General features: G+C 64.8%; 52 protein-coding genes, 1 tRNA gene and 1 pseudogene (1 of these 54 only partly in view). 25 read left to right on the top strand and 29 right to left on the bottom strand.

All coding sequences use genetic code 11. The annotated features are described in order from the left end of the window. Together rpoD and dnaG are read right to left on the bottom strand one after the other, a co-directional pair. Positions 1-1,535, bottom strand: partial view of an RNA polymerase sigma factor RpoD gene (rpoD, locus tag I6F38_RS07290; RefSeq protein WP_225159702.1) — the 5' portion only. The gene continues 598 nt to the left of window position 1, outside the view; the window shows 1,535 of its 2,133 coding nt (coding positions 1-1,535); the start codon lies at positions 1,533-1,535; the stop codon falls past the left edge of the window. A 366-nt stretch (positions 1,536-1,901) separates the two neighbouring features. Continuing rightward, entirely contained in the window at positions 1,902-3,923 is a 2,022-nt protein-coding gene (gene dnaG, locus I6F38_RS07285) for a DNA primase (protein WP_225159701.1), read from the bottom strand. A gap of 210 nt (positions 3,924-4,133) precedes the next feature. On the opposite strand from dnaG, the gene I6F38_RS07280 reads away from it, so the two are divergent. Continuing rightward, positions 4,134-4,688: a chlorite dismutase family protein gene (locus I6F38_RS07280; RefSeq protein WP_225159700.1), complete on the top strand. Its 555-nt coding sequence runs from the start codon at positions 4,134-4,136 to the stop codon at positions 4,686-4,688. A gap of 155 nt (positions 4,689-4,843) precedes the next feature. Here I6F38_RS07280 and I6F38_RS07275 read toward each other — a convergent pair whose 3' ends face one another. The 3 genes from I6F38_RS07275 to I6F38_RS07265 form a co-directional block, all read right to left on the bottom strand. After that, a complete protein-coding gene (locus tag I6F38_RS07275; RefSeq protein WP_225159797.1) occupies positions 4,844-5,242 on the bottom strand; it encodes a gamma-glutamylcyclotransferase family protein in 399 nt (132 codons plus the stop codon). 109 nt (positions 5,243-5,351) lie between these two features. Further along, positions 5,352-6,164 (bottom strand): transglutaminase family protein, encoded by an 813-nt coding sequence (locus I6F38_RS07270; RefSeq protein WP_225159699.1) that lies wholly within the window; start codon positions 6,162-6,164, stop codon positions 5,352-5,354. Between the two features lie 2 nt (positions 6,165-6,166). Then, a complete protein-coding gene (locus tag I6F38_RS07265; protein ID WP_225159698.1) occupies positions 6,167-7,066 on the bottom strand; it encodes a transglutaminase family protein in 900 nt (299 codons plus the stop codon). A 104-nt stretch (positions 7,067-7,170) separates the two neighbouring features. Here I6F38_RS07265 and I6F38_RS07260 point away from each other — a divergent pair, with 104 nt between their 5' ends. Both I6F38_RS07260 and I6F38_RS07255 read left to right on the top strand, forming a co-directional pair. Continuing rightward, the gene (locus I6F38_RS07260) at positions 7,171-7,968 is read left to right on the top strand and encodes an N-formylglutamate amidohydrolase (protein WP_225159697.1); all 798 of its coding nucleotides are present in this window, start codon (positions 7,171-7,173) and stop codon (positions 7,966-7,968) included. Between the two features lie 128 nt (positions 7,969-8,096). Continuing rightward, positions 8,097-9,836 carry an adenylate/guanylate cyclase domain-containing protein gene (locus tag I6F38_RS07255; protein WP_346657096.1) on the top strand — a complete coding sequence of 580 codons (1,740 nt, stop codon included), beginning with the start codon at positions 8,097-8,099 and terminating at the stop codon, positions 9,834-9,836. Between the two features lie 193 nt (positions 9,837-10,029). Here I6F38_RS07255 and I6F38_RS07250 read toward each other — a convergent pair whose 3' ends face one another. The 6 genes from I6F38_RS07250 to I6F38_RS07225 form a co-directional block, all read right to left on the bottom strand. Then, a complete protein-coding gene (locus I6F38_RS07250) occupies positions 10,030-10,212 on the bottom strand; it encodes a hypothetical protein (protein WP_225159694.1) in 183 nt (60 codons plus the stop codon). A gap of 7 nt (positions 10,213-10,219) precedes the next feature. Continuing rightward, a complete protein-coding gene (locus tag I6F38_RS07245; RefSeq protein ID WP_276573481.1) occupies positions 10,220-11,362 on the bottom strand; it encodes a PepSY-associated TM helix domain-containing protein in 1,143 nt (380 codons plus the stop codon). 186 nt (positions 11,363-11,548) lie between these two features. Further along, positions 11,549-13,843, bottom strand: a complete 2,295-nt coding sequence (locus tag I6F38_RS07240) for a TonB-dependent siderophore receptor (protein WP_225159692.1) — start codon at positions 13,841-13,843, stop codon at positions 11,549-11,551. Positions 13,844-14,146: 303 nt separating this feature from the next. After that, complete coding sequence (locus tag I6F38_RS07235) at positions 14,147-15,352, bottom strand: NAD(P)/FAD-dependent oxidoreductase (RefSeq protein WP_225159691.1); 1,206 nt, start codon at positions 15,350-15,352, stop codon at positions 14,147-14,149. Between the two features lie 117 nt (positions 15,353-15,469). After that, positions 15,470-15,805, bottom strand: coding sequence for a hypothetical protein (locus tag I6F38_RS07230; RefSeq protein ID WP_225159690.1), 336 nt, complete (start codon positions 15,803-15,805; stop codon positions 15,470-15,472). A gap of 97 nt (positions 15,806-15,902) precedes the next feature. After that, positions 15,903-16,853, bottom strand: coding sequence for an AraC family transcriptional regulator (locus I6F38_RS07225; RefSeq protein ID WP_225159795.1), 951 nt, complete (start codon positions 16,851-16,853; stop codon positions 15,903-15,905). A 369-nt stretch (positions 16,854-17,222) separates the two neighbouring features. On the opposite strand from I6F38_RS07225, the gene I6F38_RS07220 reads away from it, so the two are divergent. Beyond that, complete coding sequence (locus I6F38_RS07220; protein ID WP_225159689.1) at positions 17,223-18,155, top strand: AraC family transcriptional regulator; 933 nt, start codon at positions 17,223-17,225, stop codon at positions 18,153-18,155. A 12-nt stretch (positions 18,156-18,167) separates the two neighbouring features. Here the strand turns inward: I6F38_RS07220 and I6F38_RS07215 are convergent, their stop codons facing one another. Then, positions 18,168-18,347: a hypothetical protein gene (locus I6F38_RS07215; protein WP_225159688.1), complete on the bottom strand. Its 180-nt coding sequence runs from the start codon at positions 18,345-18,347 to the stop codon at positions 18,168-18,170. Between the two features lie 9 nt (positions 18,348-18,356). Beyond that, complete coding sequence (locus I6F38_RS07210) at positions 18,357-18,590, bottom strand: hypothetical protein (protein ID WP_028333132.1); 234 nt, start codon at positions 18,588-18,590, stop codon at positions 18,357-18,359. Between the two features lie 193 nt (positions 18,591-18,783). Between I6F38_RS07210 and I6F38_RS07205 the strand changes: the two genes are divergently transcribed. Genes I6F38_RS07205 through I6F38_RS07195 form a run of 3 tightly spaced genes read left to right on the top strand, consistent with a single transcriptional unit; the run spans position 18,784 to position 23,068 of the window. After that, positions 18,784-19,470: a TetR/AcrR family transcriptional regulator gene (locus tag I6F38_RS07205; RefSeq protein WP_225159687.1), complete on the top strand. Its 687-nt coding sequence runs from the start codon at positions 18,784-18,786 to the stop codon at positions 19,468-19,470. Beyond that, positions 19,467-22,148, top strand: coding sequence for a molybdopterin-dependent oxidoreductase (locus I6F38_RS07200; protein ID WP_225159684.1), 2,682 nt, complete (start codon positions 19,467-19,469; stop codon positions 22,146-22,148). The genes I6F38_RS07205 and I6F38_RS07200 overlap by 4 nt, the downstream gene beginning before the upstream one ends. Continuing rightward, positions 22,145-23,068, top strand: coding sequence for an FAD binding domain-containing protein (locus I6F38_RS07195; protein ID WP_225159682.1), 924 nt, complete (start codon positions 22,145-22,147; stop codon positions 23,066-23,068). The genes I6F38_RS07200 and I6F38_RS07195 overlap by 4 nt, the downstream gene beginning before the upstream one ends. Positions 23,069-23,133: 65 nt before the next feature. Here I6F38_RS07195 and I6F38_RS07190 read toward each other — a convergent pair whose 3' ends face one another. The 4 genes from I6F38_RS07190 to I6F38_RS07175 form a co-directional block, all read right to left on the bottom strand. Then, the gene (locus I6F38_RS07190) at positions 23,134-24,921 is read right to left on the bottom strand and encodes an adenylate/guanylate cyclase domain-containing protein (RefSeq protein WP_225159680.1); all 1,788 of its coding nucleotides are present in this window, start codon (positions 24,919-24,921) and stop codon (positions 23,134-23,136) included. Positions 24,922-25,071: 150 nt separating this feature from the next. After that, entirely contained in the window at positions 25,072-25,689 is a 618-nt protein-coding gene (locus I6F38_RS07185; protein ID WP_028333127.1) for a LysE family translocator, read from the bottom strand. Positions 25,690-26,011: 322 nt separating this feature from the next. Then, the gene (locus I6F38_RS07180) at positions 26,012-26,437 is read right to left on the bottom strand and encodes a hypothetical protein (RefSeq protein WP_225159678.1); all 426 of its coding nucleotides are present in this window, start codon (positions 26,435-26,437) and stop codon (positions 26,012-26,014) included. A gap of 7 nt (positions 26,438-26,444) precedes the next feature. Continuing rightward, the gene (locus tag I6F38_RS07175; RefSeq protein WP_346657097.1) at positions 26,445-27,851 is read right to left on the bottom strand and encodes a hypothetical protein; all 1,407 of its coding nucleotides are present in this window, start codon (positions 27,849-27,851) and stop codon (positions 26,445-26,447) included. Between the two features lie 153 nt (positions 27,852-28,004). Here I6F38_RS07175 and I6F38_RS07170 point away from each other — a divergent pair, with 153 nt between their 5' ends. From I6F38_RS07170 to I6F38_RS07155, 4 genes are read left to right on the top strand one after another with little or no spacing between them, the layout of a single operon-like run. Next, positions 28,005-28,319, top strand: coding sequence for a metalloregulator ArsR/SmtB family transcription factor (locus I6F38_RS07170; protein WP_028343393.1), 315 nt, complete (start codon positions 28,005-28,007; stop codon positions 28,317-28,319). Further along, a complete protein-coding gene (locus I6F38_RS07165; RefSeq protein WP_225159673.1) occupies positions 28,312-28,776 on the top strand; it encodes an SRPBCC family protein in 465 nt (154 codons plus the stop codon). The genes I6F38_RS07170 and I6F38_RS07165 overlap by 8 nt, the downstream gene beginning before the upstream one ends. Beyond that, a complete protein-coding gene (locus tag I6F38_RS07160; RefSeq protein WP_057018077.1) occupies positions 28,769-29,236 on the top strand; it encodes an SRPBCC family protein in 468 nt (155 codons plus the stop codon). The genes I6F38_RS07165 and I6F38_RS07160 overlap by 8 nt, the downstream gene beginning before the upstream one ends. A gap of 32 nt (positions 29,237-29,268) precedes the next feature. Continuing rightward, a complete protein-coding gene (locus I6F38_RS07155) occupies positions 29,269-29,784 on the top strand; it encodes an SRPBCC family protein (RefSeq protein WP_225159671.1) in 516 nt (171 codons plus the stop codon). A 192-nt stretch (positions 29,785-29,976) separates the two neighbouring features. Here I6F38_RS07155 and I6F38_RS07150 read toward each other — a convergent pair whose 3' ends face one another. The 8 genes from I6F38_RS07150 to I6F38_RS07115 form a co-directional block, all read right to left on the bottom strand. Next, positions 29,977-30,414, bottom strand: coding sequence for a hypothetical protein (locus I6F38_RS07150; RefSeq protein ID WP_225159669.1), 438 nt, complete (start codon positions 30,412-30,414; stop codon positions 29,977-29,979). 3 nt (positions 30,415-30,417) lie between these two features. Further along, the gene (locus I6F38_RS07145; protein WP_225159667.1) at positions 30,418-30,786 is read right to left on the bottom strand and encodes a nuclear transport factor 2 family protein; all 369 of its coding nucleotides are present in this window, start codon (positions 30,784-30,786) and stop codon (positions 30,418-30,420) included. A gap of 78 nt (positions 30,787-30,864) precedes the next feature. Beyond that, positions 30,865-31,335 (bottom strand): MarR family transcriptional regulator, encoded by a 471-nt coding sequence (locus I6F38_RS07140; RefSeq protein WP_225159665.1) that lies wholly within the window; start codon positions 31,333-31,335, stop codon positions 30,865-30,867. Positions 31,336-31,367: 32 nt separating this feature from the next. Further along, positions 31,368-32,978, bottom strand: coding sequence for an acyl-CoA synthetase (locus I6F38_RS07135; RefSeq protein ID WP_225159663.1), 1,611 nt, complete (start codon positions 32,976-32,978; stop codon positions 31,368-31,370). A gap of 271 nt (positions 32,979-33,249) precedes the next feature. After that, complete coding sequence (locus tag I6F38_RS07130) at positions 33,250-34,770, bottom strand: FAD-dependent oxidoreductase (protein ID WP_225159661.1); 1,521 nt, start codon at positions 34,768-34,770, stop codon at positions 33,250-33,252. 27 nt (positions 34,771-34,797) lie between these two features. Continuing rightward, on the bottom strand, positions 34,798-35,415 hold the full coding sequence (gene folE, locus I6F38_RS07125; protein WP_028333118.1) for a GTP cyclohydrolase I FolE: 618 nt from the start codon (positions 35,413-35,415) through the stop codon (positions 34,798-34,800). Positions 35,416-35,534: 119 nt separating this feature from the next. Then, on the bottom strand, positions 35,535-35,990 hold the full coding sequence (locus I6F38_RS07120) for a GatB/YqeY domain-containing protein (protein WP_028333117.1): 456 nt from the start codon (positions 35,988-35,990) through the stop codon (positions 35,535-35,537). A gap of 58 nt (positions 35,991-36,048) precedes the next feature. Further along, the gene (locus tag I6F38_RS07115; protein WP_225159659.1) at positions 36,049-36,750 is read right to left on the bottom strand and encodes an alpha/beta hydrolase; all 702 of its coding nucleotides are present in this window, start codon (positions 36,748-36,750) and stop codon (positions 36,049-36,051) included. Positions 36,751-36,910: 160 nt separating this feature from the next. On the opposite strand from I6F38_RS07115, the gene carA reads away from it, so the two are divergent. The 5 genes from carA (at position 36,911) to I6F38_RS07090 (ending at position 42,623) form a co-directional block, all read left to right on the top strand. After that, entirely contained in the window at positions 36,911-38,104 is a 1,194-nt protein-coding gene (gene carA / locus I6F38_RS07110) for a glutamine-hydrolyzing carbamoyl-phosphate synthase small subunit (RefSeq protein ID WP_225159656.1), read from the top strand. A 216-nt stretch (positions 38,105-38,320) separates the two neighbouring features. Then, positions 38,321-38,818 carry a PaaI family thioesterase gene (locus I6F38_RS07105; RefSeq protein WP_225159654.1) on the top strand — a complete coding sequence of 166 codons (498 nt, stop codon included), beginning with the start codon at positions 38,321-38,323 and terminating at the stop codon, positions 38,816-38,818. A gap of 137 nt (positions 38,819-38,955) precedes the next feature. Continuing rightward, positions 38,956-40,056: a mandelate racemase/muconate lactonizing enzyme family protein gene (locus I6F38_RS07100; protein WP_225159652.1), complete on the top strand. Its 1,101-nt coding sequence runs from the start codon at positions 38,956-38,958 to the stop codon at positions 40,054-40,056. A gap of 66 nt (positions 40,057-40,122) precedes the next feature. After that, on the top strand, positions 40,123-40,644 hold the full coding sequence (locus tag I6F38_RS07095; RefSeq protein WP_225159650.1) for a cupin domain-containing protein: 522 nt from the start codon (positions 40,123-40,125) through the stop codon (positions 40,642-40,644). Positions 40,645-41,159: 515 nt separating this feature from the next. Further along, complete coding sequence (locus tag I6F38_RS07090; protein WP_225159646.1) at positions 41,160-42,623, top strand: DUF1254 domain-containing protein; 1,464 nt, start codon at positions 41,160-41,162, stop codon at positions 42,621-42,623. 106 nt (positions 42,624-42,729) lie between these two features. Here I6F38_RS07090 and I6F38_RS07085 read toward each other — a convergent pair whose 3' ends face one another. Further along, positions 42,730-43,257: a DNA starvation/stationary phase protection protein gene (locus I6F38_RS07085; RefSeq protein ID WP_057017033.1), complete on the bottom strand. Its 528-nt coding sequence runs from the start codon at positions 43,255-43,257 to the stop codon at positions 42,730-42,732. Positions 43,258-43,380: 123 nt separating this feature from the next. On the opposite strand from I6F38_RS07085, the gene I6F38_RS07080 reads away from it, so the two are divergent. From I6F38_RS07080 to I6F38_RS07060, 5 genes are all read left to right on the top strand, one after another. Next, entirely contained in the window at positions 43,381-44,070 is a 690-nt protein-coding gene (locus tag I6F38_RS07080; protein ID WP_057017034.1) for a class I SAM-dependent methyltransferase, read from the top strand. Between the two features lie 77 nt (positions 44,071-44,147). Then, positions 44,148-44,223: transfer RNA gene (locus I6F38_RS07075), tRNA-OTHER, on the top strand. 321 nt (positions 44,224-44,544) lie between these two features. Continuing rightward, positions 44,545-48,009, top strand: a complete 3,465-nt coding sequence (gene carB, locus I6F38_RS07070; protein ID WP_028333109.1) for a carbamoyl-phosphate synthase large subunit — start codon at positions 44,545-44,547, stop codon at positions 48,007-48,009. A gap of 197 nt (positions 48,010-48,206) precedes the next feature. Continuing rightward, positions 48,207-48,680, top strand: coding sequence for a transcription elongation factor GreA (gene greA, locus I6F38_RS07065; RefSeq protein ID WP_018269816.1), 474 nt, complete (start codon positions 48,207-48,209; stop codon positions 48,678-48,680). Between the two features lie 353 nt (positions 48,681-49,033). Further along, positions 49,034-49,429, top strand: coding sequence for a DoxX family protein (locus tag I6F38_RS07060; RefSeq protein WP_057017035.1), 396 nt, complete (start codon positions 49,034-49,036; stop codon positions 49,427-49,429). A gap of 84 nt (positions 49,430-49,513) precedes the next feature. On the opposite strand, the gene I6F38_RS07055 is transcribed toward I6F38_RS07060, so the two are convergent. After that, positions 49,514-49,993, bottom strand: coding sequence for an Lrp/AsnC family transcriptional regulator (locus I6F38_RS07055; protein ID WP_016845095.1), 480 nt, complete (start codon positions 49,991-49,993; stop codon positions 49,514-49,516). 283 nt (positions 49,994-50,276) lie between these two features. Here I6F38_RS07055 and trxB point away from each other — a divergent pair, with 283 nt between their 5' ends. The 3 genes from trxB to I6F38_RS07040 all read left to right on the top strand — a co-directional run bounded on the left by trxB (position 50,277) and on the right by I6F38_RS07040 (position 53,609). Next, entirely contained in the window at positions 50,277-51,242 is a 966-nt protein-coding gene (trxB, locus tag I6F38_RS07050) for a thioredoxin-disulfide reductase (RefSeq protein ID WP_225159644.1), read from the top strand. A 2-nt stretch (positions 51,243-51,244) separates the two neighbouring features. After that, positions 51,245-52,165, top strand: coding sequence for a LysR family transcriptional regulator (locus tag I6F38_RS07045; protein ID WP_026192264.1), 921 nt, complete (start codon positions 51,245-51,247; stop codon positions 52,163-52,165). 529 nt (positions 52,166-52,694) lie between these two features. Then, positions 52,695-53,609 (top strand): 4-hydroxy-tetrahydrodipicolinate synthase, encoded by a 915-nt coding sequence (locus I6F38_RS07040; RefSeq protein ID WP_225159643.1) that lies wholly within the window; start codon positions 52,695-52,697, stop codon positions 53,607-53,609. A gap of 105 nt (positions 53,610-53,714) precedes the next feature. Here I6F38_RS07040 and I6F38_RS07035 read toward each other — a convergent pair whose 3' ends face one another. Beyond that, positions 53,715-56,108 carry a heavy metal translocating P-type ATPase gene (locus tag I6F38_RS07035; protein ID WP_225159642.1) on the bottom strand — a complete coding sequence of 798 codons (2,394 nt, stop codon included), beginning with the start codon at positions 56,106-56,108 and terminating at the stop codon, positions 53,715-53,717. A 65-nt stretch (positions 56,109-56,173) separates the two neighbouring features. Here I6F38_RS07035 and I6F38_RS07030 point away from each other — a divergent pair, with 65 nt between their 5' ends. Further along, on the top strand, positions 56,174-56,449 hold the full coding sequence (locus I6F38_RS07030) for a metal-sensitive transcriptional regulator (RefSeq protein WP_018269815.1): 276 nt from the start codon (positions 56,174-56,176) through the stop codon (positions 56,447-56,449). Positions 56,450-56,584: 135 nt separating this feature from the next. On the opposite strand, the pseudogene I6F38_RS07025 reads toward I6F38_RS07030, so the two are convergent. Further along, positions 56,585-56,769 (bottom strand): annotated as a pseudogene (locus I6F38_RS07025) (integrase core domain-containing protein); the annotation flags it as partial.

Raw genomic sequence — 56,769 nt, 5'->3', positions numbered from 1 at the left:
GCCTTCATCAGGCCGATATTGCCTTCCTGGATCAGGTCGAGGAACTGCAGGCCACGGTTGGTGTACTTCTTGGCGATCGAGATCACGAGCCGGAGGTTGGCTTCCACCATCTCCTTCTTGGCCTGACGGGCCTCGCGCTCGCCCTTCTGCACGCCGTGCACGATCTTACGGAATTCGCCGATCTCGAGCCCGGTGAGCGCCGCCAGCGACTGGATCTCGTGGCGCAGGTCCTTGATGCGGTCCTTCTCGTGATGGACGAAGTTCTTCCAGCCCTTGGCCGACAGCTTGGAGACGCGGTTGAGCCAGCGCGGGTCGAGCTCGGAGCCCTGGTAGTTGCGCAGGAAGTCCTCGCGCGCGACGCCGTGGCTGTCGCCGAGGCGCAGCAGGCGGCCCTCGAACGAGACCAGCTTCTTGTTGATGTCGTAGAGCTGCTCGACCAGCGAATCGATGCGGGCCTGGTTGAGGCGCAGCGACTTCACCTCGACGATGATCTCGTCCTTCAGCTTCTTGTACTTGCGCTCCTGCGAGGGCGACAGCGACTCGCTCTGCAGCTGGTTGGCGATGTCCTGCTCCTGCAGGCGGCGCAGCTTCTTGTACTCGGATGCGATCTTGTCGAAGGTCTCGACCACCTTCGGCTTCAGCTCGGCCTCGATGGCGGCGAGCGACATCTGGTTCTCGAACTCGTCGTCGTCCATGTCGCCTTCGGCGGCGGCCTCGGCGGGGTCCTTCTCCTCGGTGGCGGCTTCGCCACCGGCGGGCGCGGCGCGGAACGGGGTCGGCGACGGCGGCGCTGCCGGCGGCGCGACGTGGGCCGGCGCACCGGCCTGCGCGTCGCCGCCATTGCCCTCAGCGGCGGCACCCTCGGCGCCGTTGCTGCCGATCAGGTTCGGATTGATGCCGCCCTTGGACTCGGGGCCGGCATAGGTGGCTTCGAGATCGATGATGTCGCGGAGGAAGATCTTCCCTTCGTTGAGCTCATCGCGCCAGATGATGATGGCCTGGAAGGTCAGCGGGCTTTCGCAGAGGCCCGCGATCATCGCCTCGCGGCCGGCCTCGATGCGTTTTGCAATCGCGATTTCGCCTTCGCGCGACAGCAGCTCGACGGTGCCCATCTCGCGCAGATACATGCGCACGGGATCGTCGGTGCGCTCGCCGGGCTCCGACTTCTTGACCTCGGTGACGGCCTTCTGCGTGACCTCGACGAGTTCGTTATCGGTCTCGTCGTCGCCGTCGTCCTTCTCGTCCTCGCCCTCGCTATCGTCGGCCTCGGTGACGTTGATGCCCATGTCGGACAGCATCGACATGATGTCTTCGATCTGTTCGGGCGACGTCGTGTCGGAGGGCAGCACTTCGTTGAGCTGATCGAAGGTCACGAAGCCGCGCTTCTTGGCCTGCTTGATCATCTTCTTCACCGCGGCATCCGACAGGTCGAGCAACGGCGACGGCGCGTCAGCGGCATCCTTCTCAGGAGCGTCCGCTGCCTTGTCGTCCTTTTCCTTGTCCTTAACCTGCAGCGTCTTTGCCTTGGTGGCCATTCACTAAGCTCCCGAAACGCGGTCATGCAAAATGGCGCCACGCACGCGCATCCGCACGAAATCTAGATTTACTCTCTCGACGCACAAAGGGCGGCGCAATATCTCGCCACCCCTGTCATCCGTCTCGACGGTTTCCAATCTGCAACAGCCCGTCGCGTCTTCCGTAAAAGTGGACACCGGTTTTACGATCGGAAGACGCGACAGATCTAGATCTGACGCATTTTCTGACGGCGAACCGGGAACCACTTCGCCTGAAAATGCTACGGTAGCTATTAAGTTTCGCTTAACCCTGTTTTTGCAGCCAAACCATGGATTTGGCGAGTCTTTTTGCGGGTGCGGCCAGCGCCGTCCGCAGCATTTTTGTTATCAGACATTACGCTGGAACCGGCCCGATAATTCGCCGAACCCTTCAATCAGGGCTTCGGTCCCGTCGGCTTCTGCCATCCGGGCCTGGATATCCTGCAACCATGCCAGATTGGCCTCGCTGGAGTCTTCAGCCAAAGCCGCTTCCGCATCTTTTCTTTCCCTAAGTAAGGCGTGGGTTTTCTGATGCAAGGCAACGAGTTGACGCCAGGTTGATAAAACATCCTCGCGCGCCGCGCCGATCTGCGCGCCCCACACCGCCTGGGTTGTGATCGCTCGCTCAACCCTTTGAAGAATCAGGGATAATCCGCCCGCTTCGAGGTCGGCCCGCATCTTCTCGGCCTGCTCCTCGGCGTCAGGGGAATGGTGATGGTCGTGGGCAAAGGCGGCGATGATGGCGGCCCTGAGCTTGTGGGCCTCGGGATGGGCGAGCTCCAGCGCCGCCACCTCCTCGAGATGGTCGTGCAGCAGCCAGGGATGGTTGATCAGCGATTGCAGGATCAGGGCCTCGCGGCGGGAGACCGCGCTGCGCTGGCCGCGCATGATCGGGCTGTTGGCCAATTGGGGGCTGGCGGCCTGATAGGGGCCCCGTGAAATCCCGGGGGTGGCACCGAACCGGCCGCCCTGCGGGCCTCCCTGCCAGCCGTTTTGGGCAGGTCCCCGGGGGGCAAACTGGCGGGGTGATTCGCCGCCGCGGCCGCCGCCGAAATTGCCCCTTCCGTAGCCGCCGCGGCCATAACCGCCGCGTCCGCCCTCGGGCGCAAAATTGCGCTGCAGCCGCTCCTGCAGGTCCTGCCGGTAATAGCGGCGCACCACCTCGTCACGGATGCCATTGGTGAGCTCGCCGATCCGCGCCTCCAGCGCGGCGCGGCGCTCGGGCGTATCGAAATTGCCGCCCTCGATCTCGCGCGACCAGATCATTTCGGCGAGCGGACGCGCGGCCGAGATCACGTCCTCAATCGCGCCGCGGCCGCCGGAGCGGGCGAGATCGTCGGGGTCCTGCCCTTCCGGCAGCAGCGCAATCCGCAGGCTCTTGCCGGGCTTGAGCTGCGGCAAGGCAAGGTCGGCAGCACGATAAGCCGCCTTCTGGCCGGCGCGATCGCCGTCGAAGCAGAGGATCGGCTCGTCGACCATCTTCCAGAGCAGGCCGAGCTGGTTTTCGGTCAGCGCGGTGCCGAGCGGCGCGACGGCGCCGGGAAAGCCCGACGTGACCATGGCGATGACGTCGACATAGCCCTCGACGACGATCAGCTGCGCGCCGTCATGTGCGGCCTGCCGCGCGGTGAACAGATTGTAGAGATTGTCGCCCTTATGAAACAGCGTGGTTTCCGGCGAGTTCAGGTACTTTGCCGGAACGTCCTTCTCCAGCGCACGCCCGCCGAATGCGATGACGCGGCCGCGGGCATCCGTGATCGGGAACATGACGCGGTCGCGGAAACGATCGAACGGCACCGGCTTGTCCTCGCCGGACACCAGAAGCCCCGCCTCCACCATGTCCTCGGTGGAGATGCCTAACGCGCCCAGATGCTCCTTCAGCGCGAAGCGGTCCGGCGGCGCATAGCCCATCCGGAACTGAAGCTGGGTCGCCGGCGAGATGGCGCGGTCGGCGAGGTAGCCGCGCGCCTTGGCGCCGCCCCGCGAGGCCAGCGTGTCGGCGAAGAACTTGGTCGCCAGTTCCATGACGTCGTGCAGGGTGCGGCGGTGCTGCTCGTGCCGCGCGGCATCGGGCGTCACCGCCGGCAGCGGGACACCCGCCATCGCGGCGAGACGTTCCACGGCCTCGGGGAAAGTCACGCCCTCGGTCTTCATCAGGAAGTCGAAGATGTTGCCGTTCAGCCCGGACGAGAAGTCGAACCAGGCCTGCTTCTGGTCGTTGACGAAGAATGACGGCGTCTTCTCCTGCTGGAACGGCGACAGCCCCTTCCACTCCCGGCCGGCCTTCTTGAGCTTGACGCGCCTGCCCACGACTTCCGAGACCGGAAGCCGGGCGCGCAGCTCATCGAGGAATTCGGGCGTGAAACGCATCAGTCAGGATTTTGGGCTCGGGCGGCGAATCGCGGACAACCGGTTAGCCATATAGCGGCACGGCTCGCCATGCCGAACAATGTGGGGCTTTTCCGGGCTATTCACAGGTCTGGCCCGTCACGGCTCCGTCGAGCGGGCTACCCCCAAATCCACGGTGGAGAGCCCGTGCGGCAAGCTTGCCCCCTCCCCGCTTCCGGGATTGGATAGGCCATGTTCACGACATTCAGAGGCGGACAGAGCGGCGGCTGGCAGGTCACGTCCATCACGCGGGTGAAGGGCGAGACGTTGCCGAAGGTCGCGGCGTTGTCGATCATTGCGAGCGAATCGATCGCGCTGCCGCTGCTGCCGGCGCAGACCTCCTGGCGGCTCGCCGGCGTCGCCAGCCATCTGCGCTACACCGAGAAGGAGGAACGGGAGAAGCTTTTGGCCGTGCAGGCCGGGCTCGGCCGCAGCGAGGCGACCCACGCGGCGCTGATCCCGATCCGGAAATCCGCGGCGTGGTGGGAGCTGACGCAGGAGGAGCGCCGCAAGATCTTCGAGGACAAGTCGCACCACATCGAAGGCACCCTGAAATTCCTCCCCGCGATCGCCCGCCAGCTGTTTCATTCGCGCGACCTCGGCATGCCCTTCGACTTCCTGACCTGGTTCGAGTTCGCCCCCGACCACGTCACCCTGTTCGACGAATTGGTCGGCATGCTGCGCGCGACCGAGGAATGGAGCTATATCGAGCGCGAGGTCGATATCCGCGTGGTGCGGGAGGATTGACTTCTCTTTCGTCGTGGCCGGCACAGCCGTCAGAGGGACGGCGTCGCTTCCGCTCGCCTATGACCCGGCAATCCATCAAAAGAATGACTCTTGCGAAGTGAGATGGATGCCCGGGTCAAGCCCGGGCATGACGAAACATGCGGTACGTCCGAGCACTAATGCTCCAGGAATTTTCCTGACGCGATCCGCGGCAGCTCGGTGACCGGCCAGTTGTAGAGATAGGTCCACGCCTCGCTCACGCTGCCGTCGGCGAGCGTGACCTTGAGCATCTCGCGGACATATTCGGTCGGCGGCGGAAAGCCTTCGCCGCAGGCCTCGTACATGTCGAATTCACGCAGCATGGCCTCGCGCTCCCGCAAGCGGAACAGCTCACCATGCACGATGTCGGCCGGATCGTCCGACAAGACCAGGCCCGGATAATGCTTCACCAGATAGAGCCGGCCGCTGCACTGCGCCGGCCCGAGAAACTCGGCATTGCCCGCGAGCAGCTTCGCCATCGGATGGTCGAAGCCGCGCATCAGCGTGCCGTAGACGAAAAGAAGATCGGGGGTCATGGGTTCAGTTGTCATTCCGGGATGATCCGAAGGACCAGACCCGGAATCTCGAGATTCCGGGTCTGGTGCTAACGCACCATCCCGGAATGACAGAAAATCCCGGGGGACGCTAGGCCGCCGCCACCTCATCGGTCACGACGACGAACTTCGTCAGCGTCATGCGGCCGAAGCTCGTGGTGAGGGCGACGTCGGCGGCGTCGCGGCCGGTTGCCATCAGGATGCGGCCGATCCGCGGCGTGTTGTGGCGGGCATCGAAGGTGTACCACTGGCCGGACAGATAGACCTCGAACCAGCCGGAGAAATCCATCGGCGCCGGGTCCGGCGGTACGCCGATGTCGCCGAGATAGCCGGTGCAGTAGCGTGCCGGAATGCCCATGCAGCGGCAGAAGGTGAGCGCAAGATGCGCGAAGTCGCGGCAGACGCCGGCGCGGCTTTCATAGACGTCGTGCGCCGACTTCATGTGATGGGCGTGCTGATAGCCGAACGTCACGTGGTTGTGCACGAAATCGGTGATCGCCTGCACCCGCGCCCAGCCCTGCGGTGTGTTGCCGAACAGCGACCAGGCGACATCGGTCAGCTTGTCGGTCTCGCAATAGCGGCTCGGCATCAGATAGAGCAGCATGTCGTCCGGCAATTGCTCGACCGGCAGCTGCTGTCCAGCCGGATTGACGATGTCAGGCAGTCCGGAATCGCGCACCAGCGCGCTGCCGCGGAAGGTGACGCCACCGCTGGGGGCGACCAGACGCCCGCAGACATTGCCGAAGCCGTCGCGATAGAGGCCGATCGGCACGTCCGGCTCGGTCGAAAGGCGCTCGGTGCCGACGATGTCGGCGTAGCGCGACGGATGGATCGACAGCATGATCACCATCGGGGTCGACTGCGCCGCCGTGTAGGTGATCTCGAAGCCGACCTTGATCTGCATCGTCAGGCCGTCTCCTGCTCCGCATTCTCGCCGACCGAGACCACCTTGATGTCGACATCCATGTCGAGAAAGGCATCCGCTGCGCCGAGATAAACGCCGTGCAGCGGGATCGCCTGGCGCGGGTCGCGCGCCACCGCGACGCGGATCAGATCGCGCGTGCCGACGATGCCGTTGGTCGGATCGAACTCGATCCAGCCCGCGCTCGGAAGATAGACCTGCACCCAGGCATGGGTCGAGCCGCCGCCGACATAGCCGTGCGCGCTGCCGGGCGGCATGGCGAGATAGCCGGAGACGAAGCGCGCGGCGACGCCGAGCCGGCGCAGCGCCTCGATCATGAACAGCGCATAGTCGCGGCAGGTGCCGGACTGCGTGCGCAGCGTGTCGAGCGGATGCTGGGTGCCCTGCTCATAGCGCTTGCGATAGCTGAACGCCTCGCGGATGCCGTGGGTCATGCCGCTCAGGATCTTGAAAGTCGGCGTCGGCGCCTCGACATCGAGGAAGCGCCGCGCCCAGGCCGACAGCTCGCCGTTCGGGTCGCCATATTGCGGCGTGATGAACTGCTGCAGATCGGGGAATTCCTCATCGTCGTAGAGGAACGGATAGAAATAGGCGGGATCGTCCGGCGTCAGCGCGAACGTATCGGCCGGATTGTGCTCCACCGTCGCGGTCGAGACAAAGGACAGCGTGTCGGCGCGCTCGTCGAAGGCGGCGATCGCCATGCTGTTGCCGAACACGTCGTGGATCCAACGCAGCGACATCGGCTGTGGATCGATCACAAGTGCGCTGTCGAGCACGCGCAGATCATGGCCGTCACGGGGCCGCAGCATGATGCGGTGCTCGCCGAACGCCACCGGGCGCGCGTAGCGATAAACGGTCTTGTGATGAATAGTCAGCAGCGGCATCTTCAAACAATCATCGTGATTTCGGGCTGCATAATCTATAGAGAAAGCTGCCCGATTCCAGATCAGCATGCCGCCTGAATAGGCAAAGTCGAGGAAAAAAGCCCTTGAATTACGGAGGCGGTCCATCGTTCCTGCTCGCGAGCACCGACGCTTCACCGGTTCTTGAACACAATGCCGGCGGCCGCTCACCGTTCCTGTTCACCTGCGACCACTACGGCAGGCTGATTCCCTCTCCGCTCGGCGATCTCGGCCTGCCCGAAGACGAGCTCGTGCGGCACATCGCCTGGGACATCGGCATCGCCGGCGTCGCAACCCGGCTCTCGGAGCGGCTCGGCGCGCATTTGATCGCGCAGCGCTATTCGCGGCTCGTGATCGACTGCAACCGTCCGCCGCATGTCGCAAGCTCGATCCCGCTGATCAGCGAGGCCACCACGGTGCCGGGCAATGAAGGCCTGTCGCGCGAGGCAGCCGAGATGCGCCGCGCGCAGATCTTCGATCCCTATCACAAACGCATCGACGAGATCATCGACGCGCGTGCGCGTCGGGGCCTGCCGACGATGCTGGTGTCGCTGCACAGCTTCACGCCGATCTACGCCGGCATCGCGCGACCCTGGCACATCGGCACGCTCTACCACCGCGACACGATGCTGCCGCCGCTGCTGTTGAAGCATCTGCGCGCCGAGGGCGATCTCGTGGTCGGCGACAACGAGCCCTATGCGGTCAGCGACGAGACCGACTACACGATCCCCGTGCATGGCGAGGCACGCGGCCTGATGAACTCGGGCATCGAGATCCGCCAGGACCTGATCTCCGACCAGGCCGGCGAGACCGCGTGGGCCGAACGGCTGGCGCGCATCCTCGGCGAGATCGAGGCGACGCTGCGCACGGAAGCGCTGATCTAGCGACTGACGGTCAGCCAGGGCGTGGCCTCTAGCCCGAAGGCGGCTCGACGTGCTTTAATTGGTTGGGTTGAACTTCCAAGTTAGGGTAGTCCGTGGCGCCCGAGCGAGTGGAAAGGCGACTGGCAGCAGTGCTGGCGGCAGATGTCGCCGGCTACAGTCGCCTGATGGGAGCGGACGAGGAAGGCACGCTCGCGCGGCTCAAGGCGGCCAGAAAGAATCTCATTGATCCAACGATCGCCGCTCATCGCGGCCGCATCGTCAAAACGACCGGCGACGGCATGCTTGTCGAATTCGGCAGCGCCGTCGATGCAGTGCGCAGCTCTGTAGAGGTTCAGGGCAGGATGGCGGAGCTCAACGCATCCGCACCGCAGCAGCAGCGGATCGAATTTCGCATCGGCATTCACGTCGGCGACATCATCATCGACAACGACGACATCTTCGGCGACGGCGTCAACATCGCCGCGCGGCTGGAGAACATCGCGGACCCGGGCGGCATATGCCTGTCTGACGACGCCTACCGGCAGATCCGGAGCAAGGTCGATGCAGCCTTCGAAGACATGGGCCAACAGAATCTGAAAAACATCACTGAGCCGATCCGCGTCTGGCGAATGAAGATTGGCGCCAGAACTTCACCTGAGCGCCATCCGGCTCCTGCCGAATCGCATCACATGCGCCCGTTTTCGGGAAAGCCCTCCATCGCGGTGCTGCCGTTCCAGAACATGAGCGGCGACAACGAGCAGGAGTATTTCGCGGATGGGATCGCGGAAGACGTCCTTACGACCCTGTCAAAGATTCAGGAACTGATGGTGATAGCCCGCAACTCGAGCTTCGCGTTCAAGGGGCAGAACAGGGACATTCGCGAAATCGGGCAGATCCTGGGTGCTCGTTATCTGCTGGAGGGGAGCGTTCGAAAGATCGGCAATCGCATCAGGTTGACGGCGCAGTTGATTGATGGTCGAGACGGCGGTCATCTCTGGGCGGATCGCTTTGACGGAGACCTGGACGACGTGTTCGATCTCCAGGACCGAATTACGCAAGAGATCGTCGAAGCGCTTGAGGTCCAGTTGACGGTCGGCGAGCGCGCAAGAATGTGGAGAAAACGCTCGGGCAGTCCGCTGGCTTATGAGTATGTTTTAAAGGGACGCGCCCTGTACGTTAATTTCGCGAGGCAAACTCACGCACAGGCCCGGAAGCTTTTTGAACAGGCGCTGGAGATCAACGCCTCGTTTATGCCGGCCCTCTACTTGTTGGGTCTGACCCTGACTGACCAGGCGCGCTTCGGTTGGATCAAGGATGAAAATGAAGCGTATCAAGCCGCACTGGGCTGCGCTGATCGGGCTCTCGCCGCCGACCCGAGCTTCGGGGAAGCATACCTGGTGATCGGCTATGTTCGTACCTATCAACGCCGTCATGATGATGCGGTGGCAGCGGGAGAAACCGCGATCAGCCTCGCTCCCAGCAGCTCTGACGCCCATCACATGGCGGGCATGTACCACGGCTACGCCGGCAATTTCCGAAAAGCCGTCCTCTACGAGGAACACGCCCAACGGCTCAGTCCGATTGAGCGCAACGAATCCATGGTGGACGAAGCGCGCGCAAGATTTCATCTCGGAGATTTCGCGGCGGCGCACGATATAGCCTCCCGCGTCCTGAGGCAGCGGCCGCTCTGGCTGACCGCGCAGTCGACACTCGTAGCGGCGCTTTGGAATCTCGGCCGGCAAGATGAAGCGCGCATGATCTCAACCGACTTGCTGGCGGGCCACCCCAATTTCAGCCTGGCCCGCTGGGCCCGGCTGCTGCCGTATCGTCGACAGGGCGACCTGGATGCATTGGTCAACCCGCTACGCATGGCGGGGCTCCCGGAGTGAAGACCCGCCATCTCAGAATGCCGGCGCGATGCCGCACGCCAGGCACCTGCGCGGCCGCGACTGCTTGTTCGGTTGCCGGTACGGCTTCTTGCGCATCTCCGCGGATGAGACACCGCTGGGATCGGCATATTCCGATTGGACCGGCCTTGCTGCTTGCCCGGCCGGTTCGAAGCGCGATCAGGCGCGAACCCGATCAATTCGGCTGGCGCCGCCAGATGAACACCAGATAGAGCAGCACCGGCAGGCCGAGCCCGGCCCACGAGACCGCATCCCACCAGCCGTCGCCGACCAGCGCGCTGATCAATCCGACCGTGCTCACGATCGCGATGACGAGCGGGGCGGCGAAGATCTGGGTCAATAAACGATGCGAGACCATGCTGACGTCACGACGATAATGCGGGTTTGTCGATGGAGGCGGCGTTGGCGATCGCGCGTTCCTGGCTCACGCCCGCCTTGCGGCGGCGCATCCACAGATACACGCCGGTCACGAGGATGAAGATGGTCAGGATGTCGAGCAGCGCCCAGACGATCTTGAGCGGCATGCCGCCATAGTCGCCGAAATGCAGCGGCTGCGAGACGAACAGGGTCGTCACATACCAGGGCATGTCCCTTGTATCGGTCAGCTTGCCGGTTTCCGCGTCGATCAGCGCCGGCTTCAGCAGCCGCGAGGTCAGCGGCGTATCGCCGTGCAGGAACACCGCGTAGTGGCTCTTGCTGCTGAACAGGGTTCCCGGGAAGGCGACGAAGCTCGGCGTCATGCCGGGCACCGCATGGGTGGCCACTTCGACCGCCGCATTCAGCGAGGTCAGCTTCGACGGCACCGGCCGGTCCTTGTACTGCGCGGTCATTTCGGCGAGCTGGCCGAACTGCCACATCTTGAGGACGAGGTCGGCCCAGGTGTTGATCACCCCGGTGAAGCCGACGACCAGCGTCCAGGCGACGAGCAGGATGCCCGCGAGATTATGGACGTCGAGCCAGCGCACGACGCGGGTCCGCTGCGCACGGTAGGCGCCGAAGCGCAGTTTCCGCATCGACGGCGCGTAGACCACGATGCCGGAGATGATCGCGACGCAGAACAGGATCCCCATCAATCCGAGGAACAGCTTGCCGGGCAGCCCGGCGAACATGTCGGTGTGCAGCTTCAACATGATGTAGGTGAAGCGGTCGGTCACATCGGGCGCATCGAGATAGGCGCCGGTATGGGTGTCCATCCGGATCAGCAAATTGTTGGTCGGATCGGCATCGATCGTCGGACCGACGCTGACGAACATCGCGCTCGGATCGTCGCGATCCCAGATCAGGAAGTGAGGCACCTTCCCGGGCGCCTGCGCCAGCGCGTTGCCGAGCAGACGGTCCAGATTGGCCGGCGGCGTGCCTGGCGGCACGTCGGCCGGCTTGACCTGGCTGTGCAGCAGATCGTCGATCTGCTCGTGGAAGATCAGCGGCAGGCCGGTGATGCAGAGCAGCAGCATGAACAACGTGCAGATGAGGCTGGTCCATTTATGGACAGCGCCCCATCGCCGCAAGGATCTGGTTGTCGCAGTCAATTTCGTTACCTAAAGCGCGATGAGATCAGGTTGGATCGTCATCGAGCTTTAGCCTCTTGTTGAAGCATGATCTTTTCGGAAAACCGCTTCGCACTTTTCCGGATCATGCTTTTGTTTGAGCATGATCCTTTCCGAAAACCGCTTCGCACTTTTCGGGATCATGCTTTAGTTCCAGGTGTACTTCATCGTGCCCAGCACCGTGCGGCCATTGCCGAGGCCGCAATAGGGAAGCCCGGTCAGGCAGGATGCAACGTAGAAGTGGTCGGTCAAGTTGGTGACGTTGACCTGCGCCTTCCATCCCTTCAGGTCCGGCCGCAGATAGGCGAAGTCGTAGCTGACCGACGCATCGAGCAAGGCATAGGAGGGAATGACAAACGTATTGAAGTTGTCGCCGTAGGTCTCGCCGACATAGCGCACGCCGAGGCCGAGCCCAAGGCCCGCGAGCGCGCCGTCATACCAGGTATACTTGCCCCAGACCGCGCCCTGGTCCTGCGCCGTGTTCATCATGTACTTGCCGGCATAGCCGGCGATGCTCGTCGTCACCCGCGGATCGAGATGGGTGTATCCCGCCGTGATCTCGAGCTCGCGCGTGAGATTGCCCTTCAGCTCGAGCTCGAGGCCGCGGACACGCACGGCATCGGTCTGCACGTTGAAGAGCGGATTGAGTGGATCTGCCGTCAGTACGTCCTGCTGACGGATATCGAACGCCGCCGCCGTCACCATGAAGTTCGAGCCGTTCGGCTTGAACTTGACGCCGACTTCCGAGCCCTCGCCTGTCGTCGGCCTGAACGACCGGCCGGCGCTGTCGGCGCCGAGGTTGGGCGTGAACGAGGTCCCGTAGCTGACATAGGGCGCGAGGCCGATATCGAACAGGTAGCTCACGCCGATGCGCCCGGTTTGCGCCGAGTCATCGCGCGAATAATGGCCGGCCGGCGGATAGAACGCCATGCTGGTGAAGCCGGAGCTGACCCAGTCCTGGCGGCCGCTCATGGTCAGCGTCCAGCGATCGAGCTTGATCTGATCCTGCAGATAGGCGCCGAGCTGCGACTGCCTGTCGTCGCGCAGAATGAAAGGCGCCAGCGAGCTGGCTGACGGAACGGCGGTGCCGTAGACCGGACTATAGGCATCGATCGGCGCAATCGGCGTCGTGCGATAGTCCGTGTTCGCCCACAGATCGAAGTAGTCGACGCCGGCCAGCACCTTGTGGACCAGCGGCCCGGTGGCGATATCCGCCTGCAGCTGATTGTCGAGCGCGACATTGGCGGCGTTGGCCTTGACGTAGTTGTAGCTGCGCGCGACCAGACGATCCGTCACCATGCCCTCGGTCCGCACCGAGGCGAGGTCGTTGCTGACCTGGGTGTAGCGGAGGTTTTGCCGGAACTGGAAGATGTTGTCGAAGCGATGCTCGAACGCGTAGCCGACCGCGAACTGCTCGAGATGATAGCCATCCAGCCCGGGCTCGCCGAGGTAACGACTGTAGGGAATATGTCCGTTGGGGTTGGGCAGGAGGGACACCTGTCCCGGGACGTATTGCTGGTAACCCTTGTTGTCGACCTTCTGGTACTGCGAGAGCACGGTGAAGCTGGTGTCGTAGGTCGGGCGCCAGGTGAAGCTCGGCGCGATGAACAGCTTGTTGTCCTGAACGAAGTCGGTCTGGCTGTTGCTGTCGCGGCCAAGACCAACGATGCGGTAAAGCACCCGGCCGTCCTTGTCGGCCGAACCACCGATATCGAAGGCGCCCTGGAAGCGATCGAACGAGCCGAAGCTGCCCTCGAACTCGTAGTGCGGCGTCTCGGTGGGCCGCTTGCTGACCAGGTTCAACAGGCCGCCCGGATCGGATTGTCCATACAGGCCGGATGACGGGCCCTTCAGGACCTCGATGCGCTCGAGACCATAGGTCTCGATGCGCGGGACCGCGAAGGTCGTGGTGTCGGTCGGCAGCCGCAGCCCGTCGAGATAGCGCGGCGCGGTGAAGCCCCGCAGCTTGAACTCGTCGAAGAACGCGTTGGCACCAAAACTCTCGATCGTCACGCCGGGCGTGTAGCGCAGCGCTTCGGTGATGTTCTGCGCACCCTGCGCCTGGATCTGATCCTGGGTGACGATCGAGATCGACTGCGGCGTCGTGAGCACCGGGCTGTCGGTCTTGGTTGCGGTGACGCTCTGGCTGGCGAGATAGCCGGTGACCGGCCCGTTGCCGCGCTCTCCGGCGCCATTCACCCCCGCTGCTGGAACGTTCTGCGTGGGCGCCCGGTTCGCGATCGATCGCGGCGCAGTGCGTGCAGGACGCGCCGCGCGTCGCGCCGGCTGCGTCCGCCGCGCCTGCTGCTGTTGTTTCGGCGCCTCGACCGTCACCGGTGGCAGCGCCGATTGCGCAACGCTTTCACGCGGCATCACCATACTCAGCGCGAACAAACCGCTGCCAGCCATGTACCCGGCCGCCAGCGCAGTGCGACGAAACATCCGACCCCCGTCAACTCACATCGCCTTCATCCTCGCCGTCACTAACACGATGAAAGACGTACGCAGCTGATCGGTGATTAGAACACGTCCAGTGTTGGGCTTATCGCCGATGGTGTTGCGAGCTCGCAACGTGAACGCAGCGAAACTGCGTCAATGCGCCTCAGATTTTTCGAGCGCTTCTAAGGACGATTCTAAACTGCGTTTCGCTCCGCGATACTTCGAGTCAGTTCCGCGCACAGCGATCGAACGACGCCGTGCGCGGAAGCGATGATCGCAGTTGCGGTGCTCTCGCCGAACTCAGCGTCAGACTTCGGTGACGTGCTCCGGATCGGCGGATGCGAGCGCCGCGGCACGCTCGGCGCGCGGCGGATAGATCCAGACGGTGTTGATCTCCCGCTTGGTCTTCTTGGCGACGTCGCCGACCATCTCGACCTTGCGCTCCCAGCCGCGGGTGAACAGCGCGCCGGCCTCGCCGAGGTCGAGGCAGGTGACATAGGCCTTCTGGTGATACGGCTTGGTCGGGACACCGAGCAGCTCGGCCGCGGCGTTGTTGCCGGCAAAGGCGCCCATCCGCGTCGCGTGCTGGCACGACATCAGCGCGTAATTGCCGACATCGTCGCATGCGGCACGCGCCGCATCGCCGGTGGCGAACACGCCCGCGATCGACGGTACGCGCAGATCGCGGTCGACCAGCAGCCGGCCGAAATTGTCGCGCTCCGCCGGGATCTGCGTGGTCAGCGGCGCGGCGCGAATGCCCGCCGCCCAGACCACGGTCGCGGCCTCGATATGCTCGCCGCTGGAGAGCGTGACGCCGGACTTGCTGACCTCGGCGACGCCGGCGCCGAAGCGGCCTTCGACGCCGAGCTTGCGCATCGCGTCCTCGATGATCGGGCGCGGGCCCTCGCCCATGTCGGGCGCGATCGCCACGTTGCGATCGACGATCACGACGCGTGGCTTGGCGTCGCTGCCGAGAATGTCCCGGAGCCGCGCCGGCATCTCGGTCGCCGCTTCGATGCCGGTGAAGCCGCCGCCGGCAACAACGACAGTGTCGCGCGCCACTGATGCCGGCTGCTTGGCGAGGTCGTGCAGATGGCGGTCGAGCGCGATCGCGTCCGCAAGATTGTCGACGCTGAAGCCATGCTCGGCGAGGCCGGGCACGTTCGGACGGAACAGCCGGCTGCCGGTCGCCACCACGAGGCGATCGTAAGGCAGCGTCTTGCGCGCGTCCTTGGCGGTGACGATCTGCACGGTGCGGGCCTTGGTGTCGACGGCTTCGGCGCTGCCCTGCACATAGACGACGTCGATCGCGTTGAAGACGTCGAGCAGCGGCGCGGTCAGCGTCTCCGGCTTCGGCTCGTAGAGCCGCGGGCGGACCACCAGGGTCGGCTCCGGCGCGACCAGGGCGATCTCGAGCTTCTCGGGCGAAACGCCCTTGATGTCGCGCAGGCGGGCTGCGGAGAGCGCGGCATACATGCCGGCAAAGCCGGCGCCAATGATGACAATTCGCATGGGTATCTCCTCTGGGTTGACAGTCTCTGATGTCCGCGCGTTGCCGTCGCTGCCTGCCGCTTGCGGCGAAGCCTGTCGCGATCGGCGACGCGAAGAGGTGAAACGAAAAGCGAGCGCCTATTGCCGGGCGGCGCAGCTCGACAGGAACGGCGTGCGCGCCCCGGGCATGCAGGCTGCGCGGCAGCCTCTCGCGCCGGACAGCGATCCATGCTGAAGGCCGATCGGCAGCGCGGCGCCCGGGAGCCAATCGCGGTAGAGCGCCTGGGCGGCGTCGCTGATCATCACCGACGTCATGGCATCGGCGCCCTGAACGGCCTGCGCCGGCGCATCGGCATCCTCGCCGGTTGCCGACGTGAAGCGCACGGTGAGCGTAAGCCCGTACATCAGCGCAGTCGCGAGAACCCGGCGTCGCCGCGTCACTGCAAGGGAGCTACCGAAATCCTTCCAGGCCATCGCTTGTCTCCGTTGTTGGCATGGGCGCCACGGTGATCTAGCGAATTGGCCTTATGAGTGCCCCAGAGCGATTGCCCGACCTGAAGAGCGATTGCGGCTACCGCAGACGGCGCCGCCAATCGCTCGGGGGTTCGCCGGTCAGCTTCCTGAATGCGGCCGCGAACGCGGTCTGCGAACTGTAGCCGAGCGCCGCCGCGATCGAGACCACGGATGCGTCGGTGTCGCGCAGCATGTTCATGGCCTGCTCGAGCCGGTGCTGGCGCAGCCAGGCATGCGGCGAGAGCCCCGTGCTTTCCTTGAAGGCGCGGCAGAAGTGAAAGCGCGACAGGCCGGCGTCCGTCGCCAGCGCCGCGAGCGAGACGTCCGCATCGCTGTCCGAGCGCAACCGCTCGATGGCGCGGCGCAGCGCCGTCGGCGCCAGACCGCCCACGGTCGCCTGCACCGTGGCAGGCACGCCGGCATGCGCCGACAGCAGGCGCGTGGCCAAAAGATCCGTCAGTTGCTGCCGGAACAGCGCATCCAGCGCCGCGCTGCCATCGAGCGCATCAGCGGCGCTCAGCAGCAACCGCGATGTAATCGGATCGGGATGCCCGGTGCGCTCCAGCAGATCGCCGGGAGCGGCGGTGTCGGCCTCGCCGGCGACGCGCGCCAGCGTCGCATGCGGAAGATAGAGCTGAACGACATGCACCGACTGGTGAATATCCCAGCGCGAGCTCGAGCCGGCCGGGATGATCGTCACGACCCCGGACCGGGCCGTTCCGATCGAAGCCACCCTGCCGGTGCGCCGCTCCAGCCGCTGCGAGCCTGCGGGATAGCTCATGACGACGTGGTCGACCATCGGCCTGACCACGTCGTGCAGGGCGTCATGCTTCCAATAGGCGATCGCGCCGCTCGACGGGTCGGCCGCCATGCGAAGCGGCTGCGTCTTGAGCACGCGGGCCATCTCCTGGCCGGCCGGGCAGCGCGGACCGGCCGGTGCCTCGGCCGGCCGCGCTTCGGATGCGGCGGGCGAATCCCGCAAAGGATCGTGCAGGATCGGCTTACTCATCACCTGTGCTCGCGTTTGAAGGCTCATGCGCTCCCTCCTTGCGGGCCGCTCTGTCGGACCCATGAGGCGCGGAACTGCCCGCTGGACCTAAGCGCCGTGCAGTTGGAATGTCTTTCCTGAAACGGCCACGCTTTGCCCAATTCTGCGCCAAGCGCGCCGCTGCGACATTTCTGCGTCCGGCACGGTCGATTGGACCAAAGCAGTTGAATTCATTCCGGAATCGCATTGCGGTGAACGACCCGCGGCATCATTCATGATCGCGTGAGACAACTGGACTGCGCCGCAGCAATCCCGGATAATGAGTGACGGCTTCGCAGGCTGACTGACAGGTCCCTGCCCGGCTGCGCATCAATGATGGACTCAACACGCATGGCACAGGCGGGCGCCTACGGGCAGCGGCTCGGGCAATTCCTACGCCTGAAGGATACGCCACCGGCGCTGATCACTCGCACGCTGCGCAGCGCCGAACTCGCGGTCACCGAAACCCGGGACGACAACCCGGTGCCCGGGCTGTCCGGATCGCTCACCGCCGAGGATGCCTTTCTGGTCAGCCTGAAACTGCACGATTATCCGGACTGCGAATTGTGGGAGGGCGGCAAGTGCCTCATGAAGCGGGACATCCCGGCGGGCGCGACCTATCTCTACGATCTCAAACGCGATCCGCGCTACGTGATCGACAAGCCGTTCCACTCGCTGTTCTTCTATCTGCCGCGCTCGGCGCTCACCGATTTCGCCGAACAGACCGGCTCGCCGCGCATCGGTGAACTGGCCTGCGAAATCGGCACCGGTCACGACGATGGCGTCATTCGTCACGTCGGGGCGCTGCTGCGCGAGGGATTGCGCCGGCCGGACGAAACCAACCAGCTGTTCATCGATCACATGATGCTGGCGCTGACCGCGCACGTCACCCGGACCTATGGCGGAATACAACATCCGACCGGACCGACCCGTGGCGGCCTCGCCGCCTGGCAGATCAACCGCGCCTGCGAAAAGCTCGAATCCGACCTCAGCGGGAAGATTTCGCTGAAGCAGATTGCGGCCGAGCTCGATCTGTCAGTCGGCCATTTTTCGCGCGCCTTCCGCATCTCCACCGGCCTGCCACCGCACCAATGGCTGCTTCAGCAGCGCCTGAAGGTGGCCAAGCAGCTGATGGCGGCGCGCGACCTGTCGCTGTCCGAGATCGCGATTTCGGCCGGCTTTGCCAATCAAAGCCACTTCACGCGGGTGTTTTCCGCCGTGGTCGGCGTCAGCCCGGCGGCGTGGCGGCGCGAGATGTACCGCCCGGCGAGAAGCGAGAGCTGAACAGCGCCGCGTTCAACCGGCCGGCGCGGCTCGCACCGCATGCTTGGCGTGCCATTTGGGGCCCGGTCCGCGCATGTAGTGCAGCTCGGGCCGGTAGGGATCACGAATTCGCGCGATCAGATTCTGCAAGCCCGTCGCAATCGCGTTCCAGCCGTCGCGCAGAAGGAGCAATGATGCGTGCGGTGACAGCATGGCGCCCTCTCAGTGCGGCTTGCCGAGCACGGATGCGAAGGACAGGATCACGATCTCCTCGCCGGACTCGTCGCTGACATGCACGACCCAGTCGCGCCAGTCTTCCAGGCTGACGGTTGCGACCAGCGATCGCATCATGCACGTCGCCGCCTCGCAGGCCTCCGAGAGGCTGGTCACCGAGGTGCCGCGGCGATCCATCAGCACCCCGTGCGTGGTCGAGCAATGGAAAAAGACCTGCGTCATGTGCGTATCCTCGCAAGCTCCGGACCAGAAGGTCATCTTTGGAGCTCCACGTTTCTTCGACGCGACCATTCGCAAGGCGGTTCACACGGGCGCGGGCCGCGCGGCGGCCTCGCGGAATGGTGATCAAGCCCCAGCACCGCCTCCTCACCAAATCGCGATTTGACAGTTTTTCTATATTTGTCAAAATCGTCAAATGGGACCGAAAACCCGCATTCTCGATGCCACCATGCTGGTGTTCCGCCGGCACGGCTTTCGGCGCTCCTCGATCGAGCAGGTCGCCGAGGCGGCCGGCCTGACGCGGCAGGCGCTCTATCACCACTTCGAATCCAAGGAAACGCTGTTCCGCGCCGTGATCGAGCGCGTGCATGAGAGCGCGATCGCAGCCGAGGACACCGCCATTGCCGAGGCGGAGGCGGCGGGCAGCGATCTCGGCGACATCCTCGCTACGGGCATGACCGCGCGGATGTCGACCATGATCGGGTCGCTGGACGGCTCGCCGCATCTCGAGGAACTGTATTCCGAGCACCTCGTGCATGCGCGCGACCTCTTCCAGACCTACGCTGCGCGCTATGCGGAGCGCATGGTCGCGACGGTCGCGCGGGTCGTGCGCAAGCAGCAGCTTGCGCTGCCGCAGGACCTGACGCCGGCCGAGTTCGCGCGGCTGGTCGAAATGTCGATTCACGCAGCGAAGTCGCAGTATCCGGCGATGCAGCCGGCGGAAGCGTTCCTGAAGGACATGGCGATCATCGTGCGGACGCTCTGCGCCGGCGCCAAGCCGAAATTCAAGTCCAAATCCTTGCCGAAACCGCAGAAGCCGTCCGTCAAGAGGGCGGCAATCCCCAAGAGGCCGACACGCAGGACAACTGGAGGACATCCATGAGCACGACGACCGTCAATGGCCGCGTCGAATCCCTGCCCGATGATCCCGATGCGCTCTTGATCGACATCGTGCGCGACCAGCTCAAGCTCACCGGCACCAAGCTCGTCTGCGGCGCCGGCGTCTGCGGCGCCTGCACCGTGCTGGTCGACGGCGCGCCGGTCGCAAGCTGCCTGATGCCGGCACACGCCGCCGCCGGCAAATCGGTGACGACGGTGGAAGCCATCGGCGCGTCCGGGCTGCATCCGGTGCAGAAGGCGTTCATGGCGCATGACGCCCTGCAATGCGGCTTCTGCACGCCCGGCTTCATCGTGGAAGCGACCGCGTTCTGCGACCATTGGCGCGCGACCAGGGGAACGGCGGTGCCGTCGCGCGAGGAGATCGGCGCGGCGCTGTCCGGCCATCTCTGCCGCTGCGGCGCCTATGACGGGATCTTCCGCGCGGTGGCGGATGCCTGTGCCGGCCGCTTCGACGGCGATCACGTCACGGCGCCCCGCATCGAGGCGCGCGACAAGGTGACGGGCGCGGCGAAATACACCGTCGACATCCATCATGACGGCCAGCTCGAAGGCCTGATCCTGCGCTCGCGCGAGGCGCATGCACGCATCGCCACGCTCGATCTGGCGCCGGCACGCGCGCTCCCCGGCGTTAGTGCGGTGTCGCTGCTCGGCGACGACCGTGTCGTGCGCTATGTCGGCGAGCCGATTGCGGCGGTTGCAGCTCCGGACCGCAAGACGGCGCTGGCCGCGCTCGCCGCGATCAAGCTGACCAGCGAGCGCCTGCCCGCGGTGGTCGGGCTCGACGCCGGACGCAAGGATGATGCGCCCGTGGTGTTCGACAAGGCGAGCCGCAAGCGGGCCGGCAACGTCTCGGAAGCGGCCGGCGGGCCGGCGCCCTGGAAGCAGAACATCCGCGGGCCGACCGCGGTGTTCTCGACCCGCGCCAAGAAGGCCCGCAACTGGGTGGACGAGGCGCGCCAGGCCAACAACAAGCTACTCGTCGAAGCCACCTTCCGCACCGCCACGCAGCAGCATGCTTGTCTCGAGCCCCACGCCGCGGTGGCGCGCTTCGACGGCGACCGGCTGACCCTGCACGCCTCGACCCAGCAGGTGTTTCACCTGAAGGAGCAGATCGCAAAACGCTACAAGCTCGATCACGACAAGGTCCGCGTGATCGCGGAGCACGTCGGCGGCGGCTTCGGCTCGAAAGCGAGCCTCGGCACCGAGACGATCGCCGCGATCGAGCTGGCCCGCGCGGCGAAAGCGCCGGTGCGGGTCGCCTATGATCGCCAGGAAGAACTCTCGGTCGCCGGTTATCGGCCGGCCGCGGAGTTGAAGGTCGCGCTGCTGCCTTCCGAGCAAGGCGGCCTGAAAGCGCTCTCCGTCACCGCGCATGCCGATACCGGGGCCGCGACCAACTCGACCATCGCGGGACTGGCGCGGCTGATCTATCCGGCCGAGGCGAAGGACCTTTCGGATTTCGACGTCATCAGCAACCTGCCGCCTGGCGCCGCCTTCCGCGGCCCCGGCGGTCCGCCGATGGCGTTCGCGGTGGAGCAGTCGATCGACGAGGCCGCGCTGCGGCTCAATGTCAATCCGATCGCCTTGCGCAAGCGCTGGGATCCCGATCCCAACCGTCAGCGGCTCTACGACTGGGCATCCGGGCTCGAGATCTGGCGCAACCGCAAGCCGGCGCAGAACGGGCGCTATCGCCGCGGCATCGGGGTCGCGACCGGCTACTGGCTCTATCTGTGGCAGCCGAAGGTGAAGGTCGAGGTCGCGGTCAAGGGCGGCCGCATCGTCGCCAGCACGGCGACGCAGGACATCGGCACCGGCACCCGCAGCGTGCTTGCCGACGCGATCGCGCGCGAGTTCGATCTCGAACCCGGTGAGATCGATGTGCGGATCGGCGATTCCTCGCTGCCGGAAGGCCCCGGCTCCGGCGGCAGCCGCGTCACCGCCTCGGTGATGCCGCCGACGCTGCAGGCGGTGCGGAAACTGAAGGCCGCGATGCTCGAACAGGCCACGCGAAAGCCGGCGCCCGGCTCGAACGCGCCCTGGCGCGAGCTGATCGCACGCTCGCCCGACATCGCTGTCGTGGAGACGCGCGGCGAGGACGGCAAGAACACCGCGCCCGGCATCCGCTCGCCGCTGCGCGAAGTCGGCCTGATGGGCATGGTGTTCGGCTGGATGATGCGCCGCTTCTCGAACATCGCGGTCGGCGCCGGCGTGCCGAGCTCGGTGCAGGTGATCGAGGTGGAGGTCGACACCTGGCTCGGCCATGTCCGTGTGCTCAACGTGCATACCGGCATCGCGGTCGGCAAGATCGCAGCGCCCGCGCTGGCGCGCAGCCAGGCTTGCGGCGCGGTGATCCAGGGCCTCGGCTACGCGCTCTACGAGGCGCGCGAGCTTGATCCGAAGACCGGCGACGTCCTGACCGCGGGAATGGAGGATTATCGCATCCCTGGGATCGCCGACACGCCGGAGATCGAGATCCATTTCGACGAAGCCGGCTTCGACCATGTGCTCGGCAACAGCGTCGGCATCGGCGAGGCGTCGACGGTGCCGACCTCGGCCGCTGTCGCCAACGCGATCCACAACGCGATCGGCGTCCGCCTCACCGAGATTCCGATCCGGCCCGACCGCATCGTCGCCGCGCTGAAAGGGAGGGATGCCGCATGAGTGTCGCGACTGCAGACGTCATCTCCGCGCCCGAATTCCGCGCCGCCGGCACCGATCTGTCGGAGCGTCGCCGCAGCGGCCTGTCGTGCGGCTCGATCATCGATCTCGCCGCCAGTCCCGATACGATCGGTATTGCGTGGAATGCGGACGGCTCGGCCCGCATCGGCGCCCTGACCACGATCGCTGCGATCACGTCCGATCCGCGGCTCGCCGAGGCTTACCCCGGCATCGCCGCCGCCGCGCAAGGCCTCGCCACGCCGCAGATCCGGCACATGGCGACGCTCGGCGGCAATCTCGCGCAGCGGTCGCGCTGCTGGTATTTCCGCAATCCTCAGATCGCCTGTCTCAAGAAGGGCGGCTCCGACTGTCCGGCGCGATCCGGCAATCACCTCTATCACGTTGCGTTCGATCTCGGCCCATGCGTCGCGCCGCATCCGTCGACGATGGCGATGGCGCTGCTCGCCTACGATTCGAAGATCACCACCGACCGGCGCAGCGGCCTGTCGATCTCAGAGCTGCTCGGCGACGGCAGCAATGGTGCGGCCGACAATCTGCTCGCACCGGGCGAACGCATCGAGCGGATCGAGCTCCCTGCCCCGCTGGCCGGTGAGCGCGCGCTGTACAAGCGCGCCATCAGCCGGACGCATGCGGAATGGCCGCTGGTCGAGATCTGCGTGCGTGCGGTGATCTCCGGCGGCGCATTTCAGCAAGTGCACATTACCGCCGGCGGCATCGCTCCGGTCCCGCTGCGTCTGACCGCGTCCGCGGCGGCGCTGCAGGGTAGGCAGATTAACGCGGCAACCATCGCGCAAGCCACCGAGCTGGCGATCTCGGGAGCCAGGCCGCTGCCGATGACCGGGTACAAACTCGAGCTGCTGACGGGCCTGGTGCGCGACGTCGTCGAGCGGATCGTGGCGTAGGCTCAAGCGCCCATTCGCGGCCTCAAGGCCAACGTCGCGTCTGGAATGCATGGATCCAGGAATTCCTACGCCGGAATGCCGGCCTCACACAGCACGGCGACCATGCGGTCGCCCCATTCGACAGTCCTGGTCGGAAAATTCTGCCGCGCGTAGGACGCGCGGAAATCGGGCCGCAGCTTGAGCAGGCGGCCGGCGACGACGCGCGCCTCGTCGAGGCGCCCCGAGCCGACCTCGTTCATGATCAACGCGCTGAGCGTGTGTGCGTCCTCGCCGATCACCAGCGCCTTGGCGGCGGCCGCGCGGCCCTGCTCATACTGACCGAGCATGAAATGCGCGAAACTGATTCCGTTCCACATCGACGCCCGCCCGGGATCGATCGGGCTGAGCCGGAGTCTGTGCTCAAAACTTTCGATCGCGCGTGCCGGCTGGACGCACATGAGCGAAATCCAGCCGCGATATCCCCACGCCGCAGCATCGTTCGAATTGAGCGAGATCGCCTCTTCGATCATGGTCTCAGCGCGATCGTAGTCGTGGCCGAGATAGGCAAACATATGAGCCGCGCGCGCCAGCACGAACGGATCGTCGCTGGCCAGCGCGCAGGCGAGCCCGGCGATCCGCAGCGCCTCCGCCAACTCCTCCGCGCCGGGGGGCGTGCCGCGCGTGGTCTGTTTCAGCAGCGACGAATAGGCCAGCATGACCTGAGCGGCCGCATAGTTGGGATCAAGCGCGCATGCTTTGTTGAACCACTCGCCGAGTTGAGCGTCGCCCCACTTGGAGCGGTCTGCATAGGCCGCAATGCCTCTCAGAAAGAGATCGTAGCTATCGAGACGGTCGGTCGGCTTGGTTCGGGTTCGTTCGATTTCGCTCTGCTGGATCTTCGGAGCTATGATGCTGACGACATTCGCGGTGACCTGGTCCTGCAGATCGAACACGTCCCTCAGTTCGCCATCGAACCTGTCCGCCCAGAGATGCGTACCGCTGCCGGCCTCGATCAGTTGCGCGGTGATCCGAACGCGGCCGCTCGACTTGCGCACTGATCCCTCCAGCACGTATCGCACACCGAGCTCGTGCCCGACCTGCTTGATGTCGACGGACTTTCCCTTGTAGGTGAAGCTTGAATTGCGCGCGATCACAAACAGCGATCTGAAGCGCGACAGCGCGGTAATGATGTCCTCGACGACGCCGTCGGCAAAGTATTCCTGCTCCGGATCGCCGCTCATATTCTGGAACGGCAGCACCGCGATGGAGGCTTTCTCGGCAATCGCGGCCGGGGAAGCCGGGGCAGTGAACGCGTGCTTCGCAACCGCGGCCGCTGCGGGGGCGCCGCCGACGCGAACTCTCCATGTCCGAACAGGCTCGGCAATATTCTTCAGGGCCTGCGGCCCCATGTCCTCGAAGGTCGCATCGACCTTGCCGCGAATGTGCCGTTGCACGTCATCGGAAATGCAGACGCCACCCGGCTCGGCAATCCCCTCCAGGCGCGCTGCGATGTTCACGCCGTCGCCAAAGATATCGTTGTCGTCAAAGATGATGTCGCCGACGTGGATTCCGATTCGGAATTCGAGCCGCTGCTCCGTTGGCACGGCAGCATTCTGATCGGCCATGCGGCGCTGCACTTCGACGGCACTGCGCACCGCGTCGACGGCGCTGGCGAATTCAACGAGGATTCCGTCGCCGGTCGTCTTGACGACGCGGCCGCGATGCGCCGCCAGCGCTGGATCCAGCAACGTCCGCCTGACCGACTTCAGCTTGGCCAGAGTGCCTTCCTCGTCGACTCCCATCAGCCGGCTGTAGCCGGCGATATCGGCCGCCAGAACCGCTGCCAGACGCCGATCCATGCTATCGGTGGTCAAGGACATGCCCCCGGACGAGGGGTTAATTTTCGTCGCCGATCAAAGCACGGCTGACGGCCTCCGGGCTAGAGCAAACGTCTACGCTGCTTGCCCAGGCTGGAAATCAGCGGCTTTGTCAACGACGATCTTGAGGCTATCGCCCAGTGGGGTCTATCGCGCCCGGGTCAGCGCCAGCCAGATGCCGCCGCCGATCATGAAGCCGCCCGATATGCGTGACATCAGCCGGGTCCGCTCCTTGGAGAAGAATTTGCGGGCGCGGCCGGCCGCCAAGGCGTAGGCGGCGTCGGTCAGCACGGCGGTCGCCATGAAGGTGAGGCCGAGCAGCGCCACCTGCGGAACGTGCGGCTTGTCCATATCCATGAACTGCGGGATGAAGGCGCCGAAGAACACCAGCACCTTCGGGTTCGAGAGCAGCACCAGAAAGCCCTGCAGGAAGAAGCCGCCGCGCGGCGGTGGCGGCGTGTCGTCGGTGCTGACGCCCTCGACCGGCGAGCGGATCAGCTTGAAGCCGAGCCAGACCAGATAGGCGGCGCCGGCAAAGCGCACCCAGTCGAACCAGTAGCCCATCGTCGCCATCAGCGAGGTCAGCCCGACCGCGACGGTGCCGATCACGATCGCAAGCCCCACCTGCGCGCCCAGCACGTTGGTGAGCGCGGCGCGCGTGCCGTAGCGCAGCCCGTTGGCGATCACCATCGTGACGATCGGACCGGGCAGCAGCGCCAGCGCGATGCAGGCGGCGACGAAGGCGAAATAGGCTTGCAGGGACATGGGAGAGCTCACTGACGGTGAAGCTGAATTATGCACATAGGACGGGCGAAGAGGAAGCGGCTCCTTGCTCATTTCAGTCATACCCCGCGAAAGCGGGGTATCCAGTACGCCGCGGCCCATCAGCTAAGCATCAGCGTCTCTGGAATACTGGGTCACCCGCTTTCGCGGGTGACGACACTCATTTTCGCATGCGAGAGACGGGCTCCTCAATGTCCTTCCATTGCCGCGATCATCCATGACCTGATCTCTCGCCCCTCCAGAAATTTCAACGTCGCGCCTTGCACGCGCCCAACATCGCCGCTCCCCTGCGCCACGACCGCCATCAGGTCGCAGCGATGCGACACCGCGATGCCGATCGCAGTGCGCTTCCCGTTGGGCATCTCGAGATCATAGACCCTGATCCGCCCTGGCATATCGCGACAGCAACGACATCGCCCGCCTTCAGCGGCACAAAGCGCGGGCTGATCATGTCGACATCGGCGACGCGATCGACCTCGTCGTCATCGGCGACGCCGCTGTCGCAATTGCAGAAGCCGAGTTTTGGCCTGAGATAAACCTCGACGTCGTCACCGCACTCCGCCGCGCCACAACGGAAGGCGCGGCCGGCAGGCCAGCCGTCGCGCGGGAACGGCCAGGCGATCTCGCGCCACTGCGCGGCCCGTGACGGTGCCATCTCGTAGCCGGCAACGGCGGAGAGCCCGCCGAGCGCCAGGACCATCGCCGCCATGACCGGCCAAGAGCCCATCATCGCGTGCTCACGGCAGACCGGCGACGGCGCGCGCCGCGCCAGTCAATTCGAGAATATGCAGGCCGGTGTTGGCGCGGTCGACCGCGTAGATGTAGCCGCGCTCGTCGGTCTCGACATTGTTGGTCTGGATCGCGACCCTGCAGCGGTCCTTGCCGTCGATCGTCACACAGCGCTTGTCGGTCGCCGCCGTGATGGAGGGAATGAAGTAGCCGACTTCCCTGGGATGATAGGGATCGCGGATGTCGAGCGCGCGGACGCCGGCGTTGAAGAAGGCGATGAAGGCCAGCTTCTTGTAGTAGACCGGCGCCATGCTCTCGTTCGACGAATGCGAGCCGAACCGGCCGCCGCGCTCGCAGAACGCCCCGGAGGCCTCGGGCACCGTATAGCTCGAGATCAGCATCGGCCGCGCCTCGGTGGTGACGTCGGCGAACCACACCATCTGCCGGGCCTCGCCGCATTCGTTCTGGATCGCCTCGTCGACGATCATCACGATGTCGCGGCTCTTGCCGTCCTTGTCATGGGCGAACTCGGCGATCGGCATGCCGGGCATCGGAAACACCGTGTGCGCGCCATTCATGGCGGACAGCGGCATCCGCGCGATCTCCGGGTATTTCAGATTGTCCGGCGTCGGCTCCTTCGGTCCGTTCAACAGCTTGTCGCGGTCGACGATCTGCAGGAAGCCGCCCTTGTTGGTGCCGTAGCCGAAATAGACGCGATTGCCCGTTGGCCCGGTCGAGATCGGCCCGTGCAGTTCGGTCGGCACCGCGCCGGTCGCGCCCGGCTCCTGCCCGGGCAGGCCGAAATCCCTGATCTTCGTGGGGTGCGCGGGATCGGAGAGATCATAGACCTGCGTCATGCGCCGCGTGCGCCAGTCCGGCGCGCCCGACACCAGGAAGGCGATGCCGGTGCCGCATTCCCAAAAACTCTTGTGCGTGTCCTTCAGGCCGCCGATCCGGGTGACGAGCACCGGATTGGCGGGATCGGCGACGTTCCAGACCTCGTGCGCCTCGCTGCCGAAAGTGCGCAGCATGTAAACCGCGTTGCGATCGCCCCTCGGCAAATCCTTGCCGTCGCAGATCCGCACCATCTGCGCGCCGCCGGATTCATACTTGCCTTCCTGTCCGGGAAGGTGCCGCAGATATTTCGGGTGCGCGGGATCGGTGACGTCGACGATCGAGGTGCCGTTCGGCTTGGCCTTGCCGATCATCGGGTTGACGGGATCGGGAATGTCGTCGGTGCCGCCGTGATGACCGATATAGGCGATCCATCTGTCGCCCTGATGATGGATGGTCGGCTGATAGGCGCTGCGCGCCTGCAAATCGCTGGTTCCAACCAGCCTCATGTTGGAGGCCTCGGGCGGATCGCCGATCTTCTGCTGGGCACTCGCACCATTCGCGAGCAGGACAAGAACCAACGTGCAGCAAACTGCCGTAACGCGACCGCCCATGCGCACCACCCAATGTTCCACACCAATCTGCGTTGGCTGCCGGCGAAGCTAGCACGGTGCTGCCGATGCCAAAACACACGCTCTTGACATGCAACCATTTGGTTGCCTATTATCCGACCCATGGATGAAGTCTTCAAAGCCCTCGCGGATGCCTCACGGCGAACGCTGCTTGACCGGCTTCACGATCAGAACGGGCAGACGCTCGGTGAGCTCTGCGACGGCCTCGACATGACGCGTCAGGCCGTCACCAAGCACCTTGTGATTCTCGAGGAGGCCAACCTCGTCACCACGATCAAGCATGGCCGCGAGAAGCTGCACTATCTCAACCCGGTTCCGATCCATCAGATCGGCGAGCGGTGGATCAGGAAGTTCGAGCGCGGGAAACTCGCCGCGCTGAGCGAGTTGAAAAGACAATTGGAGAAGCGTGATGAGTAAACCGGACTACGTCTACGTCACCTATATCGAGACCACCGCCGACAAACTGTGGCGTGCGCTGACATCGAGCGACTTCACCGAACGCTTCTGGTTCGGCTATCGCGTCAGTTCCGACTGGAAGGTCGGCTCGCTTTATTCTCTTACCAAGGACAGGCAACGCAGCGTGCAGGGCGAGGTGCTGATCGCAGATCGACCGAACAAGCTCGCCTATAGCTGGGATGTGGTGAAGGAAGGCGTCGAGCGCGAACAGGTCTCGCGCGTGACCTTCGACATCGAACCCCACGACGGAGTGGTCAAGCTGACCGTGACGCATGATAATCTGGGTCCGAAGACGCTGCGCGACATCTCCGGCGGCTGGCCGATGGTGATCGCAAGCCTGAAGAGCTTCCTCGAGACCGGGCGCGAACTGCCGGCCGATCTGCTCACCAGCGGCGCCAGGGAGGCCTACCATGCCTAAGCCCGAATTCGCCTACGTCACCTACATCGAGACCACGCCGGACAAACTGTGGGACGCGCTGACCAAGAGCGCGTTCACGCGGCAATACTGGTTCGACACCGAGCTGCAATCGGACTGGAAGGTCGGCTCGCCGCTCGCGCTGGTGATGGGCGGCAAGACCACCGACACCGGTGAGATCCTCGAGGCCGACCGGCCGCGACGCCTCGCCTACACCTTCAAGCACGTGCTCGACGAGGACATGCGCAAGGAGCCGGCAACCAAGGTGGTCTTCACGCTCGAAGCCCATGGCAAGATCGTGAAGCTGACCGTGACCCATGAGGGCTTCGGCGCGGGCAGCAAGCTGCTCGACGGCATTTCCAAGGGCTGGCCGGCGATCCTGTCGGGGCTCAAGAGCCTGCTCGAGACCGGCAAGGCGGTCACGATCCCGCCGGCCGCGCTCGGGATCGACGGCTTCGAATGACAATGAAAATCTATCGACGGGTACGTACAGACATGAACATCGAGAGATTCAAACCGGCAATCGTCTACGCGATCTACATCGCCGCCACGCCCGAGAAGGTGTGGCAGGCTTTGACGACTGCCGAATTCAGCCGGCAGTATTTCTCCGGCAACGCGGTCGAGGTCGACCTTCGGATCGGCGGCGCCTACGTCGTGCGGACGCCCGACGGCGCGCTGCACATCTCCGGCGAGGTGATCGAGTGCGATCCCCTGAAGCGGCTGACCGTCACCTTCAACGTCAACTGGCCGCAGCTGGTCGAAAAGCTCGGGCCGACGCTCGTCACCTGGGAGATCGAGCCGGCCGGCGACGGCGTGAAGCTGACGCTCTTGCAATCGCATGACCGTCCGATCAGCGACGACATTCTCGCAGGCGGCCGCACCGGCTGGCCGGCGATCCTCTCCAGCCTGAAGAGCCTCGTGGAGACCGGCAAGGCAATGGTGATCCCGATGCAGCCGCCAGCGCGCATGATGGCCGCGCTGAAGGAATTGGGAATCGCGATGCCGACGTGATGATAGCGACACAGTCGCTCCATACTCCGCCGTCGTCCCGGCGAAAGCCGGGACCCATAACCACCGCTCTGCGTGTGGCATTCGCTGGGGCCACAGCGTCGCGCAACAATTTCGCCCTGTGGTTATGGGTCCCGGGTCGCGCTTCGCTTGCCCGGGGCGACGGTGGGAGAGATTGCGCCCAGCACCGGTAGCTCACGCCACAAGCAGCAGAGCAACGATCAGATTCGCCACGAACAGCGTCGCGTCGATGACGAAGATCCTGAGCATCGGGCCCTTCAGCACCGGCCAGTAAGCGACCCCGACGCGCCCGCCTCGCATCAGCACAGGCAAATTGTAGGCGAACTGGCTGAAGTGACACGCGGCGAAGAACAGGAACAGTGAGAGCTGCGCCTCAATAGCCTGAAAGAACGGCGGCCTTGCGACCAGGAAGTACATCGACAGCAGCCCGATCGGCAGATTGATGCCGCCGAGAAACGCGACGCTGGCCGACAAGGTCGGCGCGATCGGATTGCCACGCTCCTCGCGTGGGACCAGGATCTTCAGCGTGTTGCGCTGGGCGATGCTGAACTGGACGAATGCGGCGCCAAACCAGAGCGCGTTGAGCAGCAGGACGACATCCAAAAATCGCACGGGCTATTTTCCGTAGAACGCTTCGCTGCGCACCACACGGCCGGCGCCATCGAAGTCCATGAACTCGCTGGCGCGCGTATCGCCGAGTTGCCACCACACCGTCAGGCGCGCGATCGTCTCGTCCCAGCTCCAGTTCAGGATCTTGAGGTCCACGCTTGCGATGCTGCCATAGGCCTTGCGCCAGTAGGCGCGGATATTCTCGGCCCCCGTGACTACGGGTGAGTCTGTCAGTTTGAGCGCCAACGGGCTGCGCATCTCGGCACCGTCGGCGAAGTGCGCGACGACGGCGTCGATATCGACGTTGCACCAGTTCGCGCACCACGCCTCGACAAAGCGTCCGGCGGCCGCCCGGTCCATGATCTGTTCGCCCATGCGACTGCCCTCCCCCGCGTGACTGCAGGGCAGACTGGCACGGCGGGATCCTCATGTCAACTATGTTGACTTGAGAGACTAGTTGCTGTCGGCGATCGCTCCCATCACCGCCATCCATGCGGCGGTGCCGGGCGCGCCGACACGATCGAATGCCTCACGGAGCACCTCGCGCTCGTGGTCGGACGCGCGCTGCTCGATGCGTTGCCCTGCTGCGGTCAGGTGCAGCAATTTGGAACGATGCTGCTCGGGCGACCGTTTCGCCGCCACGAGCTTACGCTCCAGCAACACGCCAAGTGGCCGGTTCAAGGCCTGCTTGGAAATGCCGAGCACCTCGATCAGCGAGCCGATCGAAATGTCGGGCCGCCGCGCAATGACATAGAGAATGCGATGGTGCGGCCGCGACAGGCCAACCGTGGCAAGATACTGGTCGGCCGCCAGCGTCATCCCGCGCCAGCCGTAATACATCAGCTCCAGCGCCGCATCCAGTTCGTGGAGCTTCTTGAGCGAGGCGCGATGCAGGCCGGGGGCCTGCGAGGCAGTCTTTTGCATGTGCGTATCGTGACGGACTTGCCGGAGAGAATCTAGCCCAGCGCCCTCAGCTCCCGCCGCAGCACCTTGCCCGTCGCCGTCATCGGCAGGCTGTCGGCGAACTGCACGAAGCGCGGATATTCGTGGGCGGCGAGCTGGACCTTGACGAATTCCTGGATCTCGCGCGCCAGGGCATCGCCCGGCGCGTAGCCCGGTCGCAGCACGATCCAGGCCTTGATCGATTCGGTGCGGATCGGGTCGGGGATGCCGACCACCGCCGACATCGCGACCGCCGGATGCTTCATCAGCGTGTGCTCGATCTCGGACGGGCCGACACGATAGCCGGCGGTGGTGATGACGTCGTCCTCGCGGCTGACGTACCAGAAATAGCCGTCCTCATCCTGCGCGCCGAGATCGCCGGTCAGCAGGAATTCGCCGGCATATTTCTTCGCGGTCGCTTCCGGATTGCGCCAGTACTCGATCATGGTGCAGGGGCACGGCTGGCGCACGCCGATGATGCCGCGCTGGCCCCGCGGCAGTTCCGCGCCCTTGTCGTTGACGATGCGGACGTCGAAGCCCGGCGTGGCGCGGCCCATCGAGCCCGGACGGATCGGAAACAGATTGGAATTGCTGCCTATCACGAGGTTGCATTCGGTCTGACCGAACACCTCATGGGCATCGATGCCGAAGGTGTCGCGCACCCAATCCAGCAATTCGCCGCCGAGCGACTCGCCGCCGGTGAAGATGCTGCGCAGCCTGACGCCGGAATTCTTCACATTGGCCTGCCGCATCAGCTTCAGCGCGGTCGGCGGCAGGAACACGTTGCGGATGCCGAGCTCGGCCATCATCTGCATCGCCGCTTGCGGCTCGAACTTGCGGGCGCGGTGACCAACCATCGGAATGCCGTGGTACCAGAATGCGAACAGGCCGTTGATCAGGCCGCCGATCCAGGCCCAGTCGGCCGGCGTCCACATCAGGTCGCCGGGCCGTGGCAGGAAGTTGTGGCACATCTCGACATTGGGCAGATGGCCGAGTACCACGCGATGCGCGTGCAGCGCGCCCTTCGGGTTGCCCGTGGTGCCCGACGTGTAGATGATCAGCGCGGGATCGTCGGCCGAGGTGTCGACGGTCGCGAACTCAGGCGACGCCGACTTGATCGCGCTCCAGAACGGTCTCGTCCCCGCCGGCGTCTTTTCGCCGACGATATAGATGCTCTTCAACTCGGGCAGGCGATCGCGGATTTTCGCGATCTTCTCCCAGCCCGCTTCATCGGTGATCACGGCCTTGGCAGCAGAATTCGACAGGCGGAATTCGAGCGCGTCTTCGCCGAACAGCGCGAACAGCGGGATCGAGATCATCGCTGCGCGAAACGCCGCGAGATGCGCGACCGGCAGTTCGAGCGATTGCGACAGGAACACCGCGACGCGGTCGCCGCGCACCAGTCCGTCGGCGGTCAGCACATTGGCGAAGCGGCGCGAGGCCTCCGCGACCTCGTCGAACGAGGTGCGCGTGGTGCCGCCATCCTCGTCGACATAGACCAGCGCGAGCCGCCCGGTACCGTCGGCATGGCGGTCGCAACAGGCGGTCGCCATGTTGAAGCGCGCGGGAACGTCCCAGCGGAAGTTGCGATAGAGCTCGTCGTAAGTAGCGGCTTCCTTGAGCATGGTGTGTGTTGCTTCCGTCCCTCGTCATGGCCGGGGCTTTCCCCTGCCATCCGCGTTTTGCTGCGGCAGATTGTAGAGACGTCGATGCCCGGGACAAGCCCGGGCTGACGAAGAATGTGATGCCCGGATAAAGAACCCCGGATGGAGCGGTCGCGCGAACGCGCGCCCGATGACAGGCTCCGCGCAATCCGGGGTTCTCATCGAGCGGACGGACTCACCCGGATTTCGCTTCGCTGCATCCGGGCTACGACCATCCTTGAGGAGAAAGCTGTCAGGCGGCCGCCTGCTCCATTGCGACCTCGGCCTTGAGGCTATCGAGGTCGCGATAGATCGATGCGACCGCGAGCACGCGCCCGCCGCGCTTGTAGCGCAGCACGCAATCCCTGCCGGCAATGCTGCCATCCACCGCGATCTCGTCCCACTGCTCGGCATGGCCGACATAGTTGATCGGCACGTCGTAATGCTGGCTCCAGAAGAACGGCACCGCGTCGAACACCTCGCGCTGCCCAAGCATATTCCGCGCGGCGGTCTGGCCCTGGCGCTCCGCCACCACCCAATGCTCGACCCGGATCGCCTCGCCGCTGTGCGGATCGGGCCAGCGCGCGATATCGCCGGCCGCGTAGATGCCGGGAACGCTGGTCTCGAGATAGGCGTCGACTGTCACGCCGCGATCGATCGCGAGCCCGGCCGCTTCCGCCAGCACCAGCCGCGGCTTCACGCCGACACCGACCACGACGAGATCGGCATCGAGCACAGGCCCGCTCTTCAGGCGGGCGCGCTTGCCCTCGATCGCGGCCACCGTGTCGCCGAGGTGGAAGACGACGCCATGCTCTTCGTGCAGCGCGCGGACGAAATCGCCCATCTCAGGCCCGAGCACGCGTTCCATCGGCCGCTGCTCCAGCCCGACCACGTGGACCTCGATTTCCCGCGCGCGGAGCGAGGCCGCCACCTCGAGGCCGATGAAGCTCGCACCGATCACCACCGCGCGGCGCGCTCCGCTGGCCGAGGCGATGATGGCCCGGCAATCGTCGACGGTGCGCAGCACATGAACGTGGGGCTGGTCCGCGCCCGGGATCGGCAGCCGCACCGGCTCCGCGCCGGTCGCCAGCAGCAGCCGGTCATACGGAATCGTTTCGCCGCCGGCGAGCACGACATTGCGGCGGCCGGCGTCGATCGACTTGACCTCGGTCCTGAGTCTCAGATCGATCGCCGCGTCACGATAGAAATCGTCCGGCTTCAGCGGCAGCCAGTCTTCCGGCGCGCTGCCGGCGAGGAAATCCTTGGACAGGTTCGGCCGATCCACCGGCGGCGTGGCCTCGCCGCTCAGCATGACGATGCTGCCGCGATAGTCCTGCCGCCGCAGTATCTCGGCGGCGGCAAACCCTGCCCCGCCGCCGCCGACAATCACAATGCTGCCGGGCGCATCGACCGGACCCTTGACGCGGAATTTCGGCTCCGCGCGCTTCTCGCGCACGATGACGCGATCGCCCTCGCGCTCGACCTTCCAGACCGCGAGCGCGTTGAAGGCGGGCGCGGCGGTCGCTTCACCGGTGCGAATATCGAAGCAGGCGTGATGCCAGGGGCAATGGACGGTCTCGCCCTCAAGGAGGCCTTCGGCGAGCGGACCGTGGTAATGGCTGCAATGCGCGTCGATGGCGAAGATATCCGCCCCCGAGCGCACCAGCAGCACGTCCTCGTCGCCGACATGGCCGAGCAACATCGCGCCCGTGAAGTCGGAGAGTGCAACGCCTTGTGTCAGATCCGGACCGGAAGGAGCTTGCTGGTCGGCCATATCATTCCTCCATCGCCCTGTGGCGCTCTAAACCGCTATGCCGAGGAATTCCTGGCGGGTTAGCGCATTGTCGCGAAAGCAACCCAGCATGCGGCTGGTCACGAGATCGGTATCCGGCTTGTGCACGCCACGGGTCGTCATGCAGTGATGCGACGCCTTGATGATGACGCCCACGCCCTGAGGCTTCAAGACGTCGTTGATGGTGTTGGCGATCTGCGCCGTCATCTTCTCCTGAATCTGCAAACGCCTGGCATAGATGTCGACCACCCGCGCCAGCTTGCTGATGCCGACCACGCGGCCGTTCGGGATGTAGGCAACCCAGGCCTGACCGATAATCGGCGCCATGTGATGCTCGCAATGGCTCTCGAAGCGGATGCCCCGCAGGGCAATCATTTCATCGTAGCCTTCGATCTCCTCGAAGGTCTTTTCCAGGATCTCCGCGGGACGTTGGTCGTAACCCGCAAAGAATTCCTCGAACGAACGCGTCACACGCGCCGGAGTTTCAAGCAGACCATCCCGCTCGGGATCGTCGCCGGTCCAGCGGATGATGGTGCGGACTGCGGCCTCGACTTCGGCCCGGGTCGGCTTGTCGGATTCGGTTTGAGCGGCTCTTGCACGATCCAGCGCATGCACAATCGGGTTCATCGGGGCCTTTCCTTTGCGGAGTCATCGCGAGGTCATGCCCGTCAGATGCTCCGTCAGCAGAAAGGTTCCCGCAATTCGGCCCGCGGCACTTTGCGCCGCAAGCCAGCCGGGACGAACGGCTAGCCCGTCAGCGCCGCCTTGACCAGGCCGCTGGCCTTGCCGAAATCCATCTGGCCGGCGTATTTCGCCTTCAGCGCGCCGATCACCTTGCCCATGTCCTTGATGCCGGCGGCACCCGTCTCGGCGATGATCGCCGAGATCGCGGCCTTCACGTCGTCATCGGACATCTGCTTCGGCAGGTACGCCGAGATCACGGCGATCTCCTCGCGCTCCTGGGCCGCGAGCTCGGCGCGGCCGCCCTTGTCGTAGAGCTCGACCGACTCCTGGCGCTGCTTGATCATCTTCTGCAGCAGGCCGAGCAGGTCGGCATCGGAGAGAGGCGGCTTGCCCTGCCCGCGCGCGTCGATGTCGGCGTTCTTGATGGTCGAATTGACCATGCGCAGCGTGGAGAGCTTGCGCTCGTCCTTTGCCTTCATCGCTTCCTTGACCGCAGTATTGATGTCGTCGCGCAGCATTTCGTTGTCCTTGAACCAGCAATCCCCTCATCTAGGCAGTTTGCACCGGCAGAACAACCTAGTTCCTCAGCCATTCGACCAGCGCATCGGCGCAGGCCTGCGGCTGTTCCAGCTGCGGCAGGTGACCGCAATTGGCGAGCACCACAAGTTTTGCGCCGGGAATGCCGTTGGCCATCTCCTCCGACAGCGAATTCGGAACGGTGTTGTCGGTATCCGACGTCAGCACCAAGGTCGGGCACTTGATCCAGGCCATGCTCGGCCGCGAATCCGGCCGGCTGAGCACCGCGTTCTGCTGGCGGATGAAGGCCTCGGCGCCGACGTCCTCGCTCATGTCGTCGACGATCCGGCGCAGGCTTGCATCGCCCTGCCGCGACGGATGCACGAAGCCCGGAAACAGCTCATCGACCACGCTGCGATATTGGCCGCTTCTGGCACGCTCGATCATGCCGCGGCGACGCGCGGTCGCTTCCGGCGTATCGGCCCGCGCCTGGGTGCTCATCAGCGCCAGCTTCGCAACCCGGTCCGGCGCCTGCCGCATGATCTCGAAGGCGATGTAGCCGCCCATCGAGTGCCCGGCGAGCGCAAAGCGCGGCGGCGCCTCGGCCAGGATCCGGCGGGCGATGGCCCCCATATTGTCGTCCCTGACATGGTTGGCGACCGTCACCGGCCCGCATCGCCACAGCGCCGGGATGACGGGGGCGAAAATCCGCGGCGAGCAGATGAGGCCCGGGACGAGCAGGATCGGCATCGTATTATCCATGCGGGAGCTCCGGACGGGTCATTTTCGGCAAGCAAACGGCCGCTTCAGGGAACTTTAGATTAAAAGGCCGTTCGGGCCTGTCAAATCGGCCGGTATTGCCGTGTGAATCCGTGCCCTTTCGCTTTGACGCCGCAGGGTGCGGCGTCTATTTAAAGGGCTCATGACAATATCCGAAAACGCTCCCGCCTGGCCGGACCATAAACCGACCGCGCTCCTTGTGCTCGCCGATGGTACCGTGCTGGAAGGCTTCGGTCTCGGCGCGGAAGGCCACGCCGTCGGCGAGGTCTGCTTCAACACCGCGATGACCGGCTATGAGGAGATCCTCACCGATCCGTCCTATGCCGGCCAGATCATCACCTTCACCTTCCCGCATATCGGCAATGTCGGTACCAACGAGGAAGACATCGAGACGGTGAACATGGCGGCGACGCCCGGCGCGCGCGGCGTGATCCTGCGCTCGGCGATATCAGATCCCTCGAATTACCGCGCCACCCGCCATCTCGACCTGTGGTTGAAGGCGCGCGGCATCATCGGCCTCTCCGGCATCGACACCCGCGCGCTGACCGCGCTGATCCGCTCCAAGGGCATGCCCAATGCGGTGATCGTGCACGCCAGAAACGGCGAGTTCGACCTGCACGGCCTGAAGGAAGAAGCCCGCGAATGGCCCGGCCTCGAGGGCATGGACCTGGTGCCGATGGTCACCTCCGGCCAGCGCTTCACCTGGGACGAGACGCCCTGGGTGTGGGGCAACGGTTTCGGCCAGCAGACCGCGCCGGAATTCAACGTGGTCGCGATCGATTACGGCATCAAGCGCAACATCCTGCGCCTGCTCGCCGGCGTCGGCGCCAAGGTGACCGTGGTGCCGGCGACGACCGCCGCCGAAGACATCCTGGCGATGAAGCCGGACGGCGTATTCCTGTCGAACGGCCCCGGCGATCCCGCCGCGACCGGCAAATATGCCGTGCCCGTGATCCAGAAGGTGATCGCTTCGGGAACGCCGACCTTCGGCATCTGCCTCGGCCATCAGATGCTTGGCCTTGCCGTCGGGGCCAAGACCATGAAGATGCATCAGGGCCATCACGGCGCCAACCATCCGGTCAAGGACGAGACCACCGGCAAGGTCGAGATCACCTCGATGAACCACGGCTTTGCCGTGGACCAGGCGACGCTGCCGAAAGGTGCGACCCAGACCCATATCTCGCTGTTCGACGGCTCCAATTGCGGCATTGCACTTGAGGGCAAGCCGGTGTTCTCGGTGCAGTACCACCCGGAAGCCTCGCCCGGCCCGCGCGACTCGCACTACCTGTTCCAGCGCTTTGCCGATCTGATGCGGAAGAACAAGCGCGCGGCTTAGAGCCCGATCGTCATTGCCGGGCTTGCCGCCTCCGCCAAAGGCTTCGGCGCGCCCGGGACCATTGGCCTCGTCGGAGCCTCGGCGTAGACGGGACCCGGCAATCCATCCCTTGAAGAAGATGGATGCCCGGATCAAGTCCGGGCATGACGGCTATTGCGCGCGGCTGGCACCGACAGCAGCAATGCGTCTTCGCATCACATCACGGGAAATCTCGACATGACCGCCCCCGCCACTCCGAAGCCCGTCTACGGCGTCTCCTCGATGGCGGTGATGGCCTCGATGCCGGGGCTCGACTTGGTGCGCGGCATCTTCGCCCGAACCCTGCCGGAGCCGCCGATCATGGAGAATGTCGAGCCGTTCGACTGCTCCGCCGAGACCGGCCATGTGGTGATCCACAGCATCCCGGGCCTCCGCCACTACAACCCGATCGGCTCGGTGCATGGCGGCTACGCCGCGATCCTCTTGGATTCCGCGATGGGGCTTGCGGTGCAGACCACGCTGCCGCAGGGCTTTGGCTACACCACGCTGGAGTTCAAGATCTCCTTCGTCCGCGGCATGAGCCAGGACACCGGCAAAATCTGCACCGAGGGCCACGTGCTCAACGCCGGGCGCCGGGTTGCGACCGCGGAAGCGCGGATTACCGACGGCAAGGGCAAGCTGCTCGCGCATGCCACCACGACCTGCCTGGTGTTCGAGCTGTCCAAGAATACCTGAGGGCAAGCGCGTCTTGGCGCCAGATCTTGGCGCATTGGAGCCATGACGAAGCGCGCTGGATCGCGGCCTGCGCTCTGTGATTGAGTTTCCCTGTCCGAGATCAGGCAAACATGATCCGGCCTGGAAAGGGAACGCCGATGATTTCAGCGCATTCAGACATGACCATCCGCGACATCCGCGTGACGATGCTGCGGCTGCCCTGGGCCGACGATCCCTGGCTGAAAGGCGCGGCGCTCGGCGCGACGCGCGACATTCTGATCTGCGACGTCGAGACGTCCGGCGGTGTCACCGGCATGGGCTATCTGTTCGTATTCAAGCCGGCGATGAAGTCGATCGCGGCCTGTCTCGACGAGTGCATCATCCCGCGCGTCATCGGCAAGGACGCCACCGCGATCGAGGCGATCTGGCGCGATCTGTGGACGGCGACGACGACCTATGGCCGCGGCGGCATCGCCGCGATGGCCATGTCGGCGCTCGACATCGCACTGTGGGACGCGGTGGGGAAACGGGCCGGCCTGCCGCTGCACCGGCTGTGGGGGCACTATCGCTCGGAAATCCCGATCTATGGTTCCGGCTGCTTCCGGGGCGCCGGCGGCGACGGGATGATCGAGAAGGCGCTGCATTTCGTGAAGCAGGGCTACAAGGCGATCAAGATGCAGGTCGCGCACGTCCACACGCCGGCGCAGGACCTCGACAATGTGCGCCGCATGCGCGAGACGCTCGGGCCCGACATCGACATCATGATCGACGTCAACATGGGCTGGAGCGCCGATGTCGCGATCGAGATGGGACGCAAGTTCGAGAAGTACGATATCTACTGGCTCGAGGAGCCGGTGCCGGCCGATGATTTCGCCGGTTACCAGCGGATCGCGGCGGCGCTCGACATGCGCGTCGTCGGCGGCGAGACGCATTTCACGCGCTACGATCTGCGGCCGTTCTTTCTCAATCCCTGCCTGCCGATCCTGCAACCCGACCCGATGCGCGGCGGCATGACCGACCTGCGCAAGATCGCGGCGCTTGCGGACACGTTCGGCATCACCATCGCGCCGCATCTGTTTCCCGAACTCAATGTGCACCTCTTGGCTTCGATTCCGAACGGCATCTGGTGTGAGAACATGGCGCTGATCGACGATCTCTGGGTCGACCCGCCCGAGATCGCCAACGGCATGATCACCGCGCCGGAGCGGCCCGGGCACGGGCTCAGGTTCAGGGAAGACGTGTTGAAGTTCAAAATCTAGCTGGAACGGTTTGCGGACCGACGCTTTGTTGGTCTGGAGACCACCTCACAGCGCTGGAGAGCCACCATGTCGGTCGTCCGTGCCGATATCGAGCCCCTGGCCATCGTCTTCCGGGACGACGGCCTGGTGCCGAACAACCCGATGCCGTTCCTGGTCTACAAGGCCGCCGTCGACGTCAGCAGCAATCCCGAGGCCAGCATCGAGCAGCTGTTCGGCAAGAATGGCTGGGGCGCGATGTGGCGCAACGGCGTCTACGACTTCGCGCATTACCACGCCACCGTGCACGAGGTGCTGGGCGTCGCCCGTGGTCGCGCGCGCGTGCAGTTTGGCGGCGAGCGCGGGCAAGCACTCGAGATCGCGGCCGGCGACGTCGCGATCCTGCCCGCCGGCACCGGGCATCAATGCCTGTCGGCGAGCGACGATTTCTGCGTGGTCGGCGCCTATCCGCCGGGCCCCCCGATGGATCTGCAGCGGCCGACGCCGGAGAACCACGCCAGGGCGCTGAAGACGATCCCGCTGGTCGCGATCCCCGCGACCGATCCGGTGATGGGCAAGGACGGGCCGCTGGTGCGGCTGTGGAAGCGCTAGGATTCAAGATTGTCGAACGGACTGTGCTTCGTTCTCCCCCTTGGGGAAGGTGACGGGATACAGGCAACCTAAATTGATTATCCGTAGCCCAATCGTTATGCGTGGGGCTCTTTTTGCGCGCTCAACGGATTCCCGAAACTATGCGGGCGCAGAGAATGCCCGTGATCACGGAAGGCCGCTGACGATTCGGCCTGTCGCCATATTGAGCGCTACTCGCTCCCGCTTCCTGCTCGTGCTAGAGTGCCACGCGTGGAGGTAGTGCAGCCCTTTTCAACGTTAAGCCTGCCGGCATCACTTTTCAAAGAACCTTGATTTAAGTCAGCATCGCTGCGGCGATTTATGCCGCCAATGACACCTTAAAGCGCGCGATTCATCTGCGGGAGTGACAGAGCTTCCGCGTCCGCTGCTGCTCTTTTTGCAGGAGCAATGGAGGTCATACACATTACCTGACGGCATCAGATGCTCCGCGCTTCCCACAAGCAACCGCAACAGAGATCAGGAGAGGAGAATTCGACATGTTTCGAGGAATTCTGACGCTGACATTGTCGCTCTGCATTGGCGCGGCTACCGCGCCTGCAGCGCTGGCCCAGACGGCGCCGGCAATCAACGAGCAGGAGGCACACGCGATCGCGGTGGACGCCTATATTTACTTCTACCCACTCCTGACGATGGACATCACGCGAAAGCAGTTCACCAACGTCGAGCCCGGCAAAGAGAACTTCAAGGGCCCGATGAACACCTTCGTCAACATCCCCGAATACCCGCCGGCGAATTTCAAGGGCGTGGTGCGGTCCAACTTCGATACGCTCTATTCCGTTTCATGGCTGGACATGACCAAGGAGCCGGTTGTCGTCTCCGTTCCCGATACCGATGGACGCTTCTATTTGCTGCCCATGCTGGACATGTGGTCGGATGTGTTCGCCTCGCCCGGCTGGCGCACCACGGGCACCAAAGCGGGGACCTTTCTGGTGACGGCTCCGGGATGGCGGCCTGATCTGCGCGACAGGTTTGCGGAGGAGTTCAAGCTTCCGAAGGATACCCAGCGCATCGACGCGCCGACGCCTTACGTCTGGGTCATTGGCCGCACCAAGACGGACGGCCCGCCGGACTACGATGCGGTCCACAAGATCCAGGCCGGCTACAAGGTCACGCCTCTTTCCGAGTTCGGCAAGACTCAGAAGCCGACCGAGGTCAGGATCGATCCCAGCGTCGACATGAAGACGGCGCCCAAGGTGCAGGTCGATACCATGTCGGCCGGCGTCTACTTCGCGCAGGCCGCCGAGCTGCTCAAGCTTCACCCGCCGCACATCACCGATGAACCAATCATCGCGCAGATGAAGAGGATCGGCATCGAGCCCGGCAAGAGCTTCGAAATCAGCAAGGTGGACCCGGTGCTGCAACGGGCGCTGGAGACGGCGCCGCAGGACGGGCAGAAGCTGATGGCATGGAAGGTGCCGACGCTGGCGCGCGTTGTGAATGGCTGGTCGATGAACACCGACACGATGGGCGTTTACGGCAACTACTATTTGAAGCGTGCTATCGTCGCGCAGGTCGGGCTTGGCGCCAACCTGCCGGAGGACGCCATTTATCCGCTCAATCTCTCCGACAGTACCGGCAAACCGCTCGACGGCGCTAACAAGTATACGATCACGTTCGACAAGGGCGCCGCCCCGCCGGTCAATGCCTTCTGGTCGATCACGCTCTACGACCAGGAAGGATTCCAGGTCGGTAACGCGCTGAACCGCTTCGCTGTCTCCAGCTGGATGCCGTTCAAATACAACCCGGACGGCTCGCTCGATCTCTACTTCCAGAACGAAAGTCCGGGCGCGGACAAACAAGCCAACTGGCTCCCGGCGCCGAAGGGCGCCTTCAACCTGACCATGCGCCTTTACGGTCCGAAATCGGAGGCGCTGACCGGAAAGTGGAATCCTCCGCCGATCGTGCGATTGGAGACAGCGGTGGGTCTGTCAGCTCAGTAGGCTTCAACCGCACTGACCGCAGCCGGGCGGCCAGACCGCAAGCTTCGCGAAGCAGTCCGGAGCAAAGCAGCTCTGGATTGCTGCCTCGCGGGTGCGGGCGCGCAGCTTACGCCGCGTTGCTGCCTTCCTGGCGGCTTGCCTCGAACAAGAACCAGGTGCGGCGCTCGGTTTCGTCGATGAAGGTTTCGAGCAGGCCTGCGGTGCCGGAGTCCTCCTGGTCGTCAGCCAGCTTGTGCGCCTTGCGCATCGCAGCCGCCATGTGCTTGTTGTCTTCCATCAACTCGCGCAGCATTTCGCGCGGCGGCACATAATCGTCGTCATTGTCCTTGATGGTCTGATGCTTGGCGATATCGCCGATCGACTTCAGCGTCGCGCCGCCAAGCTTGCGCACCCGCTCGGCGAGCTGGTCGGTGGTCGCGAAGATCGCCTCCGACTGCTCGTCCAGCAACAAATGGTAATCATGGAAATGCCGGCCGCTGACGTGCCAATGGAAATTCTTGGTTTTCAAATAGAGCGCGAAGGCGTCGGCCAGAAGCGTGTTGAGCGAGGCCGAGATCGTGTCCACCGCAGCCTGCGGCAGGTCGCTCGGCGTGTCGAGATCGGGCGAGATCTTGTCAGTCTTGGCTTTGCTCACGTTGGACCTTCCTGTTAGGAACCCGTATTTCGGCGCATTGAACATTGGCCGCCGGACCGCTAACGCATCATCAGCCCACCCGTTCCTGAGGCCAGGAACCCGTTCTGCCGGATACCAAACGCGATGGATGAATGGATCGATTATTACGATTCCACGCATACGATCTATGCGAGCCGACTGCACCGTGACCTGCATTTCCAGATCATCGCAAACGACATCATCGGCTACATCGCTTCGCCGGATGCCGTAGTGCTCGACTATGCCTGCGGCGAGGCGCTGTCGGCGGCGAAGGTCGCCAATGCCTGCGCCCAGCTCTATCTGGCGGAGCCGGCGCCCGGCGTACGCGGCCGTCTGGTCGCGCGCTTTGCGCCCGACACCCGAATCCGTGTCCGCTCGCTCGATGACCTGAAGCACATGGACGCGGACTCGATCGACCTCGTGGTGATGAACTCGGTGGCGCAATACATGACGCCGCAGGAGCTCGATTCCGCGTTCGACGTGATCCACCGCCTGCTGAAGCCCTCGGGCCGGTTCGTGCTCGGCGATATCCTGCGGCCCGAAGTCGGGATGGCGAGGGACGTCGCGGCCCTGCTGCGCTTTGCGGCGACCCACGGTTTCCTGCGCGATGCGCTGGTCGGGCTGGCTTCAACCGCGCTGTCCGACTACCGCCAGCTGCGCACCCGGATCGGACTGCAGCGCTACCGCGAGGACGAGATGATCGCCAAGCTCGGCGCCGCGGGGTTCAGCGCCCGACGCGCGCCGCGCAACATCGGGCACAATCCGTGGCGGATGACGTTCGTGGCGCACCACTGATCCTGGGTTGCGCCAGCTATTAACGTTACCCACCAGTAAACGTGGCGGCCTCTGAAATAATCAGCAATGATCCACTCGGCCCGGTGGCGGAAGCTTCGACGCGGCAGTGGTGCAACACTGTTTATCCTGGTTCAAATCCAGGCCGGGCCTCCAGCCTTCGCTGCTGACGCAGCTTCGGCTCGGCAGGCCTTCTCGTAGCGAAGGCTGCCGCGGCGTAGCCCGCAGGGCGAAGCCGGGCCGTTAGCCCCTCCCAATCCCTCACCCCCCAACCGGGCATACGCCGAATGCGGATTTTCCCCCAGAATCGCGGTTGATTGCGCGCTTTTGGGGGTTTCGCGGGTGCGGAAACTGGTCTAAAGACCACCCGCGCGCGAGGGATCGCGCTTCCGGCGCTGCAACATGTAGCGCATGGCTCGAGGGACGCGCGGGAAGCGCGCCCTTTTTTTGTGCCTAAATTCCAGTCCGCGAGAGCCGATGCCCAAAAGAACCGACATCTCCACCATCCTGATCATCGGCGCCGGTCCCATCGTGATCGGCCAAGCCTGCGAGTTCGACTATTCCGGCACGCAGGCCTGCAAGACGCTCAAGGAAGAGGGCTATCGGATCGTCCTGGTCAATTCCAACCCGGCGACGATCATGACCGACCCGGAGCTGGCGGATGCGACCTATATCGAGCCGATCACGCCCGAAATCGTCGCCAAGATCATCGAAAAGGAACGCCACGTCGTGCCCGGCGGCTTCGCGCTGCTGCCGACCATGGGCGGCCAGACCGCGCTGAACTGCGCGCTGTCGCTGCGCAAGCAGGGTACGCTGGAGAAGTTCGACGTCGAGATGATCGGCGCCACCGCCGACGCCATCGACAAGGCCGAAGACCGCCAGCTGTTCCGCGACGCCATGGAGAAGATCGGGCTGCAGACGCCGAGGTCGCGGCTCGCCAATGCGTCGGCGCTGAAGAAGTCCGACCGCGACAAGTACCTCGCCGATCAGGCCAAGCTGTCCGGCCCCGAGCTCGAAGCGTTCGAACGACAGTGGGAAGGCGGCGAGAACGAGCGGCGCAAGCGCTACCAGCAGCAGGCCTTGGCCGAAGCGCTGATGGCGCTGTCAGACATCGGCCTGCCCGCGATCATCCGCCCCTCCTTCACGCTCGGCGGCACCGGCGGCGGCATCGCCTACAACAAGGAAGAATATCTCGACATCATCGAGCGCGGGCTCGACGCCTCGCCGACCAACGAGGTGCTGATCGAGGAATCCGTTCTCGGCTGGAAAGAGTTCGAGATGGAGGTGGTGCGCGACAAGAAGGACAATTGCATCATCATCTGCTCGATCGAGAACGTCGATCCGATGGGCGTGCACACCGGCGATTCGATCACGGTGGCGCCGGCGCTGACGCTCACCGACAAGGAATACCAGATCATGCGCGACGCATCGATTGCGGTGCTGCGCGAGATCGGGGTCGAGACCGGCGGCTCCAACGTGCAGTTCGGCATCAATCCGGACGACGGCCGCATGGTCGTGATCGAGATGAATCCGCGAGTTTCTCGTTCTTCGGCATTGGCTTCGAAGGCCACGGGCTTCCCAATCGCCAAGGTCGCCGCCAAGCTTGCGATCGGCTACACGCTCGACGAGATCGCCAACGACATCACCGGCGGCGCGACGCCGGCCTCGTTCGAGCCGACGATCGACTACGTCGTCACCAAGATTCCGCGCTTTGCGTTCGAGAAGTTCCCCGGCGCCTCCTCCACGCTGACCACCTCGATGAAGTCGGTCGGCGAGGTGATGGCGATCGGCCGCACTTTCCAGGAGAGCCTGCAGAAGGCCCTGCGCGGGCTCGAGACCGGGCTGACCGGCCTCGACGAGATCGACATCGAAGGCCTCGGCCGCAGCGACGACAAGAACGCGATCCGCGCGGCGCTCGGCACGCCGACGCCGAACCGCCTGCTGCAGGTCGCGCAGGCGATGCGGCTCGGCTGGTCCAACGAGGATATCTTCAATTCCTGCAAGATCGATCCCTGGTTCCTCGCGGAGCTGCGCGCCATCGTCGAGATGGAAGGCAAGATCCGCAGCAGCGGCCTGCCGACCAATGCGTTCGCGATGCGGATGCTGAAGGCGATGGGCTTCTCGGACGCGCGGCTCGCCGTGCTCACGGAGACCACCGAGGCCGACGTCACCGCCAAGCGCCACGCGCTCGGGGTGCGCCCGGTATTCAAGCGCATCGACACCTGCGCGGCGGAGTTCGCGTCGCCGACCGCCTACATGTATTCGACCTATGAGCGGCCGTTCGCCGGCGAATTTGCCGACGAGAGCGCGCCGTCGGACCGCAAGAAGGTGATCATCCTCGGCGGCGGGCCGAACCGCATCGGCCAGGGCATCGAGTTCGACTATTGCTGCTGCCACGCCTGCTTCGCGCTCGAGGACGCCGGCTACGAGACCATCATGGTCAACTGCAATCCGGAAACGGTATCGACCGACTACGACACCGCCGACCGGCTGTATTTCGAGCCGCTGACCGCCGAGGACGTGCTCGAGATCATCGCGACCGAGCGCAAGAACGGCACGCTGCACGGCGTGATCGTGCAGTTCGGCGGCCAGACCCCGCTGAAGCTTGCCCGCGCGCTCGAAGCCGCCGAAGTGCCGATCCTCGGCACCTCGCCCGACGCGATCGACCTCGCCGAGGACCGCGACCGTTTCAAGCGCGTGCTCGACAAGCTGCGTCTCAAGCAGCCGAAGAACGGCATCGCCTATTCGGTCGAGCAGGCCCGCCTGGTCGCCGCCGATCTCGACCTGCCGCTGGTGGTGCGTCCATCCTACGTGCTCGGCGGCCGCGCGATGCAGATCATCCGCGAGGAGAACCAGCTCAACGACTACCTGCTGGGAACGCTGCCCGAGCTGGTGCCCGCCGACATCAAGGCGCGCTACCCGAACGACAAGACCGGGCAGATCAACACCGTGCTCGGCAAGAACCCGCTGCTGTTCGACCGCTATCTGTCCGACGCGACCGAAGTCGACGTCGACTGCCTCTGCGACGGCAAGGACACCTTCATCGTCGGCATCATGGAGCACATCGAGGAAGCCGGCATCCATTCCGGCGACTCCGCCTGCTCGCTGCCGCCGCATTCGCTCGACGCCAAGACCATCGAGGAGCTGGAGCGGCAGACCCGCGAGCTCGCGCTCGGGCTCGACGTGGTCGGCCTGATGAACGTGCAATACGCCATCAAGGACGGCGAGATCTACGTGCTCGAGGTCAACCCGCGCGCATCCCGCACCGTGCCGTTCGTCGCCAAGGTGATCGGCACGCCGGTCGCCAAGATCGCGGCGCGGATCATGGCCGGCGAAAAGCTCGCCGACTTCAAGCTGAAGAAGAAGAAGCTCGGCCATGTCGGCGTGAAGGAATCGGTATTCCCGTTCGCGCGCTTCCCCGGCGTCGACACCGTGCTCGGACCGGAGATGCGTTCGACCGGCGAAGTGATGGGCATCGACCGCTCCTTCGAGGTCGCGTTCGCGAAGAGCCAGCTCGGCGGCGGCACGCGCGTGCCGCGGCAGGGCACGGTGTTCGTTTCGGTGCGCGGCGACGACAAGATGCGCATCGCGGATGCGGTGCGGCTGTTGCACTCGCTCGGCTTCAAGGTGATGGCAACCTCGGGCACGCAGCGTTACCTCAGCGACAACGGCGTGCCGACGGAAAAGGTGAACAAGGTGCTCGAAGGCCGTCCGCACATCGTCGACGCCATCACCAATGGCGACGTCCAGCTGGTCTTCAATACCACCGAAGGTCCGCAGGCGCTGGCCGACAGCCGCTCGCTGCGGCGGGCTGCCCTCTTGCATAAAGTGCCATATTACACCACTCTTTCGGGCGCGGTGGCGGCCGCACGGGGAATCCGGGCCTATCGGGCCGGGGACCTTGAGGTCCGCACGCTTCAGAGTTACTTTTCCGAAAGCTGACCGCTGCCCGGGCTGAAGGCCCGAAGCGGTCAATTAGCCGAATGGCTGGAACTCACCGCGCGATTGGATGTTGTCACGGCCCTTAGCGGGGCCGAATATCACTGGGCTTCCGGGCGCGTTGGCGCCCTGATTCCTGCGTTAGCTGAACTGGATATTCGTGCACGGCCGCCGGGCGCGCGCGATGAAGGACGAAGATGATGGATAAGGTTCCGATGACCGCGGGCGGATACGCCGCGCTGACGGACGAGTTGAAGCATCGCCAATCGGTGGATCGTCCGCGCATCATCGAACACATCGCGGAAGCGCGCTCGCACGGCGACCTCTCGGAGAACGCCGAGTATCACGCCGCCAAGGAAGAGCAGTCGCACAACGAGGGCCGCATCGCCGAGCTCGAGGACAAGCTCGCGCGCGCCGACATCATCGACATTTCGAAACTGTCGGGCGACACCATCAAGTTCGGCGCGACCGTGACGCTGATCGATGAGGACACCGAGAAGAAGGCGGTGTGGCAGATCGTCGGCGAAGTCGAGGCCGACGCCAAGAAGGGCCGCATCTCCATCACCTCGCCGCTCGCGCGCGCGCTGATCGGCAAGAAGAAGGGGACCACCGTCGAGGTGATGGCGCCGGGCGGCGCCAAGGCCTACGAGATCACCAAGGTCGAGTGGCGGTAGTTACCTTCACGTGACTGGTGCAGAAAAGCCGCGTCCCGCACGCGGCTTTTTTTATGCCCCGCGTTTCTCCCCGGTCTGACAGCAATGTGAATGGAGAGCCACTGCACGCCATGCCAGTGAGGCCGTGACATGTTTATGCAGTATAATCATGTCGGGGGACGGAGTTCGGGCTGACGATCGCGTCGCAACACGCATCGCTGCGCGTCACCGTGTCACTGCCGCGTTCTCTCGCAACTGCCATCGCGCGAGGAATGATTCCAGGCGCAAGGTGTTGACATCACACTCCGGTGGCGGACACCGTGTGTTTCTGCATCTTGCAACGTTCCAGTGTGTCAAACAGGGGGTAAATGACAATGGACCAGATGTTCTCCAAGCTCCAGCCGGTGGCGCTCAGCCTGTTCCGGTTCATCACCGGACTGCTGCTGTTTCAGTTCGGCGTTGCCAAAATTTTCAAATTCCCACCCGGGACAATGTTCGAGAAGGTCGAACTGTTCTCATTGATCGGCGCGGCCGGCGCACTCGAATTGGTGCTCGGCGGGCTCCTGATGATTGGCCTCTTCTCGCGGATCGTGGCCTTCATCCTGGCGGGTGAAATGGCCTTCGCTTACTTCATCGGCCATTTCCCAAAAGGGTTCTACCCGCTGCTCAATAACGGCAGTCTGGCGATCGCGTTCTGCTTCGCCTGCCTCTACCTCGCAACCTCGGGTCCGGGTCCGATCAGCGTCGACGCTGCGATGGGGAAGAGGTAACAGCGCTAGGCGCTTCCCACTCCTTGATGACGTCATTCCGGGATGGCGCGTTAGCGCCAGACCCGGAATGACGCGCACGGCGCTCTAGCCGACCGCCTTCAATCCCAGCGGCACCGCGGCCTCATATTTCGAATTGTGCAGCACCAGTGACGTCCTGACGTTGCGCACATGCGGCGCCGCCGTCAGGTGGGTGACGAAATCCTGGAACGTCGCCATGTCGGGCGCGACGCATTTGAGGATGAAGTCGACTTCGCCCGACAGCATCCAGCATTCCCGCACCAGCGGCTCGGCGCGCACGAAATTCTCGAAGGCGCGGAGATCGGCGTCGGCCTGGCTCGACAGATGCACCGAGGCGAACACCGTGACGTCGTAGCCGAGGCGGCGCGGATCGAGCAGGCCGCGGTATCCCTGGATGTAGCCTTCCTCCTCCAGCGCCCTGACCCTGCGCAGGCAGGGCGGCGGCGAGATACCGACGCGTTTGGCCAGTTCCACATTGGTGATTCGGCCATCGGCCTGGATCTCGGCGAGGATTTTGAGGTCGATCTCGTCAAGGTTCTTCGACACGCGACTACAGTTCCCTAGGGGTTTTGGAAGGCTTGGCGGATCCGCCGGCAACTCTCATAGCGCAGCCCGCTGGCACTGCGCAATTTTATTGCGCGTGCAGCGCACGATTTCGCGAATGTGACTTCAGTTCCGGGGAAAAATCGCTGCCATGGATTGCAAATCTTGCATAGCTTCCCAGATATCTTAGACTTGGATTTGACACTTTCAGCACCGCCGTGACCTGCTTCCGGGGTGCTTCCCACACAAGTCCCCGTCAAAGTCCCCAGAAGAGAGGGATCAGCTAATGCCCGCGCCTGTCCACGCCAAGGTCGTCATCATCGGGTCCGGCCCCGCCGGCTACACCGCAGCGATCTACGCGGCACGCGCGATGCTCGAGCCGGTGCTGATCCAGGGCATCCAGCCGGGCGGACAGCTCACCATCACCACCGACGTCGAGAACTATCCCGGCTTCGCCGATGTGATCCAGGGCCCCTGGCTGATGGAGCAGATGGAGAAGCAGGCGGCCCATGTCGGCACCAAGATCGTTACCGATCACGTCAACAAGCTGGAACTCGGCCAGCGCCCGTTTCGCCTGACCTGCGATTCCGGCGACGTCTATCTTGCCGAGACCGTGATCCTGGCCACCGGCGCTCAGGCGCGCTGGCTCGGCCTGCCCTCGGAAGAGAAGTTCCAGGGCGGCGGCGTGTCGGCATGCGCGACCTGCGACGGCTTCTTCTACCGCGGCAAGGACGTCGTGGTGGTCGGCGGCGGCAACACCGCGGTCGAGGAAGCGCTGTACCTGACCAATCACGCCTCCCAGGTCACCATCGTGCATCGCCGCGGTCATTTCCGCGCCGAGCGCATCCTGCAGGAACGGCTGTTCAAGCATCCCAAGATCAAGGTGGTGTGGGATTCGGCGATCGACGAGATCTGCGGATCGGAGAACCCGAACAAGGTCACCCATGTGCGGCTGAAGAACGTCAAGACCGGCGCGCACACGAACCTCAAAACCGACGGCGTCTTCATCGCGATCGGCCATGCGCCGGCGACGGAGCTCGTCAAAGGCCAGATCAAGCTGAAGCCGTCGGGCTATGTCGAGGTTGCGCCGAACTCCACCGCGACCTCGATGCCCGGCCTGTTCGCCGCGGGCGACGTGGCGGATGAAACCTTCCGGCAGGCGGTCACCGCCGCCGGCCTCGGCTGCATGGCTGCGCTCGAGGCGGAACGCTTCCTGGCTCTTCGCGCGAGCGATCGCGCAGCGGCGGAATAATCATGGCACGATCTCGCGACGGATTTACGGATATGGATTGGGACAAGCTGAAGGTCTTTCACGCAGCGGCGGAGGCGGGCAGCTTCACGCATGCCGGCGAACAGCTTGGCCTGTCGCAATCGGCGGTCTCCCGCCAGGTCAGCGCGCTGGAGCAGGAGCTCTCGGTGTCGCTGTTTCACCGCCACGCCCGCGGCTTGATCCTCACCGAACAGGGCGACCTCCTGTTCCGCACCGCGCATGACGTGTTCATGCAGCTGCAGGCGGCCCGCGCAAAGCTCACCGACAGCCGCGAGCGGCCGAGCGGCGACCTCAAGATCACGACGCCGCCGGCGCTCGGCATCAACTGGCTGATCCCGCGGCTCGACGAGTTCACCGCGCTCTATCCCGACATCCGGATTTCGCTGATCGTCACCGACGAGGATCTCGACCTCTCGATGCGCGAGGCCGACGTCGCGATCCGCACCCGCAAGCCGACCCAGCCGGACCTGATCCAGCGCAAGCTGTTCTCGATCGGCTTCCATGCCTACTGCTCGCCGGAATACATCAAGCGCTTCGGCACGCCGCGCACGCTCGATGATCTCGACTCGCACCGCATCATCATGCTCGGCGACTCGCAGGTGCCGGCGCATCTGCAGAACCGCAGCTGGCTGATCGATGCCGGCCGCAACGGCTCCGGTCCGCGCGAGCCCTACTTCAAGGTCAACAACATCCTCGGTCTCGTGCGCGCCTGCCAGCAGGGCCTCGGCATCGCCGCGCTGCCGGACTATCTGGTCGAACAGAACAACCTCGTGCAGCTGTTCGGCGAGTCCGACTCGATCGCGCTCGACACCTACTTCGTCTATCCGGAAGAGCTGAAGACGGTGGCCCGGGTGCAGGTGTTCCGCGACTTCGTGGTCAGCAAGGCGCAGCGCTGGCCATCGTGATTAAGCCGCCCTTATAGGGCTGGTTTATAGGGATATCCGTGCTGCCCCCAGTCTCCGCATGACTGACATGCGACCTGGATAGTTGCTGCAAGCCGTCGATGGGGATCATAGTGCTTACACGCTGAGCGTTCGCGTCGCGCATATGTCCCCCTCCTCCAGTGGCGCGGAAGTTCAGTAATCCCTCTTGGAAGGTGATTGTGTCGGCCTCACGTGGCCAATACCTTAAGCCGGGCTCACTCGAGCCCGGCTTTTTTTCATCGCAGTGCCTCTTCACCTCCACGTCATGCGCAAAACGCGCCGCACGCGCCGGTCAGCATGTGCATTGACAACAACCTCGCAGCGCAGCATCATTATCCCATGATCACGACTTCGTGCGCCGTTCTGTCGTCGAAAAAAGCTCCCCTCCCGGGGACACGAGATCGCGCGCGATAAGATCACCTTCGCATTCAGACCGATCCCGAAACCCCGCCGCCTGGACGGGGTTTTTTGTTGGTCCCGTCTCCGGCTTGCCTTCTTAAGGAGATGGAACATGACCGATCTACATCAGCAATTGCAGGGCCTCTGGCTGCCTTTGATCACGCCATTCCGTAACGGCGAGCTCGACGTCACGTCGCTGCGGCGTCTCGTACGGCACTACGCCAATGGCCCCGTCGACGGGTTCATTCTCGGCGCAACCTCCGGCGAGGGCATGGCGCTCAGCGTGGACGAACTGGAGGGGCTGGTGAGCGTCGTGCTCGACGAGCTCAGTGCCAGCTCCCGCCATTTGCCGGTCTGTCTCGGGCTCTCCGGCGCCTCGACCGCCCGGATGAAGGAAGCGCTGGATGATACGGCCGACTGGCCGATCAACGGCTATCTGATCGCCAGCCCCTATTACATCAGGCCCTCGCAACGCGGGCTCGCGCAGCACTTCAACGCGCTCGCCGATCACGCGTCGTGGCCGATCGTGCTTTACAACATCCCCTATCGCACGGCGGTGAACCTGACCAACGAGACGCTGCTGGCGCTCGCGGACCATCCGAACATCGCCGGCATGAAGGATTGCTGCGCCGACCGCGCGCAGTCGATCGACTTCCTCAACCGCCGGCCGGCCGGCTTTCGCGTGCTGACCGGCGAGGACGCGCAAACCTTCGATGCGCTCTCGGACGGCGCCGACGGCGCGATCCTGCTGTCCGCACATCTGGAAACAGACACCTTCGCTGCGATCCGCACGCTGCTGCAGCAGGGCCAGCGCGATGCGGCGCTGGCCGCCTGGCAGAGCGTCGTCGGCCTGACGAGGCTGCTGTTCGCCGAACCGAGCCCCGCGCCGGCCAAGCACTGGCTGTGGCGGCAGGGGCTGATCGACAGCCCCGAGGTGCGGCTGCCGATGGTCGCGGTCAGCGAGGATCTCGCAACCTGGCTCGACGCCGAGATGGAGCGCCGCGCGCAGCTGCTGCTGCCAGCCTAAGTCTTGTAGCCCGGATGCAGCGCAGCGAAATCCGGGGGCATCTCCACGTGGCGAGACCGGCCCCGGATTACGCTGCGCTTCATCCGGGCTACCGATCTTGCTGGCTCAATCCAGCCTCGTCCTCGCCAACCGCAGCGCATTGCCGATCACGCTGACCGAAGACAGCGCCATCGCGGCGGCGCCGACCATCGGCGACAGCAGGATGCCGAACAGCGGATACAGCACGCCGGCTGCGATCGGCACGCCGGCGGCGTTGTAGACGAAGGCGAACGCCAGGTTCTGGCGGATGTTGCGCATCGTCGCGACCGACAGCCGCCGCGCGCGCACGAGGCCCATCAGGTCGCCCGTGAGCAGCGTGACGCCGGCGCTCTCGATCGCGACGTCGGTGCCGCCGCCCATCGCGATGCCGACATCGGCGGCGGCGAGCGCCGGTGCGTCATTGACGCCGTCGCCGGCCATCGCGACGGTGCGGCCCTCGCCGCGCAGCCGCTGCACGACCTCGCTCTTGCGCTCCGGCAGAACGCCGGCCTCGACGTCGTCGATGCCGAGCGTCTTTGCCACCGCCCGCGCGGTTGTCTCGTTGTCGCCGGTCAGCATCACGATGCGCAGGCCCTCGGCACGCAGTGCCTGCAGCGCGCTGGTCGCGGACGGCTTGACCGGATCGGCAATTGCGATCACTCCGGCGATGCGGCCGTCGACCGCGACATAGATCGCCGTCGCGCCGTCGCGCCGCGCGGCCTCGGCCGCCTCGTCGAGCGCTGTCGTCGCGATCTTCAGCTCGGCCATCAGCACCGCGTTGCCGAGCGCAACCTGCCTGCCCTCGACCGTGCCGGTCGCGCCCTTGCCGGAAGGCGAGGCGAAATTGCTGACGGCTGCGGATGCAAGCTTGCGCTCCCTGGCAGCAGCGATAATCGCCTGCGCCAGCGGGTGCTCGCTGCCCTGCTCGACACTGGCGGCAACGCGCAGCAGATCGCTCTCGTCGAATCCTTCGGCGGCAATGACGCGCACGACCTTCGGCTTGCCCTCGGTGAGCGTTCCGGTCTTGTCGATGACCAGCGTATCGATCGCCTCCATCCGCTCCAGCGCCTGCGCGTCGCGGATCAGGATGCCGGAATGCGCGCCGCGGCCGACGCCGACCATGATCGACATCGGCGTCGCCAATCCCAGCGCGCAGGGGCAGGCGATGATCAGCACCGTGACGGCGGCGACCAGCGCGAAGGTCAGGCGCGGCTCGGGGCCGAACACCGTCCAGGCGATGAAGGCGAGCACCGCAGCGGCGATCACCGCCGGCACGAACCAGCCGGCGACGCGATCGGCCAGCCGCTGGATCGGCGCGCGTGAGCGCTGCGCCTTCGCCACCATGTCGACGATCCGCGACAGCATGGTGTCGCGGCCGATCTTCTCGGCGCGCATCACGAGGCCGCCGCTCTGGTTGACGGTGCCGCCGATCACGTTCTGGCCTTCGGCCTTCGTGACCGGCATCGACTCGCCTGTGACCATGGACTCGTCAATGACCGCACTGCCCTCGACGACGACGCCGTCGACCGGCACCTTCTCGCCCGGCCGCACGCGCAGGCGGTCGCCGACCTTGATCGCATCGATGTCGATGTCCTCGTCGCCATGTTCGGTGATGCGCCGCGCGGTCTTCGGCGCGAGGCCGAGCAGCGCGCGGATCGCGCCCGAGGTCTGCGCGCGCGCGCGCAATTCCAGCACCTGGCCGAGCAGCACCAGCACCGTGATCACCGCCGCCGCCTCGAAATACACCGCGACCGCGCCATGCATGTCGCGGAACGCGGGCGGAAACAGCTGCGGCGCCAGCGTCGCGACCACGCTGTAGATATAGGCGACGCCGGTGCCCATCGCGATCAGCGTAAACATGTTGAGATTGCGGGTGACGAGCGACTGCCAGCCGCGCACGAAGAACGGAGCGCCGGCCCACAGCACGACCGGCGTCGCCAGCACGAGTGAGACCCAGTTCGACCAGTGCTGCGGCACCAGCTGCATCAGTCCGAGATGGCTGCCCATCTCGAGCACGAACACCGGCACGGTCAGCGCGAGGCCGATCCAGAACCGCCGCGTCATGTCGATCAGTTCGGGATCGGGACCGTCGTCGAGCGAGACCTGCTCGGGCTCCAGCGCCATGCCGCAGATCGGGCAGCTGCCGGGGCCGACCTGGCGCACCTCGGGATGCATCGGGCAGGTGTAGATGGTGCCCGCGGGCGCCGGCGGTTCGGGTTCACGCGGCTTGAGATACTTCTCAGGGTCGGCCTCGAAACGCTCGCGGCAACGGCCGCTGCAGAACAGGTACTCCTCGCCCTGGTAGCTGAAGCGATGCTTGGCAGTCGCCGGGTCGACCTTCATGCCGCAGACCGGATCGATCGCGAACGCCGCCTCGGCCGGCGGCGTGTCGTGATCATGCTTGCCGCCGCAGCAGGAATGCGCGGCCGCGCCATTGAGGTGATGATCCGCGTGCGAATGGTCGTGCTTTGCGTGTGCCACGAAACTCTTCCCGGCCGGTAATCCGACCTCTTGATTTAGATACCCTAGGGGGGTATATGAGACCTATGAGAGACGAGGTCAAGACATCCTGCTTAAAACGGCTCAAACGGATCGAAGGTCAGATCCGCGGATTGGCCGCCATGGTCGAGGACGACCGCTATTGCATCGACGTGGTGACGCAGATCGCGGCCGCGCGCGCGGCGCTGCGCCGCGTCGAGGAAGAGGTGCTGCGCGATCATGTGGCGCATTGCGTCGAGCATGCGATCTCGTCCGGCGACAAGGCCGACCAGCGGCGCAAGATCGCCGAGCTGATGGACGTGATCGGGCGCGCGGATCGGTGATCTAAGCGCCACCCTCATACTCGATGTCGTCCCTGCGAAAGTGTTCAGTCCCGTGAGTTTAGCAACGGCCTGGATCGGGGCCTGGTAGCCGAGGCATTTGAGGCGAGTCCGGTTGTAGTCGTGGACGAACCTGGCGATGAAGGCGTCGCGATCGGCATGGTCGATGAAGGTCCGCCGGGCGCTGCCGCGCTTGTGTTCGCGGCCAATGGCTTCGGCGATACGCCGGTTGAAGCGTTCGACGAGGCCGTTGGTCTGCGGGTGGTAAGGCTTGGTCAGGCGATGCTGGATGCCGCGCTGCTTGCAGAGCCGATCAAAGGGGT

Origin of the sequence: Bradyrhizobium sp. BRP56, from assembly GCF_020194035.1 — a bacterium.
GTDB classification, from domain to species: domain Bacteria; phylum Pseudomonadota; class Alphaproteobacteria; order Rhizobiales; family Xanthobacteraceae; genus Bradyrhizobium; species Bradyrhizobium australafricanum.
The sequence above is the reverse complement of the archived record's forward strand: the minus strand, read 5'-3'. Positions and strand labels throughout refer to the sequence as shown.

What these genes read in the sequence shown, in the direction of transcription:
- dnaG (WP_225159701.1), bottom strand. Translation starts at nt 3,923, where the DNA reads ATGCGTTTCACGCCCGAATTCCTCGATGAGCTGCGCGCCCGGCTTCCG.
- I6F38_RS07280 (WP_225159700.1), top strand. Translation starts at nt 4,134, where the DNA reads ATGTTCACGACATTCAGAGGCGGACAGAGCGGCGGCTGGCAGGTCACG.
- I6F38_RS07275 (WP_225159797.1), bottom strand. Translation starts at nt 5,242, where the DNA reads ATGACCCCCGATCTTCTTTTCGTCTACGGCACGCTGATGCGCGGCTTC.
- I6F38_RS07270 (WP_225159699.1), bottom strand. Translation starts at nt 6,164, where the DNA reads ATGCAGATCAAGGTCGGCTTCGAGATCACCTACACGGCGGCGCAGTCG.
- I6F38_RS07265 (WP_225159698.1), bottom strand. Translation starts at nt 7,066, where the DNA reads ATGCCGCTGCTGACTATTCATCACAAGACCGTTTATCGCTACGCGCGC.
- I6F38_RS07250 (WP_225159694.1), bottom strand. Translation starts at nt 10,212, where the DNA reads ATGGTCTCGCATCGTTTATTGACCCAGATCTTCGCCGCCCCGCTCGTC.
- I6F38_RS07240 (WP_225159692.1), bottom strand. Translation starts at nt 13,843, where the DNA reads ATGTTTCGTCGCACTGCGCTGGCGGCCGGGTACATGGCTGGCAGCGGT.
- I6F38_RS07235 (WP_225159691.1), bottom strand. Translation starts at nt 15,352, where the DNA reads ATGCGAATTGTCATCATTGGCGCCGGCTTTGCCGGCATGTATGCCGCG.
- I6F38_RS07230 (WP_225159690.1), bottom strand. Translation starts at nt 15,805, where the DNA reads ATGGCCTGGAAGGATTTCGGTAGCTCCCTTGCAGTGACGCGGCGACGC.
- I6F38_RS07225 (WP_225159795.1), bottom strand. Translation starts at nt 16,853, where the DNA reads ATGAGTAAGCCGATCCTGCACGATCCTTTGCGGGATTCGCCCGCCGCA.
- I6F38_RS07220 (WP_225159689.1), top strand. Translation starts at nt 17,223, where the DNA reads ATGGCACAGGCGGGCGCCTACGGGCAGCGGCTCGGGCAATTCCTACGC.
- I6F38_RS07215 (WP_225159688.1), bottom strand. Translation starts at nt 18,347, where the DNA reads ATGCTGTCACCGCACGCATCATTGCTCCTTCTGCGCGACGGCTGGAAC.
- I6F38_RS07210 (WP_028333132.1), bottom strand. Translation starts at nt 18,590, where the DNA reads ATGACGCAGGTCTTTTTCCATTGCTCGACCACGCACGGGGTGCTGATG.
- I6F38_RS07205 (WP_225159687.1), top strand. Translation starts at nt 18,784, where the DNA reads ATGGGACCGAAAACCCGCATTCTCGATGCCACCATGCTGGTGTTCCGC.
- I6F38_RS07200 (WP_225159684.1), top strand. Translation starts at nt 19,467, where the DNA reads ATGAGCACGACGACCGTCAATGGCCGCGTCGAATCCCTGCCCGATGAT.
- I6F38_RS07195 (WP_225159682.1), top strand. Translation starts at nt 22,145, where the DNA reads ATGAGTGTCGCGACTGCAGACGTCATCTCCGCGCCCGAATTCCGCGCC.
- I6F38_RS07185 (WP_028333127.1), bottom strand. Translation starts at nt 25,689, where the DNA reads ATGTCCCTGCAAGCCTATTTCGCCTTCGTCGCCGCCTGCATCGCGCTG.
- I6F38_RS07180 (WP_225159678.1), bottom strand. Translation starts at nt 26,437, where the DNA reads ATGATGGGCTCTTGGCCGGTCATGGCGGCGATGGTCCTGGCGCTCGGC.
- I6F38_RS07170 (WP_028343393.1), top strand. Translation starts at nt 28,005, where the DNA reads ATGGATGAAGTCTTCAAAGCCCTCGCGGATGCCTCACGGCGAACGCTG.
- I6F38_RS07165 (WP_225159673.1), top strand. Translation starts at nt 28,312, where the DNA reads ATGAGTAAACCGGACTACGTCTACGTCACCTATATCGAGACCACCGCC.
- I6F38_RS07160 (WP_057018077.1), top strand. Translation starts at nt 28,769, where the DNA reads ATGCCTAAGCCCGAATTCGCCTACGTCACCTACATCGAGACCACGCCG.
- I6F38_RS07155 (WP_225159671.1), top strand. Translation starts at nt 29,269, where the DNA reads ATGAACATCGAGAGATTCAAACCGGCAATCGTCTACGCGATCTACATC.
- I6F38_RS07145 (WP_225159667.1), bottom strand. Translation starts at nt 30,786, where the DNA reads ATGGGCGAACAGATCATGGACCGGGCGGCCGCCGGACGCTTTGTCGAG.
- I6F38_RS07140 (WP_225159665.1), bottom strand. Translation starts at nt 31,335, where the DNA reads ATGCAAAAGACTGCCTCGCAGGCCCCCGGCCTGCATCGCGCCTCGCTC.
- I6F38_RS07135 (WP_225159663.1), bottom strand. Translation starts at nt 32,978, where the DNA reads ATGCTCAAGGAAGCCGCTACTTACGACGAGCTCTATCGCAACTTCCGC.
- I6F38_RS07130 (WP_225159661.1), bottom strand. Translation starts at nt 34,770, where the DNA reads ATGGCCGACCAGCAAGCTCCTTCCGGTCCGGATCTGACACAAGGCGTT.
- folE (WP_028333118.1), bottom strand. Translation starts at nt 35,415, where the DNA reads ATGAACCCGATTGTGCATGCGCTGGATCGTGCAAGAGCCGCTCAAACC.
- I6F38_RS07120 (WP_028333117.1), bottom strand. Translation starts at nt 35,990, where the DNA reads ATGCTGCGCGACGACATCAATACTGCGGTCAAGGAAGCGATGAAGGCA.
- I6F38_RS07115 (WP_225159659.1), bottom strand. Translation starts at nt 36,750, where the DNA reads ATGGATAATACGATGCCGATCCTGCTCGTCCCGGGCCTCATCTGCTCG.
- carA (WP_225159656.1), top strand. Translation starts at nt 36,911, where the DNA reads ATGACAATATCCGAAAACGCTCCCGCCTGGCCGGACCATAAACCGACC.
- I6F38_RS07105 (WP_225159654.1), top strand. Translation starts at nt 38,321, where the DNA reads ATGACCGCCCCCGCCACTCCGAAGCCCGTCTACGGCGTCTCCTCGATG.
- I6F38_RS07100 (WP_225159652.1), top strand. Translation starts at nt 38,956, where the DNA reads ATGATTTCAGCGCATTCAGACATGACCATCCGCGACATCCGCGTGACG.
- I6F38_RS07095 (WP_225159650.1), top strand. Translation starts at nt 40,123, where the DNA reads ATGTCGGTCGTCCGTGCCGATATCGAGCCCCTGGCCATCGTCTTCCGG.
- I6F38_RS07090 (WP_225159646.1), top strand. Translation starts at nt 41,160, where the DNA reads ATGTTTCGAGGAATTCTGACGCTGACATTGTCGCTCTGCATTGGCGCG.
- I6F38_RS07080 (WP_057017034.1), top strand. Translation starts at nt 43,381, where the DNA reads ATGGATGAATGGATCGATTATTACGATTCCACGCATACGATCTATGCG.
- carB (WP_028333109.1), top strand. Translation starts at nt 44,545, where the DNA reads ATGCCCAAAAGAACCGACATCTCCACCATCCTGATCATCGGCGCCGGT.
- greA (WP_018269816.1), top strand. Translation starts at nt 48,207, where the DNA reads ATGGATAAGGTTCCGATGACCGCGGGCGGATACGCCGCGCTGACGGAC.
- I6F38_RS07060 (WP_057017035.1), top strand. Translation starts at nt 49,034, where the DNA reads ATGGACCAGATGTTCTCCAAGCTCCAGCCGGTGGCGCTCAGCCTGTTC.
- trxB (WP_225159644.1), top strand. Translation starts at nt 50,277, where the DNA reads ATGCCCGCGCCTGTCCACGCCAAGGTCGTCATCATCGGGTCCGGCCCC.
- I6F38_RS07045 (WP_026192264.1), top strand. Translation starts at nt 51,245, where the DNA reads ATGGCACGATCTCGCGACGGATTTACGGATATGGATTGGGACAAGCTG.
- I6F38_RS07040 (WP_225159643.1), top strand. Translation starts at nt 52,695, where the DNA reads ATGACCGATCTACATCAGCAATTGCAGGGCCTCTGGCTGCCTTTGATC.
- I6F38_RS07030 (WP_018269815.1), top strand. Translation starts at nt 56,174, where the DNA reads ATGAGAGACGAGGTCAAGACATCCTGCTTAAAACGGCTCAAACGGATC.